The 57671-nt window shown below is 60.7% G+C and carries 51 protein-coding genes and 3 tRNA genes (1 of these 54 running past the window's edge); 11 read left to right on the top strand and 43 right to left on the bottom strand.

What is annotated here, in order from left to right; translation table 11 throughout:
• A protein-coding gene (locus tag NRB16_RS06660) for a hypothetical protein (RefSeq protein ID WP_257105760.1) crosses the window boundary here: on the bottom strand, positions 1-906 show its 5' end (the start). It extends 1083 nt beyond the left edge of the window; only the first 906 of its 1989 coding nucleotides appear in the window; it begins with the start codon at positions 904-906; the stop codon falls past the left edge of the window.
• A 297-nt stretch (positions 907-1203) separates the two neighbouring features.
• On the opposite strand from NRB16_RS06660, the gene NRB16_RS06655 reads away from it, so the two are divergent.
• The 3 genes from NRB16_RS06655 to xopAW all read left to right on the top strand — a co-directional run bounded on the left by NRB16_RS06655 (position 1204) and on the right by xopAW (position 3770).
• Positions 1204-1953 carry a response regulator gene (locus NRB16_RS06655; protein ID WP_253110562.1) on the top strand — a complete coding sequence of 250 codons (750 nt, stop codon included), beginning with the start codon at positions 1204-1206 and terminating at the stop codon, positions 1951-1953.
• Positions 1950-2996, top strand: a complete 1047-nt coding sequence (locus tag NRB16_RS06650; RefSeq protein WP_253110559.1) for a cell wall metabolism sensor histidine kinase WalK — start codon at positions 1950-1952, stop codon at positions 2994-2996. Before NRB16_RS06655 ends, NRB16_RS06650 begins: the two co-directional genes overlap by 4 nt.
• Positions 2997-3110: 114 nt before the next feature.
• Complete coding sequence (gene xopAW / locus NRB16_RS06645; RefSeq protein WP_257105759.1) at positions 3111-3770, top strand: XopAW family type III secretion system calcium-binding effector; 660 nt, start codon at positions 3111-3113, stop codon at positions 3768-3770.
• Between the two features lie 126 nt (positions 3771-3896).
• On the opposite strand, the gene NRB16_RS06640 is transcribed toward xopAW, so the two are convergent.
• The 5 genes from NRB16_RS06640 to NRB16_RS06620 all read right to left on the bottom strand — a co-directional run bounded on the left by NRB16_RS06640 (position 3897) and on the right by NRB16_RS06620 (position 8847).
• Positions 3897-4928 carry a GlxA family transcriptional regulator gene (locus tag NRB16_RS06640; protein ID WP_231906445.1) on the bottom strand — a complete coding sequence of 344 codons (1032 nt, stop codon included), beginning with the start codon at positions 4926-4928 and terminating at the stop codon, positions 3897-3899.
• Positions 4929-5073: 145 nt separating this feature from the next.
• Positions 5074-5928 carry a proline/glycine betaine ABC transporter permease gene (locus NRB16_RS06635; RefSeq protein WP_257105758.1) on the bottom strand — a complete coding sequence of 285 codons (855 nt, stop codon included), beginning with the start codon at positions 5926-5928 and terminating at the stop codon, positions 5074-5076.
• A complete protein-coding gene (locus NRB16_RS06630; RefSeq protein WP_257105757.1) occupies positions 5925-6779 on the bottom strand; it encodes a proline/glycine betaine ABC transporter permease in 855 nt (284 codons plus the stop codon). Before NRB16_RS06630 ends, NRB16_RS06635 begins: the two co-directional genes overlap by 4 nt.
• Positions 6776-7894 carry a glycine betaine/L-proline ABC transporter ATP-binding protein gene (locus NRB16_RS06625; RefSeq protein WP_257105756.1) on the bottom strand — a complete coding sequence of 373 codons (1119 nt, stop codon included), beginning with the start codon at positions 7892-7894 and terminating at the stop codon, positions 6776-6778. Before NRB16_RS06625 ends, NRB16_RS06630 begins: the two co-directional genes overlap by 4 nt.
• Before the next feature lie 101 nt (positions 7895-7995).
• A complete protein-coding gene (locus NRB16_RS06620; protein WP_045490169.1) occupies positions 7996-8847 on the bottom strand; it encodes a glycine betaine ABC transporter substrate-binding protein in 852 nt (283 codons plus the stop codon).
• A gap of 632 nt (positions 8848-9479) precedes the next feature.
• Here NRB16_RS06620 and NRB16_RS06615 point away from each other — a divergent pair.
• The gene (locus NRB16_RS06615; RefSeq protein ID WP_253110546.1) at positions 9480-10223 is read left to right on the top strand and encodes a GntR family transcriptional regulator; all 744 of its coding nucleotides are present in this window, start codon (positions 9480-9482) and stop codon (positions 10221-10223) included.
• 35 nt (positions 10224-10258) lie between these two features.
• Positions 10259-11113, top strand: coding sequence for a pirin family protein (locus tag NRB16_RS06610; RefSeq protein WP_257105755.1), 855 nt, complete (start codon positions 10259-10261; stop codon positions 11111-11113).
• Between the two features lie 242 nt (positions 11114-11355).
• On the opposite strand, the gene NRB16_RS06605 is transcribed toward NRB16_RS06610, so the two are convergent.
• Positions 11356-12084 carry a dienelactone hydrolase family protein gene (locus tag NRB16_RS06605; RefSeq protein WP_257105754.1) on the bottom strand — a complete coding sequence of 243 codons (729 nt, stop codon included), beginning with the start codon at positions 12082-12084 and terminating at the stop codon, positions 11356-11358.
• 63 nt (positions 12085-12147) lie between these two features.
• A complete protein-coding gene (gene htpG, locus NRB16_RS06600) occupies positions 12148-14055 on the bottom strand; it encodes a molecular chaperone HtpG (RefSeq protein WP_257105753.1) in 1908 nt (635 codons plus the stop codon).
• Positions 14056-14356: 301 nt separating this feature from the next.
• On the opposite strand from htpG, the gene NRB16_RS06595 reads away from it, so the two are divergent.
• Positions 14357-14641, top strand: coding sequence for a hypothetical protein (locus NRB16_RS06595; protein ID WP_253140429.1), 285 nt, complete (start codon positions 14357-14359; stop codon positions 14639-14641).
• Between the two features lie 117 nt (positions 14642-14758).
• On the opposite strand, the gene brnQ is transcribed toward NRB16_RS06595, so the two are convergent.
• From brnQ to sdhC, 10 genes are all read right to left on the bottom strand, one after another.
• Positions 14759-16072: a branched-chain amino acid transport system II carrier protein gene (gene brnQ / locus NRB16_RS06590; protein ID WP_257105752.1), complete on the bottom strand. Its 1314-nt coding sequence runs from the start codon at positions 16070-16072 to the stop codon at positions 14759-14761.
• A 608-nt stretch (positions 16073-16680) separates the two neighbouring features.
• Positions 16681-17565, bottom strand: coding sequence for a succinate--CoA ligase subunit alpha (sucD, locus tag NRB16_RS06585; RefSeq protein WP_045490153.1), 885 nt, complete (start codon positions 17563-17565; stop codon positions 16681-16683).
• The gene (gene sucC / locus NRB16_RS06580; protein WP_045490151.1) at positions 17565-18731 is read right to left on the bottom strand and encodes an ADP-forming succinate--CoA ligase subunit beta; all 1167 of its coding nucleotides are present in this window, start codon (positions 18729-18731) and stop codon (positions 17565-17567) included. The genes sucD and sucC overlap by 1 nt, the downstream gene beginning before the upstream one ends.
• Before the next feature lie 196 nt (positions 18732-18927).
• Entirely contained in the window at positions 18928-20364 is a 1437-nt protein-coding gene (lpdA, locus tag NRB16_RS06575) for a dihydrolipoyl dehydrogenase (protein ID WP_253140428.1), read from the bottom strand.
• A gap of 171 nt (positions 20365-20535) precedes the next feature.
• Positions 20536-21765 (bottom strand): 2-oxoglutarate dehydrogenase complex dihydrolipoyllysine-residue succinyltransferase, encoded by a 1230-nt coding sequence (odhB, locus tag NRB16_RS06570; RefSeq protein ID WP_253110527.1) that lies wholly within the window; start codon positions 21763-21765, stop codon positions 20536-20538.
• Positions 21766-21806: 41 nt separating this feature from the next.
• On the bottom strand, positions 21807-24638 hold the full coding sequence (locus NRB16_RS06565; RefSeq protein WP_253110526.1) for a 2-oxoglutarate dehydrogenase E1 component: 2832 nt from the start codon (positions 24636-24638) through the stop codon (positions 21807-21809).
• A 254-nt stretch (positions 24639-24892) separates the two neighbouring features.
• Entirely contained in the window at positions 24893-25597 is a 705-nt protein-coding gene (locus tag NRB16_RS06560; RefSeq protein WP_045490142.1) for a succinate dehydrogenase iron-sulfur subunit, read from the bottom strand.
• 11 nt (positions 25598-25608) lie between these two features.
• Positions 25609-27381 (bottom strand): succinate dehydrogenase flavoprotein subunit, encoded by a 1773-nt coding sequence (gene sdhA, locus NRB16_RS06555; protein WP_045490139.1) that lies wholly within the window; start codon positions 27379-27381, stop codon positions 25609-25611.
• A gap of 3 nt (positions 27382-27384) precedes the next feature.
• Complete coding sequence (sdhD, locus tag NRB16_RS06550; protein ID WP_257105751.1) at positions 27385-27753, bottom strand: succinate dehydrogenase, hydrophobic membrane anchor protein; 369 nt, start codon at positions 27751-27753, stop codon at positions 27385-27387.
• On the bottom strand, positions 27747-28121 hold the full coding sequence (gene sdhC / locus NRB16_RS06545) for a succinate dehydrogenase, cytochrome b556 subunit (RefSeq protein WP_045490135.1): 375 nt from the start codon (positions 28119-28121) through the stop codon (positions 27747-27749). The genes sdhD and sdhC overlap by 7 nt, the downstream gene beginning before the upstream one ends.
• Positions 28122-28485: 364 nt before the next feature.
• Here sdhC and gltA point away from each other — a divergent pair, with 364 nt between their 5' ends.
• A complete protein-coding gene (gene gltA, locus NRB16_RS06540; protein ID WP_045490133.1) occupies positions 28486-29775 on the top strand; it encodes a citrate synthase in 1290 nt (429 codons plus the stop codon).
• A 59-nt stretch (positions 29776-29834) separates the two neighbouring features.
• Here the strand turns inward: gltA and NRB16_RS06535 are convergent, their stop codons facing one another.
• The 9 genes from NRB16_RS06535 to NRB16_RS06495 all read right to left on the bottom strand — a co-directional run bounded on the left by NRB16_RS06535 (position 29835) and on the right by NRB16_RS06495 (position 37046).
• Complete coding sequence (locus tag NRB16_RS06535) at positions 29835-30443, bottom strand: START domain-containing protein (protein WP_257105750.1); 609 nt, start codon at positions 30441-30443, stop codon at positions 29835-29837.
• A 43-nt stretch (positions 30444-30486) separates the two neighbouring features.
• A complete protein-coding gene (locus tag NRB16_RS06530) occupies positions 30487-30744 on the bottom strand; it encodes a YkgJ family cysteine cluster protein (protein WP_084710027.1) in 258 nt (85 codons plus the stop codon).
• A gap of 94 nt (positions 30745-30838) precedes the next feature.
• A complete protein-coding gene (locus NRB16_RS06525) occupies positions 30839-31543 on the bottom strand; it encodes a translation initiation factor 2 (protein ID WP_257105749.1) in 705 nt (234 codons plus the stop codon).
• A 102-nt stretch (positions 31544-31645) separates the two neighbouring features.
• Positions 31646-33088, bottom strand: a complete 1443-nt coding sequence (locus tag NRB16_RS06520) for a PLP-dependent aminotransferase family protein (protein WP_045490124.1) — start codon at positions 33086-33088, stop codon at positions 31646-31648.
• Positions 33089-33296: 208 nt separating this feature from the next.
• Entirely contained in the window at positions 33297-34100 is an 804-nt protein-coding gene (locus tag NRB16_RS06515) for an OmpA family protein (RefSeq protein ID WP_257105748.1), read from the bottom strand.
• Positions 34097-34453 (bottom strand): DUF4398 domain-containing protein, encoded by a 357-nt coding sequence (locus NRB16_RS06510; RefSeq protein ID WP_144403282.1) that lies wholly within the window; start codon positions 34451-34453, stop codon positions 34097-34099. The genes NRB16_RS06515 and NRB16_RS06510 overlap by 4 nt, the downstream gene beginning before the upstream one ends.
• Before the next feature lie 10 nt (positions 34454-34463).
• Positions 34464-35282, bottom strand: coding sequence for an ABC transporter substrate-binding protein (locus NRB16_RS06505; protein ID WP_257105747.1), 819 nt, complete (start codon positions 35280-35282; stop codon positions 34464-34466).
• A gap of 84 nt (positions 35283-35366) precedes the next feature.
• Positions 35367-36296 carry an electron transfer flavoprotein subunit alpha/FixB family protein gene (locus NRB16_RS06500; RefSeq protein WP_257105746.1) on the bottom strand — a complete coding sequence of 310 codons (930 nt, stop codon included), beginning with the start codon at positions 36294-36296 and terminating at the stop codon, positions 35367-35369.
• Positions 36297-37046, bottom strand: a complete 750-nt coding sequence (locus NRB16_RS06495) for an electron transfer flavoprotein subunit beta/FixA family protein (protein WP_045490115.1) — start codon at positions 37044-37046, stop codon at positions 36297-36299.
• Positions 37047-37528: 482 nt separating this feature from the next.
• On the opposite strand from NRB16_RS06495, the gene NRB16_RS06490 reads away from it, so the two are divergent.
• Complete coding sequence (locus tag NRB16_RS06490) at positions 37529-39184, top strand: electron transfer flavoprotein-ubiquinone oxidoreductase (protein ID WP_045490113.1); 1656 nt, start codon at positions 37529-37531, stop codon at positions 39182-39184.
• 62 nt (positions 39185-39246) lie between these two features.
• Here NRB16_RS06490 and NRB16_RS06485 read toward each other — a convergent pair whose 3' ends face one another.
• Positions 39247-40137 (bottom strand): AraC family transcriptional regulator, encoded by an 891-nt coding sequence (locus NRB16_RS06485; protein WP_253110501.1) that lies wholly within the window; start codon positions 40135-40137, stop codon positions 39247-39249.
• Between the two features lie 170 nt (positions 40138-40307).
• Between NRB16_RS06485 and NRB16_RS06480 the strand changes: the two genes are divergently transcribed.
• Complete coding sequence (locus NRB16_RS06480) at positions 40308-41360, top strand: NAD(P)-dependent alcohol dehydrogenase (protein ID WP_045490108.1); 1053 nt, start codon at positions 40308-40310, stop codon at positions 41358-41360.
• On the opposite strand, the gene NRB16_RS06475 is transcribed toward NRB16_RS06480, so the two are convergent.
• From NRB16_RS06475 to leuC, 10 genes are all read right to left on the bottom strand, one after another.
• Positions 41361-42164, bottom strand: coding sequence for an IclR family transcriptional regulator (locus tag NRB16_RS06475; RefSeq protein ID WP_257105745.1), 804 nt, complete (start codon positions 42162-42164; stop codon positions 41361-41363).
• 66 nt (positions 42165-42230) lie between these two features.
• Entirely contained in the window at positions 42231-43541 is a 1311-nt protein-coding gene (locus NRB16_RS06470; RefSeq protein WP_253110495.1) for an MFS transporter, read from the bottom strand.
• A gap of 190 nt (positions 43542-43731) precedes the next feature.
• The gene (gene dgoD / locus NRB16_RS06465; RefSeq protein ID WP_257105744.1) at positions 43732-44880 is read right to left on the bottom strand and encodes a galactonate dehydratase; all 1149 of its coding nucleotides are present in this window, start codon (positions 44878-44880) and stop codon (positions 43732-43734) included.
• Positions 44881-44933: 53 nt separating this feature from the next.
• Positions 44934-45560 (bottom strand): 2-dehydro-3-deoxy-6-phosphogalactonate aldolase, encoded by a 627-nt coding sequence (locus tag NRB16_RS06460; protein ID WP_257105743.1) that lies wholly within the window; start codon positions 45558-45560, stop codon positions 44934-44936.
• A 1-nt stretch (position 45561) separates the two neighbouring features.
• Positions 45562-46557 (bottom strand): 2-dehydro-3-deoxygalactonokinase, encoded by a 996-nt coding sequence (locus NRB16_RS06455; RefSeq protein ID WP_253110489.1) that lies wholly within the window; start codon positions 46555-46557, stop codon positions 45562-45564.
• Positions 46558-47122: 565 nt separating this feature from the next.
• Positions 47123-48235, bottom strand: a complete 1113-nt coding sequence (gene asd, locus NRB16_RS06450; protein WP_045490095.1) for an aspartate-semialdehyde dehydrogenase — start codon at positions 48233-48235, stop codon at positions 47123-47125.
• 66 nt (positions 48236-48301) lie between these two features.
• On the bottom strand, positions 48302-49384 hold the full coding sequence (gene leuB, locus NRB16_RS06445; RefSeq protein ID WP_253140415.1) for a 3-isopropylmalate dehydrogenase: 1083 nt from the start codon (positions 49382-49384) through the stop codon (positions 48302-48304).
• Between the two features lie 63 nt (positions 49385-49447).
• Positions 49448-50212 (bottom strand): class I SAM-dependent methyltransferase, encoded by a 765-nt coding sequence (locus tag NRB16_RS06440; RefSeq protein ID WP_045490092.1) that lies wholly within the window; start codon positions 50210-50212, stop codon positions 49448-49450.
• A gap of 138 nt (positions 50213-50350) precedes the next feature.
• A complete protein-coding gene (gene leuD, locus NRB16_RS06435; protein ID WP_045490090.1) occupies positions 50351-50992 on the bottom strand; it encodes a 3-isopropylmalate dehydratase small subunit in 642 nt (213 codons plus the stop codon).
• 10 nt (positions 50993-51002) lie between these two features.
• Positions 51003-52427 carry a 3-isopropylmalate dehydratase large subunit gene (gene leuC, locus NRB16_RS06430; RefSeq protein ID WP_253110487.1) on the bottom strand — a complete coding sequence of 475 codons (1425 nt, stop codon included), beginning with the start codon at positions 52425-52427 and terminating at the stop codon, positions 51003-51005.
• A gap of 189 nt (positions 52428-52616) precedes the next feature.
• Here leuC and NRB16_RS06425 point away from each other — a divergent pair, with 189 nt between their 5' ends.
• Together NRB16_RS06425 and NRB16_RS06420 are read left to right on the top strand one after the other, a co-directional pair.
• Positions 52617-53495 (top strand): LysR family transcriptional regulator, encoded by an 879-nt coding sequence (locus tag NRB16_RS06425; RefSeq protein WP_045490084.1) that lies wholly within the window; start codon positions 52617-52619, stop codon positions 53493-53495.
• Between the two features lie 60 nt (positions 53496-53555).
• Positions 53556-55733: a putative bifunctional diguanylate cyclase/phosphodiesterase gene (locus tag NRB16_RS06420; RefSeq protein ID WP_373568435.1), complete on the top strand. Its 2178-nt coding sequence runs from the start codon at positions 53556-53558 to the stop codon at positions 55731-55733.
• Between the two features lie 12 nt (positions 55734-55745).
• Here NRB16_RS06420 and NRB16_RS06415 read toward each other — a convergent pair whose 3' ends face one another.
• From NRB16_RS06415 to NRB16_RS06395, 5 genes are all read right to left on the bottom strand, one after another.
• The gene (locus tag NRB16_RS06415; protein ID WP_045490080.1) at positions 55746-56699 is read right to left on the bottom strand and encodes a tRNA-dihydrouridine synthase; all 954 of its coding nucleotides are present in this window, start codon (positions 56697-56699) and stop codon (positions 55746-55748) included.
• Positions 56700-56727: 28 nt separating this feature from the next.
• Positions 56728-57189 carry a thioesterase family protein gene (locus NRB16_RS06410; RefSeq protein ID WP_045490077.1) on the bottom strand — a complete coding sequence of 154 codons (462 nt, stop codon included), beginning with the start codon at positions 57187-57189 and terminating at the stop codon, positions 56728-56730.
• Positions 57190-57342: 153 nt separating this feature from the next.
• Positions 57343-57418, bottom strand: a tRNA-Glu gene (locus tag NRB16_RS06405).
• Positions 57419-57461: 43 nt separating this feature from the next.
• A tRNA-Ala gene (locus tag NRB16_RS06400) sits at positions 57462-57537 on the bottom strand.
• 64 nt (positions 57538-57601) lie between these two features.
• Positions 57602-57671, bottom strand: a tRNA-Glu gene (locus NRB16_RS06395).

Raw genomic sequence — 57671 nt, 5'->3', positions numbered from 1 at the left:
GGGCTGGTGCCCGGTGTAGTCGGCGATCTCGACCGTGACGCCCAGGTGCGCGTCCTCCAGGTCGATCAGCGTGTCGCCACCGCCTGGGGCCAGCGGCACGAAAGGCGGCTGCAGGTTTTCCGGCACCGGCCCCAGCGCGACCTGGACCGGACGTACCCGCGACACCCGGCTGCGGTTGCCTGCCTTGTCGTACAGCTCATAGGCAACGAAGTGATCGCCCGAGCCCAGCGCATCAATGACGCTGCGCGGCATCAGCACGCGGCGGGTCTGTGCCGGCAGCAGTTCGACAATCGACGGGCTGATGGGCTGATCGGGATCCGGAACGGCGTTGGTCCAGACTACCGAGACCCTGACGCTGTCCTTTTTCTCTTCCTCGAATGCCGGGACTACCAGCCACACACCGCCGTCGGCGGCCAGCACCGCCTCGTTGACCGGACCTGGATCTTCCACCGCAGGCGGGTCATCCTGGCCCCAGATCGGCGTGCGGTCGAGGGTGATGAACTGCTGCGGCGCATCGGTGAACTGCGTGTCATTCCAGTTGCGCACGCTGTACCAGAAGGTAAACCGGCCCTCACGGCCGCGGAAAAACTCTTCCAGAATCTGCTCTTTGAGCGGGAACTGCACCGGCGCCCGCAGGGTTTCTTCATGAAGCAGTACCGGGTCAAGCTCGCCCTCGGCCCGCCACCACAGCCTCAGCCCGTAGGTACTACCTGGAGGAGGAATGGTGTCCATCCAGTTGCTTAACTCAAGCTGGATGGCCTCACCAAGCTTGGCCACCGGCATCAGGCCATCCGGGTCACCCGCAATCGCATCGACGATGCGCGCCACACCGAGTTCCAGCAGCGGCCGGTTGCGCAGGTAGTTTTCCCGGGTCTTGCGGGCGTTGCGTTTCTGTTCCGTGTCCATGGGCAGTGCCTCCTGGGCGGTTGCTGATGGGTGTCGACAAAACCAGGCAGCACCGCGGCTGCCAGACCTGACAGTTAACCCGCCCGCGCCAGCGCGCCCCACTCCCGGTTCTGCCAGCTTGACGCAGCACACAGCGCTGCGTGCGCATGGCAAAATGTGTCAGGCCTGATACATTGGCGACATTCGCCAGACATTCCCCGACGGCAAGCTTGCGCACCGCTCGCTGGCACCATAATGGCCAGCCGCTCGATCATGACTCGCCGCCTGTTCAGGCGCCCTTTCAGGCAGCAAACGCATATGCAAGCACTCCCCGACAGCCTCGCCGACGACTCAGCCAACGAACAGCGCTGGACCACCCGCGCCCTGATCGTCGATGACGACGTGGCAATTCGTGAACTGCTGTGCGATTACCTGGCCCGGTTCAATATCCAGGCCACTGGCGTGACCGACGGCGTGCAAATGCGCCAGGCACTGGCCGATGGCAGCTTCGATGTGGTGGTGCTGGACCTGATGCTGCCCGGCGAAGACGGCCTGTCGCTGTGCCGCTGGCTGCGCAGCAGCTCTGATATCCCGATTCTGATGCTCACTGCGCGCTGTGAACCAACTGACCGGATCATCGGCCTGGAGCTGGGCGCCGATGACTACATGGCCAAGCCGTTCGAACCCCGTGAGCTGGTGGCACGGATCCAGACCGTGCTGCGCCGCATCCGTGATGACCGCAGTGATCAACGCACCACCATTCGCTTCGACGCCTGGCGCCTGAACAGCGTGCTGCGCCAGTTGATTGCGCCAGATGGACTGGTGGTGCCGCTGTCGAACGCCGAGTTTCGGCTGCTGCGGGTATTCCTTGAGCGCCCGCACCGGGTTCTGAGCCGCGAGCAACTGCTCGATGCCGCACGTGGGCGCTCCATCGAAGCCTTCGATCGCAGTATTGACCTGCTGGTCTCACGCCTGCGCCAGAAGCTCGGTGAAGACCCGAAGAATCCGCAACTGATCAAGACCGTGCGCGGTGAAGGCTACCTGTTCGACGCCCGGGAGCTGAGTTGATCCGTTCGGCCGACACGCTGTTTGCCCGGCTGTTTGGCGGGGCTCTGGCCGCGATCCTGCTGGCCCATCTGCTGGCCTTTGCCTGGTTTACCCACTACGGCCCGCCACCGCCGCCGCGCAATGATGCGCCGACTGTCGAGCTACGCGCCGATGATGGCAGCTCCAGGCCACCGCCCGGGCGACCCAAGCCGCCGCTGTTTGGCGGGCCGGTGGTGCCGCTGGTCTTTCAGTTAGTGACCCTGGTGATTGCTGCCTGGTATGGCGCAAAAGCGCTGGCCAACCCGGTAAGGCGCCTGAGCGATGCGGCCGAGCGTTTGTCGGACGACCTCGACAGCCCGCCACTGGCCATCACCGGGCCGCGCGAAGCGCGCCAGGCCGCGCAGACCTTCAATCTGATGCAGGAAAAGATCCGCGAACAGTTGCAGCAGCGCGCGCGCATGCTGGCCGCCGTGTCTCACGACCTGCGCACCCCGCTGGCGCGCCTGAAGCTGCGCGTCGAGCAAATCGACGATCAGCGCCTGCATGATCAGATGAGCCAGGACCTCAACGACATGATCGGCATGATCGATGCGACCCTGAGCTACTTCAACCAGAACCGCCAGAGCGAGGCCATGCAGCAGTTCGATGTGCAGGCACTGATCGAGTCGCTGGCCGAAAACGCCCAGGACAACGGCGACGAGGTGACCTATCAGGGCATCTGCCGCCCACTGAAGACCCAGCCGATGGCACTGCGCTCATGCCTGCACAACCTGATCGACAACGCCCTGCGCTACGCCGGCAGCGCCCACGTCGACATCCTTGATGAGGCTGATCGGGTACGCATCGCGGTGGTCGATAACGGTCCCGGTATCGCACCGGAGTTCTTTGAAAGCGTATTCGAGCCGTTCTATCGCCTTGAAGGCTCGCGCAACCGCAATTCCGGCGGGGTCGGCATGGGCATGACCATCGCCCGCGAAGCGGCCTGGCGGATGGGCGGCGACCTGCAGCTGAGCCAGACACCGGGCGGCGGCCTGACTGCCGTGCTGAACCTGCCGCGCGCCTGAGGCCGGTTGTAGCAGCTTCGATACACAGCCTACATCGCGGCGACACCTGGATCGCTGAGCCTGTATGCGCCGATAACTGGTTATCGGCGCCCATCAGCCGAGCGAGTCAGTCCGATGATCAATGCAATCAGCAACAACTATTCGAGTTACACCAGTACCAGCAATGTCGCCAGCAACCCGAGCAAGCGTTTTCAGGAAATGCTGCTCACCAAACTCGATGCCGACGAAGACGGCAGTATCAGCAAGGATGAACTGAGCAGCGCGCTGAGCAACGACAGCAAGGACGGTATCAGTGTCAGCCTGAGCCAGGCATTCAGTTCGCTGGACAGCGACGCAGACGAGAGCCTCAACGCAGAGGAACTGGCCGCTTTCACCCCGCCCCCACCGCCAGGCCGGGAAGGCTTCGATGTCGCCAGCCTGGCCACAGACCTGCTGGGTACACTGGACAGTGATGCCGACGGCGCGGTCAGCAACGATGAGTTGACCACTGCGCTGAGCAATGCCGGCAGCAGCGCCGACAGCAGTAAAGTGTTCAGCGCCCTGGACAGCAACGAAGACGGCACAGTCAGCCTCGAAGAACTGACCGCCGCCCTGCAACCGCAGCAGCCACCGGCCGGCCCGCCGCCCGCGCAAAACCAGGCCGCCGACGCTGACAGCAGCAATACCCGCCAGCTCGACACTCAGGCATTGAACCGGATGATTGCCGCCCTCGGTGAGCGTTACGACACCGAAGGCAGCAAACCGGTAGGGCGTTATCTGGATACGGCGGCCTGACGACGGGCACAGGCGACAATCAAGGGCAACGGGATCGGCGTAGGAGCGGCTTTAGCCGCGAAAGGCTTCGCAGCTGAAGCGGATCGCCGCCCGGCCGCTCCTACGGTCAAGCGATCGGCATAAGCGCTACTGAGCCTGTTTGGCCAGCGCCCGCTGCCGAGCGGTGCGCAAGCCGCTGACGTTGCCAAAGCGCACTTCGCGTGACGGCGGGTAGCCGTAGAACGAGGTGTAGCACTTGCTGAAGTGGCTGGGTGAAACAAACCCGCAGGCGACTCCGACCTCCACGATCGGCAGATCGGAATGCTGCAGCAGGCGGCGGCTTTCGGTGATGCGCAGTTCAAGGTAATAACGCACCGGCGTGGTGCCGAGCTGTTCCTTGAACAGGCGCTCGATCTGCCGTTTGGAACGGCCGACATAGGTCGACAGCTGGTCCTGACTCAACGGCTCTTCGATATTGGCGCTCATCAGGTTGATCGCTTCGCGCAGTGGCTCGCTCATTTTCTCGTGCAGCGACGGCCGCGCCCGGCGATAGCGCGACTCTTCGAAGGCGAGGATATCGATGACCGCATCCACCAGACCGCGGCCGTGCAGTTTATTGATCCATTCCAGCACCATATTAAAGGCGCCGGTGGGGCTGGCCGCGGTGAGCCGGTCGCGGTCGACCATGTAGCTTTCGCTGGTCACCTGGCTCTCGCGGGCAGTTTCGGCCAATGCAGCACGCTGCTCAGGGTGAATAGCGCATTTGTAGCCATCGAGCAGCCCGGCCTGCCCCAGAAACCAGGCGCCGCTCCACAGCCCGGCCAGGGCAACGCCCTTGTCCTGGGCCAAATGCAGCACATGGGTCAGCAGCGGATTGGCGCGCAATGGCGTGCGCAGGCCGGAGCACACCACCAGCAAGTCCAGATCCTGTACCTGGGCGGGGTCGACAATCGAGTTCGGGCAGATCACCAGGCCCAGGTCGCTGGTCACTGACTCTCCATCGAGGCTGAAGGTTCGGGTAGCGAACACGCCAGCCTTGATGAGGTTGGCCGTCACCAGGGTGTCCAGCGCCTGGGTGAAGGCCGGTAACGAGAAATGCTCAAGCAGCAGAAAACCGATTCGAGCCTGGCGTGGCGCTTCACTCTTCTCGCCCACGTAGCGGAGGTTCTGCCCTTGCATGCCTCCGCTGAACTGTCTTCTCTCGACCAATCGCGGCCTCTACACACTTTTGTTATTCATATGAAAACCGGGCCCGGCACAACCGGCCCGGTTACCCGGCTTTGTTTGATCGTGACCCGCAGCATCATACGCCGCTGGCCGACACTCACTGGTCTGCGGACGACATGTTGCTACGCTGTAGCGCACCGCGTGATACACGATCAAGCAGCAGCGCCACTGCCACGATCGCAAGCCCGGCGCGCAGCCCCAGGCCCATTTCCATGCGGGTCAGGCCACGGGTGACTTCCGCCCCCAGGCCACCGGCACCGACCAGGCCGGCCAGTACCACCATCGCCAGCGACAACAGGATGCACTGGTTCAACCCCACCAGCAGGGTCGGCATGGCCGCCGGAATCTCGATCTTGAACAGGATCGCCCGGGGCGGCGCGCCCATGGCCTGGCCCAGTTCCAGCAGGTCCTTGGGGATCTGTTTGAAGGCCAGCGTGGTCAGACGCATCATCGGCGGCACGCCGTAGATGATGGTGGCGATGATCGCCGGCACCTTGCCCAGGCTGAACACCATGACTGCCGGAATCAGGTAGACCCAAGGTGGTACGGTCTGCATGACGTTGAGCAACGGGCCGACCGCAGCGTCCATGCGCTTGTAGCGCGCCGCCAGGATACCCAGCGGGAACGCCACGCTGACCGAGATCAGCACCGACACCGTGACCAGCGCGATGGTCTGCATCGACGCGGTCCAGAGCCCGCAAATCAGGCAGAAGCCGAGCATCACCAGCGCCAGCAAAGCCGCCCGCAGGTTGATGAAAAAGTACGCAAGCCCGGCCACTGCGAGCATGATCAGCCAGGCCGGCAGCGCCAGCAATGCGGCTTCGCAACCACCCAGGATGAACTCGATCACTCGGCTGATCGCAGCAAACAGCGGGTGCAGGTTGGCGTTCAGCCAGTCCACCACCGGTGCCAGGTATTGACCTGGAGAGAATCTGATATCGGACAGGCTCATGGGCGGCCTCCAGCGTCATCGCCACGGATCAGACTCTGGGTCATGCGGTCCAGAATCAGAGTCAGCACCACAATGGCAATCGACGCATTGATCGATTTGGCGATATCCAGGGTCCGGATCGCCGCATAGATTGCTTCACCCAGCCCACCGGAACCGACGATGCCGGCAATCACGACCATGCCGAACGCCATCATCAGGCTCTGGTTGACCCCGGCCATGATGCTCGGCAAGGCAAACGGCAAGCGGATCTTGAAGAATTGCTGCCAGCCCGTCGTGCCGCTGGCTTCGCCCAACTCGATGAACTGGCGGGGCGTCATCCGGATACCCAGGCACGTCAGGCGCAACACCGGCGGCACGGCCACGATGAAAGTCGCCACCAGTGCGGTGCCCGAGCCGTAGCCCAACAAGGCGATGGCCGGCAACAGATAGATGTAGGGCGGCAAGGTCTGCAGCAGGTCAAGGGTCGGCTCGGTAACCCGATCCAGCGCTGGCATCAAGCCCGCCGCCACCCCCGCCGGCACCCCGACCAGCAGCGCCAGGCTGGTGGCCGTCAAGACCAGTGCCAAGGTGCTCATGGTTTCCGGCCACAGCCCCATCAGCTCGCAGAAGCACAGGCTCAGCGCCGTGCCGACGGCAAATTTCCAGCTGCCGGTCAGACGCCACGCCAGCGCGCCGATCAGCGCTGCAACCACATAGAAGGGGGCTACCGCCAGCGCCCAGTAGACCGCCTGATACAAGCTCTTCAAGGCATCGTTGAGGGCATCGAATGCGGTCGACCAGTTGTCCGCCGTCCATTCCAGGGCGGCGTCGACTTTCTCATCGAACGCCGAGGCAAAATCGGCGGGATTCATGGCGTCGACTCCACTGCCGGGCTATGGGCGAGGTCCTGGAATTCGTTGGCGCTGCCCTGGACCCCGCGCAGCAGATCACGCTGGCTGACGACACCTTGCACAACGCCGCCGTCAGCCACCGCCAGAGCTTCGCAATCGCTGCGAATCAGCAGGTTGATCAGATCGTCGAGGTCAGCCTGGATGTCCGCTACCGGCAGGCTGCTGACATCGGTTTGCGGATGCGCGGCGCGCCACACTGCAATAGGGGTCATGACCGCCTCGGCCTTGACCAGGTGCAGCCGCGAAATACCCGCCACGAATTCGGCCACGTAATCGTCGGCCGGGTGCAGGACGATCTCTTCAGCAGTGCCTTCCTGAATGATCATGCCGTCTTTCATGATCGCGATGCGGTCACCGATACGGATCGCCTCTTCCAGATCATGGGTAATGAACACCGCTGATTTGCCCAGCGACTTGGTAAGCTCGCGGAACTCATCCTGCAACTGGCGACGGATCAACGGGTCAAGGGCGCTGAACGGCTCGTCCATCAGGATCACCTCAGGATCGGAGGTAATCGCCCGCGCCAGGCCGACACGCTGCTGCATGCCACCCGACAATTCAGAGGGGTAACGGTTGGCCCAGTCGGATAGCCCGACCTTGGCCAGCGCCTGCTCGGCCACTTTGTGCCGCTCGGCCTTGGCAACCCCACGCACCTCCAGACCGAAGGCGGCGTTTTCCAGCACCGTGCGGTGCGGCAGCAGCGCCACGCTCTGGAACACCATACCGATGTGCCGGGCACGGATATCACGCAGCTCGGCGCCATCGAGTTTGGCCAGGTCCTTGCCCTTGACCAGAATCTGTCCGCTAGTGGGTGCGATCAGTTTGTTGAGCATGCGGATCAGCGTGGATTTGCCACTGCCAGACAAGCCCATGATGCAGAAAATCTCGCCACGCCGCAGTTGAATGTTGACATCGGAAACCCCCACCACACAGCCAAAATCCTGAAGGATCTGCTTCTTGCTCAAGCCACGCTCTATATAAGCCTGCATGGCGGTCTGGGCATTGTCGCCAAACACTTTCCAGACCGACTGACAGCTGACCAACACCTCATCAGTGTCATTTTTGACTGTATTCATTTCACACCCGTCGAACCAGAAGCTTCTGGTCTAATTATTGATAGCAAGTTCGGCAGATTAAGAGGCCTCTAAAAAGCTAGAGGCCAAGGCGCAGGGCGCAGTCAGTACTTCTTGATATTCTCCCAACGCTTGATCAGGTCGGCGTTTTTGTCAGTCCAGTCCTTGACGGCCTGGTCCATGGTCTTGCCGTCCTTGACCTCGCCATTGATGGCGGTGATCACCGACAGGGGTACATAGATACCGGCCAGGGTTTCACGCGCCTGCGGGTTCTCGGCCGAGAAGCCCTTGCGACCAATCCAGTAGTAACTTTGTGGCGGGGCGAAAATACCCTTGGGATCTTTAAGGAATTTAAGTTCATATTTCTGGGCCATCCACGACGGCTCCCAGACGGTCACGGCGACCCATTCCTTGCGGTCGACAGCCGACTTGAGCGCCGCGCTCATCGCCGAGCTGCTGCCTTCGATCAGGTTGAGCTTGATGCCGTATTCTTTGACCGCAGTGCTCGCCTCGTTCATCAGACCCGAACCCGGCTCGATGCCGACAATCCGGTTATTGAACTTGTTCGCGTTATCGTTGAGCTGCTCCAGCGAGTCGACCGGAACGTAGGCCGGCACGGCCACACCCTGGTACAGGCCGTGGGAAACCGGGGAGATTTTCTCCAGACGGTTCTTGTTCTTGTTCCAGTAGTCCTGGGCCACGTAGTCGATCTGCGAAGCGAGGATCTGGATATCACCCTTGCTCAGGGCCGCGTAGGCAATGCCCCATTCGGAAAAGGTGGTGACCTTGACCGTGTAACCAGAGTCTTCCAGAACCTTCTTGGTAATCCCGGTGATCGGGGTCACGTCCTCATAAGAAATCGTGCCCATGTTGATGACTTTTTCTTCGGCCTGAACGGTGGTTACCGTCATGCCGACGACCGTCATTGCACAAAGCGTCTTCAATAAACGTTTCATGGTTCATCCTCTGGTTGACACACTGCTGTCCGGGCTTTTATGCGTTAAGCCCTGCTCTTCAAAAACAGACCCGCGGGTGCCGCAGCTCTGCATATTCTTGTTGTTCTGCTCGAAGGCTTACGCCCGATTATCAGCGCCCAGAGAAGCAACGATCGGTGTAGAGAACACAACCCTGTTGTCGTGGTGCCGCAGCCATCTATGGGCAAGGCGCGGGCATGCTGTGGAGCGCTGCGGGAGGCCGTTGCCGATGGCGGATGCGATGAGACTCGCATGCGCACCGACGCCGGTCAATGGGAATGTATTCTTTGTGTATACCTATTAAATTCAACACAAATACATCAGAAGCTGTATTTTTCATGGCTTTCAAGGCGTTAGGGTGGAAAAAAACCGCCTCGGGCATGTCGCTAATGGATATGATCCAGTCGCTTTCACCTACATCTGTTTATGCTTTTTCTGGCCTTGATATCTGAAACACCCGGCATTGCAATGAGCCTGCCCGGCCAATCGCCGGAATATGCTCAAATACCGCCCTGCTCGCCCGGACGACGATGGCCGGATGCGCTTTAAAAAAACGCTAGACAGGCAACCCGGCAGCTCTCAATATCCGTAATACAAAAAGTAGACAATAAACCATGGCAAGCAAAAAACCCGCGATCAAAGCTCATGCCGATGCCGAACCCGCAGGCAGCGACATTTCTCCGGACCGTAAAGTGGTACTGGGCGATACATTGCGTCGGCGCATCTTGAGCATGGAGCTGGCCCCCGGCGCGGTGGTCGATGAACTGGCTCTGTGCGACGAGTTCGGCCTGTCGCGCCCGCCCGTGCGTGAATTGCTGCGCCAGATCGCGGCCGAGGGCTATATCGAGCTGGAGGCCAACCGCGCGCCTCGCGTGGCGGCCATGAGCCACGAGTCACTGCACAGTTTTTTCCTGTCTGCGCCGCTGATCTACATCGCCACCACCCAACTGGCTGCACTGCATGCCACACCTGCCGAGATCACCCGGCTACGTACCATCCAGGAAAATTTCCGTCAGGCGATCGAAGACAAGGACGTGGAAAACCGCATCATCTACAACGATGAATTTCACCTTGAAATCGGCAAGATGGCGCACAACGATTACTTGATGCCGAGCCTGCGCCGCCTGCTGATCGATCACGCACGGCTGGGCAAGACGTTTTACCGCCACCCCACTACCCGTGACATGCAGCAGGACCTGGAACTGGCCTGTGCCCAGCACGACCAGATGATCGAGGCCATCGAGCAGCGCGACCCGGACACCGCCGCCCAAGTGGTGCGCGCCCACTTCGAACTGTCACGCCGACGCATGGCCGAGTACGCGGCCCCGGCCGGTGTGGAAGTCGCGCTGGCCTACTGAAATCAGGCGATGTTCAACCGTACGGATAAGCCGCCATGCTGATCGTAACCCCACGCCCTGAAACCGTCGAAGGCCAGCCCATCCTGCGTCCGCTGCCGTCAGCAGGATGCCGCAGTGTCGGCCCGTTTGTGTTTTTCGATCACATGCTGCCCCACGTCTATGCACCAGGCAGCGGCATGGACATCTTGCAGCATCCGCATATCGGCCTGTCGACCCTCACCTACCTGTTCGAGGGCCAGCTGCAGCACAAGGACAGCCTGGGCAGCGACCAGCCGGTGGGGCCTGGCGAGGTCAGCTGGATGACTGCCGGCGCAGCCATCGCCCATGTCGAGCGTACCCCGCCGGCAGTCCTGCACAGCGGCTCACGGCTGCACGGGCTGCAGGTCTGGCTGGCATCGCCCAAAGAACATGAACAAGGTGCCGGCCATTACAGCCATCACCGGGCTACCGAACTGCCTGTCAGCGACGCCATGGGCATCCGCATTCGACTGATCGCCGGCCACGGCTTTGGTCTGAGCTCCCCGGTCCCGGTGCTGTCACCCACACTGTACGCCGAACTGCATCTGGGCACCGCCACCACACTGGCCATCCCTTGCGAACACGAACAACGCGCAGTGTATCTGCTGGCCGGCGAGGCCTCGCTGGACGGCGAAGCGTTGCTGCCACGCACCCTGGCAGTCCTGCCACCGGGCCAGATCATCAACCTGTGCGCCGAGAGTGATTGCCATGCGGTGCTGATCGGTGGCGCGCCGCTGGACGGGCCACGCAGGATGAACTGGAACTTCGTCGCCAGCGACATCGCCCTGATCGAGCGCGCCCGGCAACGCTGGGCCGCCGGAGACTGGCCGCAGGTGCCGGGCGAGACCGGCCGGATCGAATTACCCCGATAGCGGCTTTAGCTGCAATACTGTTCAGATAAGCACTGCGGACCCGGTGGGAAGAACCGGCCGGCGCTCCGGTCTGCTCGCGAAGAGGCCAGTAAAGTCCCAGCATCTGCAGCGAATGCGCCGCCGTCTTCGCCAGCAGAGCTGCCTCCCACCGAGATTTGTGTACTTAACTGAACAGTATTGGCTTTAGCTGCGAACGTCAGGGAGCCTTCGCGGCTCAAGCCATTCCTGCGCCAGTCTGCGCCTCAGCGGGCGAAGACTTCATCCAGCAGGTTGTACAGGCTGGCAAACGCCCGGCGCGAGGTCCTGGCGTCGTACATCATCTTGCCGGGCACATTAGCCGCCGGGTCAGTAAACGAATGCACCGCGCCACCGTAGCTGAGCAGTTGCCAATCGACGCCGGCAGCGTCCATCTCGGCCTCGAACGCCGGTAGCTGCTCGTTGGGCACCAACGGGTCGGCAGCGCCATGCAACACCAGCACCGATCCTTTGATGTTCTGGGCGTCCTGCGGGTTCGGTGTATCCAGCGTGCCGTGGAACGACACCGCCGCCTTCAGATCGGCCCCGCTACGGGCCAGCTCCAGTGTGCAGCAGCCGCCGAAGCAGAAGCCGAAGCTGGCGATGCGCTGCGGGTCCAGATGCACATCCTGCTGGGCCAGCAACTGCGCCAATGCGGCCTGCATGCGCTGGCGCAACAGCCCACGATCATTCTTCAACGGCATCATCGCCGCCCCGGCTTCATCGCCATTGGCCGGGCGCACGTCCTGCCCGTAGAGGTCGGCCAGCAACACCACATAACCCTGCCCGGCCACCTGCCTGGCAATGTCTTCAGCGCCCTGGCTGACACCCATCCAGTTCGGCGCCATCAGCAGGCCCGGCTGCAGTTGCGCGGCGTCTGCGTCATACACCAGACGCCCTTCAAATGTCTGGCCCTCAATCTGCCAGGTGATGGAACGTACACTCAGATTGCTCATGACTGACTCCTGATTACTGGATTCATAAAAAAACCCGCCGAAGCGGGTTTTTTTAAGCGCTCATCAAACCGACAGTTCGACCAGCAGCTTGTTCAGACGGCGCACATAGGCGGCCGGGTCTTTGAGGCTGTCACCGGCAGCCAGCGCCGCCTGGTCGAACAGGATGTGCGACAGCTCGACAAAGCGGTCTTCATCCGGCTCGCCATCGAGCTTGCCGATCAGCGGGTGGGCCGGGTTGAATTCGAAGATCGGCTTGGAGTCAGGGACTTTCTGACCGCTGGCTTCGAGGATCTGGCGCATTTGCAGACCCAGGTCCTGCTCGCCGATGGCCAGGATCGCTGGCGAATCGGTAAGACGATGGGAAACCCGCACTTCACTGACCGATTCACCCAGTGCGGTTTTCAGCCGCTCGACCAGGCCTTCCTTGTCTTTGGCGATCTCTTCCTGAGCCTTCTTGTCCTCTTCGGAGTCCAGTTTGCCCAGATCCAGGTCACCACGAGCGACATCGACGAAGCCTTTGCCGTCGAATTCGCTGAGGTAGCTCATCAGCCACTCATCGATGCGGTCAGTGAGCAGCAGTACTTCGATGCCCTTTTTGCGGAAGACTTCAAGGTGCGGGCTGTTACGGACCTGCGCATAAGACTCGCCGGTCAGGTAGTAGATCTTGTCCTGACCTTCCTTGGCGCGGCCCAGGTAATCGGCCAGCGACACCTCTTGCTCGCCGCCCTCACTTGCAGTGGAGGTGAAGCGCAACAGACCGGCGATCTTCTCCTTGTTGGCGAAGTCTTCGGCCGGACCTTCCTTGAGGACCTGACCGAAGTTTTTCCAGAAGCCCTTGTACTGCTCGGGTTCGTTCTTGGCCAGTTTCTCAAGCATGTCCAGCACGCGCTTGGTCAGCGCCGACTTCATCGAGTCGATGATCGGATCTTTCTGCAGGATCTCGCGGGACACGTTCAGCGACAGGTCGTTGGAATCGACCACACCTTTGATGAAGCGCAGATACAGCGGCAGGAACGACTCAGCCTGGTCCATGATGAACACACGCTGTACATACAGCTTCAGGCCGCGTGGCGCTTCGCGCTGGTACAGGTCGAACGGCGCACGGGCCGGTACGTACAGCAGCGAGTTGTATTCCAGCTTGCCTTCGACCTTGTTGTGGCTCCAGCTCAGCGGGTTCTCGAAATCATGGCCGATGTGCTTATAGAACTCCTGATATTCCTCGTCCTTGATTTCGGTACGCGGACGGGTCCACAGCGCGCTGGCACGGTTGACGGTTTCCCATTCTTCGCTCGGCGCTTGTTCGCCTTCAGCGGCAGCAGCCTGCTGCTTGGGCAGCTCGATCGGCAGGGCAATATGGTCAGAGTATTTCTTGACGATGTTGCGCAGACGCCAGCCATCGGCAAACTCTTCTTCACCGCTTTTCAGATGCAGAACGATGCGCGTGCCACGCTCGGCCTTTTCCACGGTCGCAACTTCGAAGTCACCCTCACCCTTGGACGACCAATGCACGCCTTCGCTGGCCGGGGCACCGGCACGGCGGCTGTAGACATCAACCTTGTCGGCAACGATAAACGCCGAGTAGAAACCCACACCGAACTGACCGATCAGGTGCGAGTCCTTCTTCTGATCACCGGTGAGGTTGCTCATGAAGTCGGCAGTACCGGACTTGGCGATGGTGCCCAGGTGGGCAATCACGTCGTCACGGCTCATGCCGATGCCGTTGTCTTCGATGCTGACGGTTTTGGCGTCGCTGTCAAAATTGACACGGATTTTCAGCTCGGCGCCACCTTCGAGCAGCTCAGGGCGGGCCAGGGCTTCGAAACGCAGTTTATCGACGGCGTCGGAAGCGTTGGAGACCAATTCGCGAAGGAAGATTTCCTTGTTGGAATACAGCGAATGGATCATGAGGTGCAGCAGTTGCTTCACCTCGGTCTGGAAGCCCAGGGTTTGCTTTTGAGTTTCCACACTCATGTCATCTAACTCCAATCAGATGGTACGAGCTGCCGGAAGCACCACGGCTGGCAGCGGGTTGTCATCAAGGTGGGGGCGGTGCGCAGGATTTCAAGGGGCAGATTGCAGCTGGGCACACAGGGCCGCGCACACCAGCTTCCAGACACTGTCAGCGCGACGCTATTTTCGGCGTTTGTAAAGTAATGGAAACACGAGAAAGTTCCCCGATCATAGCATTTTAATATTCTGACAATGCGTCGGAACTTCCCTTGTGGCACCGCGTTCTTAGGCACGTTAGGTATTCAATAAGGAGAAACACCTCATGCGTAAATCTTTTGCTTATGCCTTGATGCTGGCTGCCACTGTAGGCCTGGCTGCTTGCGACAAAAAATCAGAAAACACTCAGCAAGAGGCTAACAAAGCCGCCGAACAATCCCAGGAGTCGATGCAGAAGGCTCAGGAAAAAGTGAATGACGCGGCCAAGGAAAGCCAGGAAGCGGCCCAGAAGAACAGCGAGGCCGCTCAGCAACGTGCAGAGGAAAACGCAAGCCAGGTACCGACCACTCCGACACCGGCCACCACTCCGGAAACCGGCACCAAGCCTTAATTACCCGGCTTAAATAAATAAGGCCCGCTCAATGCGGGCCTTATTTATTTGTAGCGTCATGTAAGCCTTACAGTTGGGGAGGCCGAAAACTTACACTTCCCTATAAATGACTCATCGTTATGCCAGTACTTCGCGCGGCTTGCCGATCATCCGATCGACCACGACCGCAGCGGCCAGGGTAATGACCGACGGCACCAGCCAGGCCAGCCCCTCTGCGCTCAGTGGCAGGTTGGCCAGCGACTCCGGCAGCCAGGCGGTCAGACCCGCCGTTTTCAGCGCATCGACAGTGCCGAACAACAACGACACCAGCATCACCGGCGCGACTACTCTGGTTGCGCTGTGCCATGCCCCCTGACAGAAGCTCAACGCCACCAGCACGATGCACGGCGGGTAGATGCCGGTCAGCACCGGCACCGAGAACTCGATCAGGCGGGTCAGCCCCAGATTGGACACCAGCAGCGAGAAGGCCGCCAGACCGATCACCAGGGCGCGGTACGACAGGGGCAGCAGACGGCTGAAGTACTCCGCGCAAGCGCAGGTCAGGCCCACCGCCGTGACCAGGCAAGCCAGAGCAATCAGGACCGCGAGAAAACCACTGCCCAGTGAGCCAAAGGTGTATTGCACGTAGGCATGCAACACCGCTGCCCCGTTACTCGCGCCGGCGGCGATCACATGACTGCCCGAGCCCAGGCGGAACAGGCTGACATACACCAGCGCCAGCCCTACCCCGGCGATCAGGCCGGCGATAATTGCATAGCGGGTAATCAGTTGCGGGGACTCGACACCACGAGAACGGATGGCATTGACGATCACGATCCCGAACACCAGAGCGCCCAGGGTATCCATGGTCAGATAGCCTTCGGTAAAGCCCTTGGAGAACGCACCAGCGGCATAAGCAGGCTGGGCCGAGCCGATGTCACCGGCCGGCAACATGAAGGCCGCGATGCCCAATGCGCCAAGGGCGACGATCTTCAACGGCCCCAAGACCCGGCCGACGGTGTCGAGCAGGCGGCCCGGATAGAGCGAGACCATCAGCACCAGCAGAAAATACACCAGGCTGTAGATAAACAACGCGGTCGGGCTGTTGCCGGTCAGCGGTGCGACACCGACTTCGAAAGACACCGTTGCCGTGCGTGGCGTGGCGAAGAATGGGCCTACGGCCAGGTAGCAGACGGTGGCCAGGACAACCCCGGCGACTCTGCCGATGGGACTGCTCAAGCTGTCCATGGCGCCACCCACCCGGGCCAGGGCGACCACGGTGAGCACTGGCAGGCCCACGGCGGTGACCAGAAAGCCCAATGCAGCGATCCATACGTGGGGGCCGGCCTGCAGGCCGACGATAGGCGGGAAAATGATGTTACCGGCACCGACGAACAGCGCGAACGTCATGAAGCCCAATGCCAGGATGTCCTGGCCTTTCAAAACTTTCATCTAAGAAAACCACACTGCCGAATCAGGAACGAAAAGGATGATCTGCCGCTCTTGTGAAGCAGGGGCGCAGGGCTGGGGTTCCTTGTGGGAGCCGGGCTGCACCGCGAAGGCAGCAAGGCTAAACAAATTGCGCACAAAACGCACTAGCAAAGGGCGTTCAGCCGATGATTTGCACTGCTTTGTCGCGATTCTGTACTTGATTTGAGCAGGTAACCCGATTATTACGCACAATTCTGTATGAGCGGCCGGGCGGCGATCCGCCTGTAGAAGCAGCTTTAGCTGCAGTACTGATCATTTAGTCATCACAAATCTCTGTGGGAGCGACCTTGGTCGCGAAGAGGCCAGTAAAAACACTACATCTGCTGCGAATGTGCCGCCGCCTTCGCCAGCAAGCTGGCTCCCACCGGTCTAACTGACCAGTTTTGGCTCTAGCTAAGAAGCTTTCGCAGCTAAAGCTGCTCCTATGAGGTTCCCTGTTTGCTGCGCGACAGCGCGACGCCGAGACGGCGGGTGATCTGCTGCCCACACCCCGCATCCACCCAAACCCCTGTAACGACAAAGGCCACCCGAAGGCGGCCTTTGTTGTGTTCAGTCAAGGCAAGCGATGCTTACTTCTTGACTTCCCAACCGGTCAGCTCGGCCAGGGCCTTGCCGATGTCAGCCAGGGAGCGAACGGTCTTCACGCCAGCGTCTTGCAGGGCAGCGAATTTCTCGTCTGCAGTGCCTTTACCGCCGGAGATGATTGCGCCTGCGTGGCCCATGCGCTTGCCTGGAGGGGCAGTCACACCAGCGATGTAGGACACGACCGGCTTGGTCACGTTGGCTTTGATGAACGCAGCAGCTTCTTCTTCAGCGGAACCGCCGATCTCACCGATCATGACGATCGCTTCGGTCTTCGGGTCTTCCTGGAACAGCTTCAGGATGTCGATGAAGTTCGAGCCTGGGATCGGGTCACCACCGATACCGACGCAAGTCGACTGACCGAAACCGGCGTCAGTGGTCTGCTTGACGGCTTCGTAAGTCAGGGTGCCGGAGCGCGAAACGATACCGACCTTGCCTGGCAAGTGGATGTGACCTGGCATGATGCCGATCTTGCACTCGCCCGGAGTGATAACGCCTGGGCAGTTAGGGCCGATCAGGGTAACACCCAGTTCGTCGCACTTGACCTTGGCTTCCAGCATGTCGATGGTCGGAATGCCTTCGGTGATGCACACGATCAGCTTGATGCCGCCGAAAGCAGCTTCCAGGATCGAGTCCTTGCAGAAAGGAGCCGGTACGTAGATGACCGAGGCGTCAGCGCCGGTGGCCGCTACAGCTTCTTTCACAGTGTTGAACACTGGCAGGTTCAGGTGGGTGGTACCGCCTTTGCCTGGAGTCACGCCGCCAACCATCTTGGTGCCGTAGGCGATGGCTTGTTCGGAGTGGAAAGTACCCTGCGAGCCGGTGAAGCCCTGGCAGATGACTTTGGTGTCTTTATTGATCAGAACGCTCATTACTTGCCCTCCGCAGCTTTGACAACTTGTTGAGCAGCATCGGTCAGGCTGGTAGCTGCGATGATGTTCAAGCCGCTTTCTGCCAGTACTTTAGCGCCCAGTTCAGCGTTGTTACCTTCAAGGCGAACAACGACCGGGATTTTCACGCCGACTTCTTTCACTGCACCGATGATGCCTTCGGCAATCATGTCGCAACGAACGATACCGCCGAAGATGTTGACCAGTACTGCCGCCACGTTGGTGTCGGACAGGATGATCTTGAACGCTTCGGTTACGCGCTCTTTGGTTGCACCACCACCTACGTCGAGGAAGTTGGCTGGCTTGCCGCCGTGCAGGTTGACGATGTCCATGGTACCCATGGCCAGGCCCGCACCGTTAACCATGCAGCCAATGTTGCCTTCCAGCGCTACGTAGTTCAGTTCGAACTTGGCAGCGTGAGCTTCGCGAGGATCGTCCTGCGAAGGATCGTGGAATTCCTTCAGCTTGGGCTGACGGTACATGGCGTTGGCGTCGATATTGATCTTGGCGTCCAGGCAGTGCAGGTCGCCGTCAGCCTTGATCACCAGCGGGTTGACTTCCAGCAGGGCCAGATCGTGGTCCTGGAACAGTTTGGCCAGACCAGTGAAGATCTTGGCGAACTGAGCAACCTGCTTGCCTTCCAGACCCAGCTGGAAAGCCAGCTCGCGACCCTGGAATGGCTGAGCGCCAACCAGTGGATCGATGGTGGCCTTGAGAATCTTTTCAGGAGTGTCGTGAGCGATCTTCTCGATGTCCACGCCACCTTCGGTGGAGGCCATGAACACGATACGACGGCTGGAACGATCGACTACAGCGCCCAGGTACAGCTCTTTGGCGATGTCAGTGCAGGATTCGACCAGGATCTTGGTCACTGGCTGACCATTGGCGTCAGTCTGGTAAGTCACCAGGCGCTTGCCCAGCCACTGCTGAGCGAAAGCTGCTGCGTCTTCCTTGCTGCGAACCAGCTTTACGCCGCCCGCTTTACCACGGCCACCAGCGTGAACCTGAGCCTTGACGACCCACTCTGTGCCGCCGATCTTGTCGCAAGCTTCTGCGGCTGCTTCCGGGGTGTCTACTGCGAAGCCTTTGGATACTGGCAGGCCGTATTCAGCGAACAGCTGCTTACCCTGATACTCGTGAAGATTCATGCTTATTACCGTCTGTGTTTAGACATTACGCATTCGATGCTGCACACCGCATGTGTGCCGCACCACCTGTGACCGCTACTCCGGGTGGACTGCGGGAAATCCCACTGCCGCCTGAGAGGTCGAGTCCGACGCGCTTTCCGCGGTACGACCTGCGAACAGGTCTTACGACGGGCAGCGCGCCGAGGTTTGTTGTGCCTTAGCGCTTCTTGCGGTTCTGGATGTGGATGGCGCCGCCATTCACAGCCAGTGCCGCTTCGTGCAGCGCTTCGGACAGTGTCGGGTGAGAGAAGACCATCATGCCCAGGTCTTCGGCGCTGGAGCCGAATTCCATGGCGATCGCACCCTGTTGAACCAGTTCAGCAGCGCTTGGGCCGATCACGTGAACGCCCAGAACGCGATCGGTCTTGGCGTCGGCGATGATCTTGACGAAACCGCCGGTGTCGTTGGCAGCCAGGGCACGACCACTGGCAGCGAACGGGAAGGTGCCGACGTTGACTTCAACGCCTTCAGCCTTGAGGGTCTGCTCGGTTTTACCAACCCATGCGATTTCCGGGTGGGTGTAGATAACCGACGGAATCAGGTTGTAGTTCATCTGGGCTTTGTGACCCTTGATGCGCTCAACCACCATGATGCCTTCTTCGGAAGCTTTGTGAGCCAGCATCAGACCGCGTACCACGTCGCCGATGGCGTAAACGCCCGGTACGCTGGTGGCGCAGTAGTCGTCAACGTAGATGTAGCCACGCTCGTCCAGGGTCACGCCACTGTCGGCGGCCAGCAGGTCGGTGGTCACCGGGCGACGGCCCACGGCCACGATCAGGCGATCGAAGGTGATCTTCTGTTCGCCGTTGGCGTCGGTGTAAGTGACTTCGACTTCGTTGCCGTTGACCTGGGAGCCGGTCACACGGGCGCCCAGCTTGACGTCCAGACCCTGGTTGGTGAAGGTCTTCAGCGCGTCTTTGGCAACAGCGTCGTCAGCGGCTGGCAGGAACTTTTCCAGTGCTTCCAGAACGGTAACCTGAGCACCCAGACGGGCCCAGACCGAGCCCAGCTCCAGACCGATCACGCCAGCGCCGATCACGCCCAGGCGTTTAGGAACCTGCTGGAATTCCAGGGCGCCGGTGGAGTCGACGATGACATTCTGGTCGACCGGGGCCGGTGGGATGTCGATCGGACGCGAGCCGGAAGCCAGGATCACGTGCTCGGCTTCGATCACTTCAACGGTGCCGTCAACCTTGGTCAGTTCGACTTTCTTGCCGGCCAGCAGTTTGCCGTGGCCTTGCAGGGAAGTGACGCCGTTGGCCTTGAACAGGCTGGCAACGCCGCCGGTAAGACCCTTGACGATGGTCGCCTTGCGGCCAACCATGGTCGGCACGTCGATGGCGACTTCACCGGTGCTGATACCGTGAACGTTGAAGCTCTTCTTCGCTTCGTAGTACTTCCAGGAGCTGTCCAGCAGAGCCTTGGAAGGAATGCAACCGACGTTCAGGCAAGTACCGCCCAGCGCCAGCTTGCCGTCCTTGTCCTGGTACTTCTCGATGCAGGCGGTTTTCAAGCCAAGCTGGGCAGCCTTGATGGCCGCTACGTAGCCACCAGGGCCCGCGCCGATCACTACTACGTCGAATTTCTGAGACATATAAAAAGATTCCTTTTTTAGCTTCGAGCTATCAGCTGCAAGCTGCAAGCTGAGCTGCGGTAGACGCAGCCCGGCATTACAACACGATAATCAGATAAGGTTACAGCCTCAAGCACCACTCCCCGCTGCTGATGATGGCAGCTTGAAGCCTGGCAGCCGGGGCTGCCTTGATCAGATGTCCAGCAGCAGGCGAGACGGATCTTCCAGCAGGTTCTTGATGGTAACGAGGAACGTTACAGCTTCTTTACCATCGATCAGGCGGTGGTCGTACGACAGCGCCAGGTACATCATCGGACGGATGACAACCTGACCATTGACGGCCATGGGACGCTGCAGAATGTTGTGCATGCCCAGGATAGCGGCCTGCGGCGGGTTGACGATCGGGGTCGACATCATCGAACCGAAAGTACCGCCGTTGGTGATGGTGAAAGTGCCGCCGGTCATTTCGTCGATCGACAGTTTGCCGTCGCGGGCTTTCTTGCCGAAGGTGGCGATGCCGCCTTCGATTTCAGCCAGGCTCATGTGCTCGGCGTTACGCAGTACCGGAACCACCAGGCCGCGGTCGCTGGAAACGGCAACACCGATGTCGGCATAGCCGTGGTACACGATGTCGTTGCCGTCGATCGAGGCGTTAACGGCCGGGAAGCGCTTCAGTGCTTCGGTAGCAGCCTTGACGAAGAACGACATGAAGCCCAGGCGCACGCCATTGTGGGACTTCTCGAACAGATCCTTGTACTTCGAACGCAGTGCCATGACTTCGGTCATGTCGACTTCGTTGAAGGTGGTCAGCATCGCCATGTTCGACTGGGCTTCGACCAGACGACGGGCAACGGTGGCACGCACGCGGGTCATCGGCACGCGCTTCTCGGTGCGGTCGCCGGCAGCGAACACAGGAGCAGCAGCGGCAGCGGCCGGCTGGGCAGCAGGCGCAGCGGCCGGCGCGGATTTCTTCGCTTCAACAGCAGCGACCACGTCTTCCTTGGTGATCCGGCCGTCTTTACCGGTGCCTTTGACGCTGGCCAGGTTGATGCCGTTTTCTTCAGCCAGCTTGCGCGCTGCCGGGGCAGCGATGGCGTCTTCGTCAGCAGCGGCAGCCGGGGCAGCAGCTGCTGCTGGTGCAGCGGCAGGAGCAGCAGCGGCAGCCGGAGCAGCCGATGCGGTAGCACCCGCGTCCAGGGTCGCGATCACTTCGTTGGACAGGACGATGTCGCCCTCGCCTTTAACGATCGATGCCAGCACGCCGTCAGCTTCGGCCAGGACTTCCAGGACCACCTTGTCAGTCTCGATGTCGACCAGCAGTTCGTCGCGCTTTACCGCCTCGCCCGGTTGTTTGTGCCACTTGGAGATGGTGCCGTCGGCAACGGACTCCGGGAAAGAGGGGGCTTTGATCTCGATAGCCATTATCTGTAATTCCTTAATTCGGTTTCTAATGCGCGAAGGCGTTAAACAGTGAAGGCATCTTGCAGGAGTTTTTCCTGCTGCTCGGCGTGCTTCGAAGCGTAACCGCATGCTGGCGCGGCAGAAGCATCACGACCGGCGTACTCGAGAACGAGGCTACGGTTGTGGTTGCTGATGCTGCGACGCAGATGGTGCTGACTGCTGTACCAGGCGCCCTGGTTCATCGGCTCTTCCTGACACCAGACCACATGCTTGAGGTTGGTGTAGGTCGAAATGGCCTCCATGAGGTCATCTTCCGGGAACGGATACAGCTGTTCGATACGCACGATGGCGATGTCTTCACGACCTTCGGCACGGCGCTTCTCCAGCAGGTCGTAGTAGACCTTGCCGCTGCACAGTACCAGGCGTTCGACCTTGGCCGGATCGAGGCTGTCGATTTCCGGGATCACGGTCTGGAACGAGCCTTCGGCCAGATCTTCCAGCGTCGAGATGGCCAGCTTGTGGCGCAGCAGCGACTTCGGCGTCAGAACCACCAGCGGCTTGCGCAGCGGACGGATCACCTGACGGCGCAGCAGATGGTAGATCTGGGCCGGTGTGGTCGGTACGCAAACCTGGATGTTGTGCTCGGCGCACAATTGCAGGTAGCGCTCCAGACGTGCCGAGGAGTGCTCCGGCCCCTGCCCTTCATAACCGTGCGGCAGCAGCATGGTCAGGCCGCACAGACGACCCCACTTGTGCTCGCCACTGGTGATGAACTGGTCGATCACCACCTGGGCACCGTTGGCGAAGTCGCCGAACTGGGCTTCCCAGATCACCAGCGCGTTAGGCTGGGTGGTCGAATAACCGTATTCGAAGGCCAGTACGGCTTCTTCGGACAGGAAGGAGTCGTACATTTCGAAACGTGGCTGCTCGGCAGACAGGTTCTTCAGCGGCACATAGGCGCTGGCGTCCTTCTGGTTGTGCAGCACGGCATGACGGTGCGAGAACGTACCGCGGCCGACGTCCTGACCGGTGATACGCACCGGATGGCCTTCATGCAGCAGCGTGGCGTAGGCCATGGTCTCGGCGTAGCCCCAGTTGATCGGCAAGCCACCGGCCTGCATCTTCTGGCGGTCTTCGTAGATTTTCTGGACCTGACGCTGAACCACCAGACCCTCTGGCAGATCCAGCAGGCGAGCAGACAGCTCCTGCAGGGTCTTGAGGTCAAAGCGGGTGTCATGACGCGCAGTCCAGGCATGGCCCAGGTAGGGACGCCAGTCGACGAACAGATCGCGGTTAGGCTCCTTGACCAGGCTCTTGACCACGTGCTGACCGTTGTCCAGAGCAGTACGGTAGTCGTCGATCTTGGCCTGTACAGCCGCTTCGTCGAACACACCGGCCTTGATCAACTGCTCGGCATACAGCTCACGGGTGGTGCGCTGCTTGTTGATCTGCTGGTACATCAGCGGCTGGGTGCCGCTTGGCTCGTCGGCCTCGTTGTGGCCGCGACGACGGTAGCAGACCAGGTCGATGACGATGTCGCGCTTGAACTGCATGCGGTAGTCGATCGCCAGCTGGGTGACGAACACCACAGCTTCAGGATCGTCGCCATTGACGTGCAGGATCGGCGCCTGAATCATCTTGGCAACGTCGGTGGCGTACTCGGTGGAACGCGCGTCCAGCGGGTTGCTGATGGTGAAGCCAACCTGGTTGTTGATGACGATGTGCACAGTACCGCCGGTCTTGAAACCGCGGGTCTGCGACATCTGGAAGGTTTCCAGCACCACACCCTGGCCGGCAAAGGCGGCGTCGCCGTGCAGGGAGACTGGCAGGACCTTCTCGCCAGTCGAATCGTTGCGACGATCCTGACGGGCACGCACGGAACCCTCGACCACCGGAGAAACGATCTCAAGGTGCGACGGGTTGAACGCCATGGCCAGGTGAACTTCGCCACCTGCTGTCATGACGTTGGAAGAGAAGCCCTGGTGGTACTTGACGTCACCGGAGCCCAGCTCGGCCATCTTCTTGCCTTCGAACTCGTCGAACAGCTCGCGCGGGTTCTTGCCGAAGGTGTTGACCAGCACGTTCAAGCGACCCCGGTGGGCCATGCCGATCACGACTTCCTTGACGCCGTAGGAGCCGGAGCGCTGGATCAGCTCGTCGAGCATCGGAATCAGGCTTTCGCCGCCTTCCAGACCGAAACGCTTGGTGCCCGGGTATTTGGTGCCCAGGTACTTTTCCAGGCCTTCGGCCGCAGTGACGCGCTCGAGCAGGTGACCCTGGTTCTCGGCAGAAAACGCCGGACGGCCACGGACGCTTTCCAGGCGCTGCATGAACCAGTTGCGCTGTTCGGAATCCACGATGTGGGCGAACTCGGCGCCGATGGTGCGACAATATGTCTGCTGCAACGACTCAAGGATTTCGCGTAGGCTCGCTTCCTCTTTGCCGATGAACAGGTCGCCGGCACGGAACACGGTATCCAGGTCCGCATTGGTCAGGCCGTAATGGGTGATCGACAGATCAGCCGGCACGGGACGTTGCCACAACCCCAGCGGGTCGAGCTGGGCCGCTTGATGGCCACGTACACGGTAAGCCTGGATAAGCCGCAACACTTCAACCTGCTTCTTCTCGTGTTCGCTGCTCACGCTGCCGGCGGATACCGGTTGTGCGCGGCGCTGGTTTTTGGCCAGCAACACGAAATGATCGCGAATTGTCGAATGCGATACATCGGTGACAGCGCTACCTTCAATCGGCAACGTCTGGAAGTAGGTGCGCCATTCATCTGGCACAGCGTTAGGGTCGTGCAGGTAGAGCTCGTAGAGCTCTTCCACATAGGCAGCGTTACCACCGGAAAGGTGGGCGCTGTTCCACATGCGCTGCATCACGCTTTCTTGCATGCTTGGTCACCCTCGGTAAGGGGACACCACCGGCGAAGACACAGAGCGAGTCTGAGACGGTCGTGTGCAGCGACCGTAACAAGCCACTAAGGATCACGCAGATAGTCCGGGCACCAGCCCGAATGCCCCTGCTGGTCTCATTTCTTCAAAGTTAGAGCACTGGCCTTGCGAGCCCTGCCCTGGTTAAAACTGCAGCGCGGACTGTGTGTCTGCGCCGCAGCGGTTGCAACGATGTAGCGGGTTACAGCAGTAAATCAGACGCCACTACCCAACAGCATGTTGCGCACGTGACCGATAGCCTTGGTAGGGTTAAGGCCCTTCGGACAAACGTTGACGCAGTTCATGATGCCGCGGCAGCGGAACACACTGAACGGGTCGTCCAGCGACGCCAGACGCTCGGCAGTGCGAGTGTCACGGCTGTCAGCCAGGAAACGATAGGCTTGCAGCAGTGCCGCAGGGCCCAGAAACTTGTCAGGGTTCCACCAGAAGGACGGGCACGAGGTCGAGCAGCAAGCGCACAGGATGCACTCGTACAGACCATCGAGCTTTTCACGCTCTTCAGGCGACTGCAGACGCTCGATGGCCGGAGCCGGCGTGTCGTTCTGCAGGAATGGCTTCACCTTCTCGTACTGCTTGTAGAAGATGCTCATATCGACGACCAGGTCACGTATGACAGGCAAACCAGGCAGCGGACGCAGCACCAGCTTGTTGCCCTTGACCACGGCAGACAGCGGCGTGATGCATGCCAGGCCATTCTTGCCGTTGATGTTCATGCCATCGGAGCCGCAAACACCTTCACGGCACGAGCGACGATACGAGAAACCTTCGTCCTGCTCTTTGATCAGCGCCAATACATCAAGCACCATCAAATCCTTGCCACCGGTATCGACGTCGAACACCTGAGTCTTGGGCGCCGAGTCGGTGTCGGGGTTGTAACGATAAACTTCGACTTTCAACATAGCGGCCACCCTTAGTAAGTCCGGACTTTTGGTTCAAACGCTGGCACGGTCTTCGGCGCGAAGTTGACGGCGCGCTTGGTGACCTTTTTGACACCCGGGTAGTACAGGGTGTGGCACAGCCAGTTTTCGTCGTCACGATCTTCGTAGTCTTCACGGGCGTGAGCGCCGCGCGACTCTTTACGGGCTTCTGCTGCGATGGCCGTGGCCTCAGCAACTTCCAGCAGGTTCTGCAGCTCCAGCGCTTCGATACGCGCGGTGTTGAAGGCCTGGGACTTGTCGTTGATCTTGACGTTGGCAATGCGCTGGCGCAGCTCGGCCAGTTGCTCGATACCCTTGAGCATGTACTCGCCGGTACGGAACACACCGAAGTAGTTCTGCATGCAGCTTTGCAGCTCGCGGCGCAGGGTCGCGACGTCTTCGCCTTCGGTACGGCCGTTGAGCGCGTCCAGACGGCTCAGCGCCCTGTTGATGTCGGCTTCGGTGGCTTCGTCATACTGAACGCCGTCAGCCAGAGCCTTCTCCAGGTGCAGGCCGGCAGCGCGGCCGAATACCACCAGGTCGAGCAGCGAGTTGCCACCCAGACGGTTGGCACCGTGAACCGATACGCACGCCACTTCGCCCACAGCGAACAGGCCCGGCAGGATCACATCGTTACCTTCAGCATCCTGGGTCATGGCCTGACCATGGATGTTGGTGGCAACGCCGCCCATCATGTAGTGACAGGTCGGAACCACTGGAACAGGCGCCAGAACCGGGTCGACGTGAGCGAACGTCTTGGACAGCTCACAGATACCTGGCAGACGGCTGTGCAGTACTTCTTCGCCCAGGTGGTCGAGCTTGAGCATCACGTGGTCGCCATTAGGACCACAACCGTTACCGGCGATGATTTCCTTGACCATGGAACGGGCCACGACGTCACGACCGGCAAGGTCCTTGGCGTTGGGCGCGTAACGCTCCATGAAACGCTCGCCGTGCTTGTTGATGAGGTATCCACCTTCACCACGGCAGCCTTCGGTAACCAGTACACCTGCGCCAGCAATGCCGGTCGGGTGGAACTGCCACATCTCGATGTCCTGCACCGGTACACCGGCGCGCAGCGCCATGCCGACACCGTCACCGGTGTTGATCAGGGCGTTGGTGGTGGACGAATAGATACGGCCTGCACCGCCGGTCGCCAGTACGGTCGCCTTGGAGCGGATGTACATGGTTTCGCCGGTTTCAATGCAGATGGCGATGATGCCAACGAAATCGCCATTGCCATTCTTTACCAGGTCAACGGCGTAGTACTCGTTGAGAAACACGGTGCCGGCTTTCAGGTTGCCCTGATAAAGCGTGTGCAGCAGCGCGTGACCGGTACGGTCGGAAGCTGCGCAGGTACGGGCAGCCTGACCACCCTTGCCGAAGTCCTTGGACTGACCACCGAACGGGCGCTGGTAGATACGGCCGGTTTCGGTACGCGAGAACGGCAGACCCATGTGGTCGAGCTCGAATACGGCAGCAGGACCTTCCTGGCACATATATTCGATTGCGTCCTGGTCACCAATGTAGTCCGACCCCTTGACGGTGTCGTACATGTGCCAGCGCCAGTCATCGTTCGGGTCCGCCGAAGCGATCGCGCAGGTGATGCCACCCTGGGCCGAAACGGTGTGCGAACGGGTCGGGAACACCTTGGTGACCACAGCAGTCTTGTGACCACCCTGGGCCAGTTGCAGCGCAGCACGCATACCGGCACCGCCACCACCAACAATGATGGCGTCGAAAGAAAGAGTTTTTGTGCTAGCCATTAATCAGATACCCCAAAGAATCTGCACGCCCCAGACGAAGTAGGCGAACATCGCAATGCCGCATACTGCCTGGGCCAGGAAACGTACCGCAGTCGCCGACTTGCCCAGCGCCATCGGCGTCAGATAGTCGGTGGTGATGGTCCACATGCCGACCCAGGCGTGAGCGCCAAGAGCAACGAGGGCCAGCAGACTGAAAATACGCATCCAGGTGGCGGAGAACAGCTCGTGCCATTGGGCGTAGCTGATACCTGGGTGGGCCAACAGGTAGCCGATCAGGAAGATGAAATAAGCCGCGAGCACAACTGCCGACACACGTTGTGCCATCCAGTCATACAGGCCGGAGCGGGAAAGGTTAGTGACGTTGGTTACCATATCCAGACTCCCGCCAGCACGATCAGTACCACAGAAACAACGATTACGATTTTGGAGCCCAGCTTGCCGCCTTCCAGCGTCTCGCCTACACCAGCATCCATGATCAGGTGACGCACGCCGGCCACCAGGTGATACAGAAGGGCAGACAGCAAGCCCCAGATGACAAACTTCGCCAGCGGGCTGGTCAGACACGCCTTGACTTCACCGAAGCCTTCCTCGGACGCCAGGGATTTGTCCAATGCATAAAGCATGATGACAACACCGACGAAGAGAATGACACCGGAAACACGGTGAAGAATGGACGTGTAAGCAGTGACTGGGAGCTTGATTGTCCTTAGGTCTAGATTTACAGGTCGTTGGCTTTTCACGGCTTTTTTTCACACTGAAGAGCCCTTTGAACAACAGGGCAAGTTGTTGGGAAGTGCACTGGTCAGGTACCCACTACCCACGAAGTGACGAGCGCCTGAAACTGGCTGCAAAGCCCATGGCGCTCGGACGCCGAGTATAGACAGTTAGGCCACTAATGACAACGCGCAGACCACCCGCCAACGGCGGATTGCACAGCTTGCGCAAAAGGGGTAAAGGAGTCGGAATAATACGAAAATATGGATAGCCAAAGCCGCTTTGGAACACGACTTTAGGCAAATTGACTTTAGAATTTATCTCACTATAGTGATGCGGGCCCTGCGTGGGGGGCCTGTCTGATGATTCGAAGCATAAACAGGAGGCCATATGGCTGACAAAAAAGCGCAGTTGATCATCGAGGGCACCGCCCCCGTCGAGCTGCCAATTCTGACCGGCACTGTTGGTCCTGACGTGATCGACGTACGCGGCCTGACCGCCACCGGCCGCTTCACATTCGACCCAGGCTTCATGTCGACCGCCTCTTGCGAGTCGAAAATCACCTATATCGATGGTGACAAGGGAATCCTGCTGCACCGCGGCTACCCGATCGAGCAACTGGCCAGCCAGTCCGACTACCTGGAGACCTGCTACCTGCTGCTCAACGGCGAACTGCCAACCGCAGAACAGAAGGCCCAGTTCGTTGCCGTGGTCAAAAACCACACGATGGTCCACGAACAGCTCAAGACCTTCTTCAACGGTTTCCGCCGTGACGCCCACCCGATGGCGGTCATGTGCGGCGTAGTGGGCGCCCTGTCGGCGTTCTACCACGACTCGCTGGACATCAATAATCCGCAGCACCGGGAAATCTCGGCCATTCGCCTGGTTGCGAAGATGCCGACCCTTGCCGCCATGGTCTACAAGTACTCCATGGGCCAGCCCATGATGTACCCGCGCAACGACCTGAGCTACGCAGAAAACTTCCTGCACATGATGTTCAACACCCCGTGCGAGATCAAACCGATCAGCCCGGTACTGGCCAAGGCAATGGACCGGATCTTCATCCTCCACGCCGACCATGAGCAGAACGCATCCACTTCAACCGTACGCATGGCCGGCTCTTCGGGCGCCAACCCGTTCGCCTGTATCGCTGCCGGTATCGCTGCACTCTGGGGCCCTGCCCACGGCGGCGCCAACGAAGCGGTCCTGACCATGCTCGACGAAATTGGCGACGTGTCGAATATCGACAAGTACATCGCCAAGGCCAAGGACAAGAACGATCCGTTCAAGCTGATGGGCTTCGGCCACCGCGTCTACAAGAACCGCGACCCACGCGCCACCGTGATGAAGCAGAGCTGCGACGAAGTCCTCAGCGAGCTGGGCATCCACAACGATCCACAGCTGGAACTGGCCATGCGCCTGGAAGAGATCGCCCTGACCGATCCTTACTTCATCGAGCGCTCGCTGTACCCGAACGTCGACTTCTACTCGGGGATCATCCTCAAGGCGATCGGCATTCCGACCAGCATGTTCACCGTGATCTTTGCCCTGGCCCGTACCGTCGGCTGGATCTCGCACTGGAAAGAAATGCTCTCCAGCCCGTACAAGATTGGCCGTCCACGCCAGCTGTACACCGGCGAGCAGCAACGCGATATCACTTCGCTGCCGGATCGCAAGTAAGCTTCAGCGCAACGAACAAGGGCTGCCCAAGGGCAGCCCTTTGTTTTTGCAGCCAGCCCTCAAGGCTTTAGCGCCCTCTCCCGCAATGCCTTGAGGGTGTTGAACGGCGCATCGACCACGAACTTGTTGCTCAACCACGACGGCACACTGCCACCAGGATCGGTGTGCACCTGGTAAGTCACCTCGGTACGATCAGGCCCCTTCGGCGTCAATTGCCAGTACCCGTCGACACTCGCCACCCGCACGTAGCCTTTTTCTTCAGGAATGTAGCTCGGCTGTGCCAGCAGGGTGCGCCTCAGGCTGCCATCGGTTTGCTGAACGGTACTGACCTGCAACACAGAGTCACGCGGGGTAACCGGCCAGGGCGTCTTGAAGCGGGTGTAGGTCCAGGCCTTGTCACCTTCGTGTTTGAGCAGCTTCTGCGATTCACACTCATGAATCCAGGCGCAGGCGCCCGCCACATCTTCCTGCAAGGCACGCAGTCGCTGGAAGCTGGCATCAATCACAGTTACGCCACGATAGGCCTTGTACTTCGAACCCGGCACCTCACTGAGCCACACCTTGATACCCTGTTCATCCTTGGCCAACTGCCAGTCTTCGGCGTGTGCAACGCCCGTGAACAGTACAGTTACACCACACGCAACAGCCAGGCGGTACAGCGATTTCATCGTTCCACTCCTCTGCTTACGATAGAACCGCCAGCACCCGGACTCAGGTGGTAGCGGTAGCTCTTTCCCACCAGCCAATCAGACGAATCGCATCAGCCTGGTCAACACCACAGACCTCCTCATCCGCCGCAAAGCCCCCACACACGTCAGGCCGCTCAGGACGACCAAACAATCCACAGAGCATCTCCACAGAAAGATGCAGGCAGCGCACACCGGCGGGCTTGCCATCAGGCATGCCGGGGATGGGCGAAGTAATAGACGGCGCGATGCAGCACGCACCACAACCTGAACGACAGTCCATGAAGCGATACACCTTGGGAATACGAAAAAAGAGTAGCGATATTAGCGGCAGCCACAAAGGCTTGTAACTGCCATAGCACAGGGCAGACAGGGCGTTACTGCCTGAATTTGAAGTCCAGCGCCGCGCCGTCGACATCCCGGCGGTTGTCGTTGCGCATCTGCAGCTGCATTTCGTTGCTGATAATCCGACCGCCCAGCTCGAACGAGCCTGACTCGGCAGAATTCGCCTTATCACCAAACATCGGCGGCAGCAGTGGCTTGCGCCGACCACTGATAACATTGGCTGGCGGCTCCAGCTCGCGCACCAACTCCTGCGGCAGGCTCAGATCCAGTTTGGCATTGCCAATGCGCACATTCTTGGCCGGCACCTTGTCACCCTTGGCCTTCAACTCCTTGCGATCGGCCTTGGCAACCGTCTTGGCCGAAGACTTGCTGACACCTGGCTTGCCAGGCTCGGCACCGGCAACCGCCTTCGCCGCCTTTTCAGGCTGCGCATGCGCGGCGACAGGCTTGCTGGCCACACCAAAATCATTCTTGTCGAGCACCACAGGCTTGACCGGCACGCTGGGCGCCAGGCTGTGCACCGGCGCAGGCTCATGCTTGTCCGCCACAGCGCCGCTTACCACCTGCGCAACGGGCTTCTCGGCAGTCGATGGCGCAACCGGCCGCGCAGGCGCTTCAGGCACCGCAACAGCCGCCGAGGCAGCCTCTGTTTTGGGTCTGGGCGCAGACGGCTCCCGAGCATCGCAACCGCACAACAACACGACGACTAACAATCCAGCAAGGCGAAAGACAGTCATAAGCGAACAATGATTTGGGCAGAAATAAACATGCTGGCCCTTTACAACCCGATTGACAAGTCAGCAGACCAATATCGGACGAAAAGAGCGCATGCCTATAGGTCAAAATCCTGCGGCCGCCTCATGACACAACTGCCGCGCCAACATTCCCAGCGTCATCAGAGAGCGCTCCGCTTCGCGATTCCACGGCATCCCACAGTTCAGACGAATGCAATGATTGAACTGCTCTGTATTGCTGAAAATCAGCCCTGGGGCGATGCTGATGCCCTGCTCCAGCGCACGAATATGCAGCTCCTGAGTATTGACCCTGCCGGGCAAACTGACCCATAGAATGAAACCGCCCAATGGCCGGCTCATCTGGGTGCCCTCGGGAAAATGCTGCTGCACGGCCAATTGATAGGCGCTCAGGTTCTTGCGGTACTCAATCCGGATATGCCGCAGATGGCGATCATAGCCACCATTCTCCAGGTAGGCCGCCACTCCCATCTGGGTCACGCTGCACGCCGAATGGGTACTGAAGGTCTGCAATCGCTGGATTTCGGCCAGGTACTTGCTGCCTGGAATCATCCAGCCAATGCGCACTCCCGGCGACAGGGTTTTGGAGAAGCTTGAGCAGTAGATGACCCGGTCATGCCGATCAAAGGCTTTGAGCGCACGGGTGCGACCGATTTCGAACATCAGCTCGCCATAGATATCATCTTCGATGACCTGGATATCAAAATCGCCAACCAGCCGCAGCAGACTCTTCTGCCGCTCCTCGGGCATGGTCGCCCCCAGCGGGTTGCTTACCCTGGCAGTCAGTACCAAGGCCTTGATCGACCACTGATTGGCCGCCAGCTGCAAGGCTTCCAGACTGATACCGGTGACCGGATCACTGGGAATCTCGATGACCTTCAGCCCCAGCAAATCCGCCAGTTGCAGCAGACCGTAATAAGCCGGCGACTCGGCAGCAATCAAATCACCCGGCCGTGTCACCACTCGTAAAGCCATCTGCAGCGCATCGACACAACCGTGGCTGATCACCACCTCAGAAGGATCGACCACCACCCCGGCATCACGCATGCGGATCGCCACTTGGCGCCGCAGCGGCTCATAGCCTGGGCTGAACATGTAGCTGAAGGCTCGCGGGCTCTGAAAACGGGTCACTTTGGCCAGTTGCTGATGCAGTGCACGGACCGGCAGATAATCGACATGAGGCACAGCCGCACCCAGGGCAAATACCCCTTCACGTCGTGATTCAACCAAAACCTGCTGGATAATGGTGCTACGAGTCACCAGGCTGGGCCGCTCGACCCGGGCGATATCAGGCGTCGATGCGGTCAGCGCCGGAGTCTGGTGGACGTAATAACCTGACTGTGGCCGGGCGCGAATCAGCCCCTGATCCTCAAGATTGGCGTAGGCCTGCAGCACCGTGGCATGGCTGACATTGAGCTGCAGGCTCATCTTGCGCACCGACGGAACACGCTCACCCGGCTGATAAACGCCGCGGCGAATATCTTCGGCAAGCTGCTGGGCGATACGTTGATACAACAGAAGATTGGTCATGAAGCGGCCTCACAGCGACCGGCATTTTGTTCTTGTAGGATAAACAACCGTAACAGTTTGCAATTGTACTGGGACAGTTCTGGCACAGAAGCCGTATTGTGCACCCTGACAGAAATATTTGGATGGCATAAATGCCAAAAGCAGCGGTCTTAAGGCCAAAAAAAGCCCGAGCACCCTACCGGGCTCGGGCTTTTTTTGGACCCTGTGTTTATCGGGCAATGCCGAGCCGTCCTTTATCGTCGGAAAAGACGATTTCAACCCGACGATTCTGCGCCCTGCCCCGCTCTGTCGCATTCACATCAACAGGAAACTGCGCGCCGTAGCCAATGACTTCAACACGCTTTTCTTCCACTCCCAGGTCGATCAGCACATCCGCAACGGCCTGGGCACGATCCCGGGACAACTTGAGATTGTCCTGACGCTCGCCGGTGTTGTCGGTGTAACCCTCAATGCGTACCACACGTCGCGGGTGCAGTTGCAGGAACTGGACGATCTTGAGCAGGGTACGATTGGCGGAGTTCTTCAACTGCGCATCGCCCTGATCGAACAACACATCGCCCAAGGTCATGACCAGACCGCGATCGCTCTGGGTAGTGGCCAGCATGATCTGCTCTTCGACCCACTTGCCCTGCTGCCGGGCACCGGCCAGCCTGGCTTCACGCAACCCCAGTTGCAGCCGCTGACGCTCAAGCTCCATCCTGGCCATACGCTCTTGCGACAGCGCCAGATTAGTGTGCTCACGGGCAATTTCACTGTAGCGACTGCTCAGGTAAGCGTAATGCGCAACATCCGCGCCACTGCCCAGATAGCTCGACAGCCGCTCGGCACGCCCCAGCGATTCTCCGGCGCGAATCACATCCTTGGGCGCACTGCGCAGCACATCAGGATCTTCCTTGACCCGCTGAAAATCGGCACTGGCTTTCTGTAAAGCCTGATCGCCCGAGTACTGGCCGGCACAGCCGGCCAACCCCAGCACTGCACAGACACTCAGAATATGCGGCAGACGATTCATTGCGCCTCCTTCAACTGCTTGCGCAGACGTTCAAGGCGAGCTTCGAGTTGCGCACGCTGCTCTTCACTCTTGAGGGTCAGGGTTTGCGCCTCGGCCAGCCGGGCATCCAGCTCAGCCCGCTCGGCCTGCATGCGCGCATTCTTGTAGGACTGTTTGAGCAGCTCGGCACGCGCGGCGGCATAGCGCTCTTCGGCCTGCTGCATCTGCGGCAGCTCTTCACCTTCGGCCCCTACTGCCTTGGCCTGGGCAATGGCTTGCTCGGTCAGTTTCATTTGTTCGGTGGGCGCCGGATCGTTCGCACACCCGGCCACAATGACAGCCGCCATGCCGGCGACCAAAAAGCGAGTACTCACTAAACCATTCCTACTGTTTGGAAACGGGCTGCTGCAACTGGCGTTTCCACAGATCCAGATTGCGTTTTATGGCCTCATCGGCAAGGCCCGAAGCTGCCGATTCTGTCATCTTTTTCGTCAGTTGTCCGCGCAACCAAGGGTCGTTGCAGGCTGAATTGGACGATAACGCCAGATGAAACCCCGGCCGATCAACCACCAGCCCCAGCGCCTGCAAGTCAGCCGCCAGGCCCAGCGACTCGACCAGCACCCGGCCTGCGTAGCGCCCTGCCAGAGCGTAGTCGACCTCACCCAGTGCCAGCTTCTGCAACGCCGCAGTCAGGCCGCCCACGGTTTGCAACTGTAGCTGCGCACCGGCAAGCGCCTCGAACTCCGGCGTCAGCCGGGTTCTTTGAGAGCGCACCCCGGAGAGCCCCTGCAAATCAGCAAGACTCTGCGCGGCCAGGCCGGAATCGGCACGCGTCCAGAGCACGATTTCGTTATGGCTGATGGCCGGCTGAAGGTAATCGAAAGCCTCCAGTTGCGCCGAATTCAGACTGGCATCGACCAGCAGATCCATCCGCCCGCTACGCACTTCCTCTTGTGCCTGGCTGCGCTTGCCGGCGTAGAGCACCTCTACGGTGATGCCCAACTCCTGCGCGGCCTGCCGGAGCAGGTCGGCATTGGCACCCATCAGTTGCCTGGGGTCCTGCGGATCGCGCCACAGGTACGGTGGCGCATCCGGGCTGCCACTGGCGATCAGCCGCTCGCACTTGGCTGCCGCTGCGGCCATAGCGGGTGACATCAGCCAGCCCGCCAGCACGCACGGCCAGAGAACTCGAAAGGCGCCCATGCAAAATCCCTGGTATCAGAAAACAAAAAACCCGCCGGTTCGTCACCAAACCGGGCGGGTTCTTTTATAGGGCAGGATGCCGGATCAGACCAGCTTTTCCAGCTCCGGTACGGCTTCGAACAGGTCGGCTACCAGACCGTAGTCAGCCACCTGGAAGATTGGCGCCTCTTCATCCTTGTTGATCGCAACGATCACCTTGGAGTCTTTCATGCCAGCCAGATGCTGGATCGCCCCGGAAATACCGACAGCGACGTACAGTTGCGGCGCGACGATCTTGCCGGTCTGACCGACCTGCATGTCGTTAGGCACAAAGCCTGCGTCAACGGCCGCACGCGAGGCACCGACCGCAGCACCGAGCTTGTCGGCCAGGCTGTACAGGTGCTTGAAGTTGTCACCGTTGCCCATGCCGCGACCGCCGGACACCACCACCCGCGCCTCGGTCAGCTCTGGACGGTCAGAGGTCGCCAGCTCTTCGCTGACAAAGCTCGAGGTACCGGCATTGTGCGCGGCAGCCACGGTTTCGACAGCAGCAGAGCCACCTTCGGCGGCAACCGGGTCGAAACCGGTGGTACGCACGGTAATGACCTTGACCGCTGCACTCGATTGCACGGTGGCAATAGCGTTACCGGCGTAGATCGGACGCTTGAAAGTGTCTGCCGACTCGACCGAGACGATTTCGGAAATCTGGTCAACATCCAGTTGCGCGGCAACGCGCGGCAGGATGTTCTTGCCATTGGAGGTCGCAGCCGCCAGCACGTGGCTGTAACCCTTGGCCAGCTCGACGATCAGTGGCGCGACGTTTTCCGGCAACTGGTGAGCGTAGGCTGCGTTGTCGGCAGCCAGCACCTTGGCCACACCGGCGATCTTGGCGGCCGCTTCGGCAACCGCCGATACGCCGGCACCTGCGGCCAGCACGTGAATGTCGCCGCCGATTTTCTGGGCGGCCGCTACAGCATTGAGGGTCGCCGGAACCAGCGCACCCTTGTCGTGTTCAGCGATAACCAAAATAGTCATTTAGATTACCTTCGCTTCGTTCTTCAGTTTTTCGACCAGTTCAGCCACCGACTTGACCTTGATGCCGGCGCTGCGCACTGCTGGGGCCTCGACCTTGATGGTCTTGTTGGTCGAGGCTGTGGAAACACCCAACGCTTCAGGGGTCAGGGTTTCCAGTGGCTTCTTCTTGGCCTTCATGATGTTGGGCAAGGATGCGTAGCGCGGCTCGTTCAGTCGCAAGTCGGTGGTGATGATGGCAGGCAGGTTCAGCGCAACCGTCTGCAGACCGCCGTCGATCTCACGGGTCACGGCAACCTTGTCGCCATTGACTTCGACCTTGGAGGCAAAGGTGCCCTGGGCGTAACCGCTCAGCGCGGCGAGCATCTGGCCGGTCTGGTTGTTATCGCTGTCGATCGCCTGTTTACCGAGGATCACCAGTTGCGGCTGTTCCTTGTCGACCACGGCCTTGAGCAACTTGGCAATCGCCAGCGAGGTCAGTTCTTCAGCGGACTCAACCAGTACGGCACGGTCGGCGCCCAGCGCCAGCGCGGTGCGCAGTTGTTCCTGAGCGGTGGACGGACCCACGCTGACCACGACGATTTCGCTGGCAACGCCCTTCTCTTTCAGACGCACGGCCTCTTCGACGGCAATTTCGCAGAAGGGGTTCATGGACATCTTGACGTTGGCCAGGTCGACGCCGGAGTTGTCCGCCTTGACGCGAACCTTGACGTTGTAGTCGACCACTCTTTTGACAGCTACAAGAACCTTCATGGATTCCTCGTTACTCTCCGATGAATAGAAGCCGCCTGGACACGGCCAGGCGATTGGAATGCGTCCTCAACAAGCAATCCTGGGGCGTGCACACGCACTACAAGGCCGATTAAAGCCGGCCAATGGCCGCAAGGCCGTGTAGAATGCGCCGCACAAACAGGCACGAAGTGTTTAACCACACTTCACGGCCGCACGCCTTTACAGGTCTGGTCGAGTTTTATCGACCCGCAGCCAGTACCAAACCGCCCGTATCTTGACTGCAACCTCCCGGACGGTCAATACGACATATCGGCCAGTCATGAGTCCCGCCGCTAGGATTTATAAGGGTTTCAACCGATTCAAACAAACGTTTGTATTGGACCTTGCCGATGGTGTAGATATACTGCCTGAACTTAGAAAGAAGCCGCGAAATCGACTGTTGCCGCTGTCGTTTATCGCCAGAGCTTATAAAGACACCGTGAGCCATTTGTAGGAGATAGCCTGTGGAACGCGAATACATGGAATTCGACGTGGTCATCGTCGGAGCCGGGCCCTCCGGGCTTTCCGCCGCTTGCCGCCTGAAACAGAAGGCCGCTCAAACCGGCCAGGAAATCAGCGTCTGCGTGGTTGAAAAAGGCTCCGAAGTTGGCGCCCACATCCTCTCCGGAGCGGTATTCGAACCCCGCGCCCTGGAAGAGCTGTTCCCCGACTGGAAAGCACTGGGCGCCCCGCTCAATACGCCCGTGGTGCGCGATGACATCTATGTGCTGCGCAGCGAGCAGAGTTCGATCAAGGTGCCTGATTTCTTTGTGCCCAAAGCCATGCACAACGAAGGCAACTACATTATTTCCCTCGGTAACCTGTGCCGCTGGCTGGCCCAGCAGGCCGAGAACCTGGGCGTCGAGATCTACCCAGGCTTTACCGCCCAGGAAGTATTGTTCGACGAGGCCGGCATCGTGCGCGGCATCATCACCGGCGATCTGGGCGTGGACCGCGAAGGCCAGCCCAAGGACGGCCTGTACACCCCCGGCATGGAACTGCGTGGCAAATACACGCTGTTCGCCGAAGGTTGCCGCGGCCACCTGGGCAAGCAACTGATCAAGCGCTTTGAGCTCGACAGCGAAGCCGACGTGCAGCATTACGGCATCGGTATCAAGGAACTGTGGGAAATCGACCCGGCCAAACACGTACCGGGCCTGGTGGTGCACACCGCCGGCTGGCCGCTGGACAACGCCAACATGGGCGGCTCATTCCTTTATCACCTGGAGAACAACCAGGTGGTGGTCGGCCTGATCATCGACCTGTCGTACAGCAACCCGTACCTGTCGCCATTCGACGAATTCCAGCGCTACAAGCACCATCCGGTCGCCAGCCAGTACCTCGAAGGCGGCAAGCGCATCAGCTACGGCGCCCGCGCCATCGTCAAAGGCGGCTACAACTCGCTGCCGAAGATGGTGTTCCCCGGCGGCGCGCTGATCGGCTGCGACCTGGGCACCCTGAACTTCTCGAAAATAAAAGGCAGCCACACGGCCATGAAGTCCGGCATGCTGGCCGCCGACGCGGTGGCCGAGCAACTGCTGGCGGGCAACCAAGGCGGCGACGAACTGACCGGCTATGTCGAGGGTTTCAAGGCCAGCTGGCTGCACGACGAACTGTTCGCCTCACGCAACTTCGGCCCGGCGATGCACAAGTTCGGCCCGATTCTCGGCGCCGGCTTTGCCTTCCTTGAGCAGAATATCTTCGCCAACAAGCTGCCCTTTACCCTGCACGACACCAAGCCGGACCATGCCTGCCTGAAGCTCGCTGCCGATTCCAAAAAGATCGACTACCCGAAACCGGACGGCAAGCTCAGCTTCGACAAGCTCAGCTCGGTATTTCTCTCCAGCACCAACCATGAAGAGGAACAGCCCTGCCACCTGAAGCTCAAAGACCCGAGCATCCCGATCAGCCAGAACCTGCCACTCTACGACGAGCCTGCACAGCGCTACTGCCCGGCCGGCGTGTACGAAGTGGTGACCCAGGAAGACGGCGAGAAACGCTTTCAGATCAACGCCCAGAACTGCGTGCACTGCAAGACCTGCGACATCAAGGATCCGGCGCAGAACATCACCTGGGTGGCGCCTGAAGGCGCAGGCGGGCCCAACTACCCCAACATGTAATGCACCGTAGGAGCGGCTTTAGCCGCGAAAGCTTCTCAGCTAAAGCTGCTCCTACCGTGACGCTAAACCCCTCTCTCCTGCCCCGGGCTGCGCTCGAAGTAGCGCTTGTACTCGCGACTGAACTGCGAGGCACTCTGATAGCCCACCTGCAATGCCACCTGAGCCACACCCATTGCGTCGCTGACCAGCATCTGCTGGGCACGCAGCAGACGCAGGCGTTTGAGATATTGCACCGGGCTGAGCAAGGTGCTGCGTTTGAAGTGTTCATGGAAGGTCGACACGCTCATATTGGCGCAACGCGCCAGGGTCTCGACATTCAGCGGCTCGGCGAAATGATCGTGCAGGTAATTGACCGCCGCGGCCACCCGGGCGAACTGCCCCTGTTGCTCGACCAGTGCCCGCAGCACACCCGCCTGCGGACCGCGCAGCGCGCTGTACAGCACATCGCGCACTCGCGCCTGGCCCATCACCTGACACTCCAGCGGATCGTGCAGGCAACGCAACAACCGCTCGACACTCTCGCGCATGCCCACATCGAACTGCACCGAACTCATCGACTCCGGGGTCTGCATCCGGCTTTCGCCTGCAGCCGTCGGGCCCATGGCCTGCACCAGTTCGGCCAGCACGGTACGATCAATCGCCACTGACACACCGTAAAGCGGCATGTCCGGCGCAGCGAAGGTTTCGCACTTGAACGGCACCGACAAGGCCTGGATCAGGTAATGCCCGGCGCCGTACTCGAAGGTCCGCGACCCCAGAAACGCCACCTTGCTGCCCTGGGCGACGATCATCAGGCTCGGCTCGTAGATCTGCGGGCTGCTGCCCATATGGCTGAACGCGCTGATCAGCTTTACGTCCGGCAAACGGGTATACGCCCAACCCGGCTGCGGCGCCAGAGAGCGAATCAGGGCCACAAGCGTCGTATTGGCTTCAAGGTATCGAGTCAATTGCATCAAACAGTACTGACAGAGAAACAGACACGCCTATCATCGCAGATCTGAGCAGCGATACAGCATACGCCGGAGAATCAGGCAAGAATCACGGAGAATTCGCCATCGCCGGGCGCGGCGTAGCGCACGACAATGCACCGCCTCAACAGCTTGTCATTTGCGAGGCCCCTCTGATGTACACCGCTATCGGTTACGCTGCTCAATCCCCTACCGCGCCGCTGGCGCCGATGACCTTCGAACGTCGCGCCTTGCGCGCTGACGACGTGGCCATCGAAATCCTCTACTGCGGCGTCTGCCACTCAGATATTCACCAGGCCCGCAATGAATGGGGGATTGCCGTCTACCCGCTGATGCCCGGCCATGAAATCGTCGGCCGGGTCACTGCCACCGGTCCGCAGGCCACCCGCTACAAGACCGGTGATCTGGTCGGTGTCGGTTGCATGGTCGACTCGTGCCGCACCTGCAGCGCCTGCCAGGCAGACCTTGAGCAATACTGCCTGGAAGGCCCGACCATGACCTACGCCACCCCGGACCGGGTCGATGGCAGCAACACCATGGGCGGCTACTCCAGCAGCATCGTGGTCAGCGAACACTTCGTCGTACGCATCCCGGAACAACTCGATGCGGCAGCCGCGGCGCCGATCCTGTGCGCCGGCATTACCACCTACTCGCCGCTCAAGCTCCATGGCGTGCGCGCCGGGCACAAGGTCGGCGTACTGGGCATGGGCGGCCTGGGCCACATGGGGATCAAGTTCGCCAAGGCGATGGGCGCAGAGGTCACTCTGTTCACCCGCTCTGCCAGCAAAGCGGCCGAGGCACGCCGTCAGGGTGCCGACCATGTGATCGTATCCACCGATGCCGAGCAGATGAAAGCCGCCGCCGGCCGCTTTGATTTCCTGCTCGACACCATTCCGGTGCAGCACGACCTCAATCCCTACCTGGACACCCTGACCTTCGGCGGTGTGCACATTCTGGTCGGCCTGATCGAACCGATCGACCCACCGGTGCATGCCGCCAACCTGGTCATGAAGCGCCGGGTACTGGCCGGCTCACTAATCGGTGGCATCGCCGAAACCCAGGAAGTGCTGGATTTCTGCGCTGAACACGACATCCGTTGCGATATCGAAATGCTCGACATCCGCAACATCAATCAGGCCTACGAACGCATGCTGGCCGGTGACGTGAAGTACCGCTTCGTCATTGATATGGCGACGCTCAAGGCCTGATCACACCGCGCCCAGTTCGGCCGACAGCTGCGCCGCCAGGTCTTTGATCAGCGGCACCAGTTCGGCCATTTTCTCCAGCGGCATATACGGCACAGTGCTGGCGATGCTGATGCCAGCCACGATCTGTCGGCTGGCGTCACGCACCGGCGCCGCAACGCAGCGGATCGACGGCTCGTTGTCTTCCAGGTCGAAGGCATAGCCGCCCTGCACATACTCCTCGCGGCGCTGGCGCAACTGCTCCCAGGTCTGCGGCTCATGGGCCGGCAATGTCGAGGCACGGCCAGCGACCGGCTGGCTGATATCGAACAGCCGCTGCCATTCCTGCTCGCCGCTGTCGAGCAACAACGCCTTGCCGATCCCGGTGCGCACCAATGGCATGCGGTGCCCGACCCGCGAGCGCATCTCCGGGCCGTTGCGACCTGGATTCTTGTGCAGGTACAGCACCTCATCGCCGTCGCGCACAGCCAGATGCACGGTATCGCCGGTCAGTTCCGAAAGCCGGTCCAGATAGGGCCTGGCCAGCATCGCCAATGGCAATTCTTCCCGAGCCTGGAAGCCCAGCTCGATCAACTTGGGCCCCAGCAGATAGCCGACCTGTGGCACCACCCGCAGATAGCGCTCCAGCACCAGACAACTGGCCAACCGGTGGGTGGTGCTACGGGTGGTACCCATTGCCTTGGCGATGTCTTTGAGGTCCCGGGCACCTGCCGCGACTGCCTGAACCACGGCCAGGCCACGTACCAGAGTTTGCGTACCCGCCAGCGCCGGTTCTTTATCGGCATCTGCCATTGAAGCCTTGTCCATATCAGGTCTGGTTCCGTCAAAAAAGCTGGCAGCATTATGGGCATCTAGCCGCCTCAGAACCAGCAACTAAAGCTCGATCCGCTCGACCTTGCCCACCAGCAGGATGTACGACAGCGCTCCCAACAACGCCAGGCAGGCGATGTAGGTAATGGCCGGCGCGAACGAATCACCGGTGGCCAGAAAACCGATCATGATCGGCGTGGCAATGGCCGCCAGGTTGCCGATGAAGTTAAAGGTGCCCCCTGTCAGGCCCAGCAGCCGCGCCGGCGCAACGGTCGATACCAGCGACCAGGTGATCGACGCCAGGCCATTGCCGAAGAACGCCACCGCCATACAGGCGATGATCAGCCCGGTCGAGTCCACGTAGTTGGCACCGATGATGGTCGTGGAGATCAGCAGGCCAGTGATGATCGGCAGCTTGCGCGCCAGCCCCACGCTGTGGCCGCGGCGGATCAGCCAGTCGGAGAAGAACCCCGAACACAGCACGCCGACGAACGCTGCCAGGAACGGCAACGAAGCCAGCAACCCGGACTTGATGAAGTCCATGCCCCGGTACTTGACCAGATAGGTAGGGAACCAGGTCAGGAAGAACCACAGGGTCGAGTTCAGGCAGAACTGCCCCAGATAGAGCCCCCACAACTTGCGCTGACTGAGCACGATGCCGAGATCGGCCCACTTGAACCCGGCTTTTTGCCTGGCGGTATCAGCCTGGATATCCACCAGCCCGCCGCCCTCGCGAATCAGCTCAATCTCGGCGTTATTGGCCCCCTTGAAGTCGCGCGGTTCGCGATACACCAGATACCAGATCACGCCCCAGAGAATACCTACTGCACCGGTGGCCACAAATACCATGTGCCAGCCGTAATGGGCCTGTAGCCAGGCCAGTACCGGGGTCAGAAATGCCAGGCCGACAAACTGCCCGGAGGTGTAGAAGCCGATGGCCGTGGCCCGCTCGCGCTCAGGGAACCACGAGGTCACCACCCGGCTATTGATCGGATAGGCCGGGGCCTCCAGCGCCCCCACCGCCATGCGCAACACGAACAAGGCAATGAAGCTGGCCGCAAAACCCAGCATCACCGTCGCCACCGACCAGGAGATCAGCGCCACGGTATAGAGAATCCGTGGCGGTACACGGTCGACCAGCCAGCCACCGGGCAACTGCATGGCCGCGTAGGTCCAGCCGAACGCCGAAAAGATCAGGCCGACCTCGACCGGCGTCAAACCCAGCTCGCTGGTCAGCGCCGGCGCGGCAATCGACAGGTTGCTGCGGTCCAGGTAGTTGATGACCACGGTGATGAACAACAGCACCATGATGAAATAGCGTTTGCGGGTCGGCGTGGCCAGCGACGCCGCCGATTCGAATGCCCGGGAACTCATGAGGTTTGCCTCTTATTGGAGTTGTATGAGTCTGTGTAGTACCGCACAGGTCGCCTCTAAAAACGTAGGCGAGGCAGCCAGCGCAAGGCAAAAGCAGGTGAGCAAGCGCAGTTGACTAGTCGTCAATGAGCATTGCGAGCCGGCTTTTAACGCAGCGATGGCAACGCAGGTAGTTTTTAGAGGTGCCCTCTTACCACTCGGCAAAACTGCCATCAGCATGCCGCCAGATCGGGTTGCGCCAGCGATGGCCGACGGCCGCGCGCTCGCGCACGTACGATTCGTTGATCTCGATGCCCAGGCCCGGACCGTTGGGGATTTTCACCATGCCGGCTTCGTAGTCGAAGACTTCCGGGTGTTTGACGTAGTCGAGCAGGTCGTTGCTTTCGTTGTAATGGATGCCCAGGCTCTGCTCCTGGATGAAGGCGTTGTAGCAAGCCGCATCCAGCTGCAGGCACGCGGCCAGGGCAATCGGCCCCAACGGACAATGCAGGGCCAGCGCCACGTCGTAGGCTTCGGCCATATTGGCGATCTTGCGGGTTTCGGTGATGCCGCCGGCATGCGAGGCGTCGGGCTGGATGATGTCGACGTAACCTTCGCTGAGCACCCGCTTGAAGTCCCAGCGCGAGAACAGCCGCTCGCCCAGGGCGATCGGTGTACTGGTCAGCGGCGCCAATTCTTTGAGCGCCTCATAGTGCTCGCTGAGCACCGGCTCTTCGATGAACATCAGCTTGAACGGGTCCAGCTCCTTCATCAGTACCTTGGCCATGGGCTTGTGCACCCGGCCATGGAAATCCACGCCGATACCGACGTTCGGCCCCACCGCGTCGCGCACCGCGGCCACGCTGGCCAACGCGCGGTCCACCTTGTCGAACGTGTCGAGAAACTGCAACTCTTCGGTGCCGTTCATCTTCACCGCGGTAAAACCACGCTCCACCGCCTCCTTGGCCGCGCGGGCGGTATCGGCCGGGCGGTCACCGCCGATCCACGAATAGACCCGGATCTTGTCACGCACCTGGCCACCGAGCAGGTCGCTGACCGAGACGCCCAGCGCCTTGCCCTTGATATCCCACAGTGCCTGGTCGATACCGGCCAGCGCACTCATATGAATCGAGCCGCCGCGATAGAAGCCGCCACGGTAGAGCACGGTCCAGATGTCTTCGATATTGCGCGGGTCTTTACCAATCAGGTAATCGGACAGCTCGTCCACTGCCGCAGCGACGGTGTGGGCGCGGCCTTCGACCACTGGCTCGCCCCAGCCGGTCACACCCTGGTCGGTTTCAACCTTGAGGAAGCACCAGCGTGGCGGAACGATAAAGGTGGTCAGTTTGGTGATTTTCATCGTTGTGATCTCTCTTGTTATCGATGCGGGCGCCTACCGCGCCCGCCAGAAAATTAAGCGGCGCTGCTGCGTGCCCAGGCCGCGACATACGCCTGGGCGTGGCTGGCGACCTCAGCGGCGCTCATGCCCGGTTTGAACAGCCCGGAGCCCAGCCCGAAGCCCCGCGCACCGGCGTCCAGCCAGGGCTGCATGTTGTCCGCCGTAATGCCGCCCACCGGCAGCAACACGGTGCCCGCCGGCAGCACCGCCAGCCAGGCCTTGACCACCGCCGGCGCCATTTGCTCGGCAGGGAACAGCTTCAGAACGTCAGCGCCCTCGGCCAACGCGGCGAATGCTTCGGTCGGCGTGGCGACACCGGGCGACAGGAACAGCCCGGCCGCTTTAGCGGCCCGCAGCACAGCGGCATCGCTGTGCGGCATCACGATCAACTGGCCTCCGGCGTCCTTGACCTGCTGCACCTGCGCGGGCTGCAACACTGTGCCGGCACCGACCAGGCAGTCGGCGGGCAGGCTGCGCCGCAGCAGGCTGATGCTGTCGAACGGCGATGGCGAATTGAGCGGCACCTCGATGACCCGAAAGCCCGCCTCGTACAGCACTTCACCGATGGCTGGCGCTTCCTGGGGACGCAGGCCGCGCAGGATCGCGACCAGGCCGTTGCTGTTGAGTGCTTGCAAAAACATGTCAGAGCTCCTTGAGCAAAACAGAATCGGCGCAGCTCAACAGGCCTGCTTGCCGCGCCACCTGCCAGAGACCGCGCTCGGTGGCCTGCTCGGCCAGCGTCACGGAGGAAAAACCGGCCAGCGCCAGAGCCTGCCGGTAGCGTTGGCACAGGCTGTCGCTGCCCACCAGCACCACGGCCGGTAACGGCGCCTGCTGCTGGTGCAACGAGGCACAAAGACCCGCCAGTTCGTGGCCGATCAGCAGCCCGGACAGGTAGTCAGGCTGGGCGCCAGGTGCCAGTTGCCCGGTCAGGCCGAGGGTGCGGCTGCTGAAGATGGTCGACAGCAGACCGGCCTGGCCTGCACTGGATAACGCCACCGCAACGCCTTGCTCGAAGGCCTGCACGTTGAACTCGCCGCCCGGCTGCATGGTGCGGCCCAGCAAGGTGTGGGCGCACAGCGCGGCGTAGACCTCGCCGGTCATGAACGTATCGAAGTGGACAATTCGCCCTTCGCTGACCCGGACCCATTTGCTGTGACTGCCGGGCAGGCCGATCAGCAGTGGCTGAGCATTGCCCTGCCCGGCGAGGATGCCCAGCACCTGGCTCTCTTCGCCGCGCATGACGTTAGGCAGTGCCGAGTGCTGGATCACCCCGGCAATGATGTGGATGTCGACGCCCCGCACGCTGCGCACCGTGGTGAGTGTGGCGCTCAGGGCGTCAAGGCTGGCCGGGGTTGGCTGATAGGCGGCTTCGCGCCAGCCCTGGGCGCTGCCGACCATACCGCAGGCAATCACCGGCAGGTGCGGCTCGGCATCCAGCCAGTCGCCGCAGGCCTGATCGAAGGCCAGTTCGAATCCGTTGTTGCATGGGTGCCCGGCGATCTGCCGGGGCGTGTCAGGCAGTTGCATGATGCCTGCGCTCAGGGAGCGTTGTTCGAGTACCCGGCCTTGGTGGCCGAGTCGGTAGGCCCGAAGGGAGGTGGTCCCCCAGTCGAGCGCTATGAGTTGCGCCTGCATCGCTTCACCTGTTGTTTTTCTAAGTGACTGCGAGGCGGACTATAAACCCGGAGCGGTTTAAATCTCAATATATAAATTAATATCCCATATATAGGGATTTAATGATGCGCCGCAATGATTTGAAATGGCCGCGAATTGGTCTTTCGTTTTGTGCAAGGATCATTGCCGCGGTTGCCTGGACTGCGGGTTTCGCCCCGACGGGCGACCCTATTTTGTGCTTGGCAAAATAGGGGAAAACCGCTTGCTCCTGGCTTGGGTCCGCCCTGCGGGCGAACTTCCCTCCGTCCGGCATTGATTCGGGGGCCGGCGCGATGGGCATCCCTGCCCAGCGCACCTGAAACTGGCTTCCCTGCCAGTTTCTCCCCCGAATCCACGCCTACCCTCGGCCAGCGCCCAAGTCGCGATACGCGTCGTTTGTGCCATCTCTGTACGAAGATCAACGGCAACGGCGGCAGCGGCAGCGGCAGCGGCAGCGGCAGCGGCAGCGGCAAGAATCTGCGCCCATAAAAAAACCCGCGGCCTTTTCAGGGCGCGGGTTTGGGTGATACGGGGCCGTAGCCGGGTATCAACGCTCCAGCAGGATGCGCAGCATGCGACGCAGCGGTTCGGCCGCGCCCCACAGCAGTTGGTCGCCTACGGTGAAAGCGCCCAGGTATTGCGAACCCATGTTCAGTTTGCGCAACCGGCCAACCGGTACGCTCATGGTGCCGGTCACGGCAGTCGGGCTCAGTTCCTTGATGCTGGCTTCGCGGTGGTTCGGCACCAGCTTGACCCAAGGGTTGTGCTGGCTGATCAAGGCTTCGATGTCGGCGATCGGCACGTCCTTGTTCAGCTTGATGGTCAACGCCTGGCTGTGGCAGCGCATGGCGCCGATGCGCACGCAGATACCGTCGACCGGGATCGGGTTCTTGAAGCGGCCCAGGATCTTGTTGGTCTCGGCCTGGGCCTTCCACTCTTCGCGGCTCTGGCCGTTTGGCAGCTCTTTGTCGATCCACGGGATCAGGCTGCCGGCCAGCGGTGCGCCGAAGTTTTCGGTCGGGAACGCATCGCTGCGCATGGCCTCGGCCACTTTGCGGTCGATGTCGAGGATGGCGCTGGCCGGGTTGGCCAGGTCATCGGCGACCGCCGCATTGATGCCGCCCATCTGGCGAATCAGCTCACGCATGTTCTGCGCGCCGGCACCGGAAGCCGCCTGGTAAGTCATGGCCGTCATCCAGTCGACCAGACCGGCTTCGAACAGACCGCCCAGCCCCATCAGCATCAGGCTGACGGTGCAGTTGCCGCCGATGTAGTTCTTGGTACCGGCATCGAGCTGCTGGTCAATGACCTTGCGGTTGACCGGGTCGAGCACGATCACCGAGTCGTCCTGCATGCGCAGGCTCGAAGCCGCGTCGATCCAGTAGCCTTGCCAGCCGGCTTCACGCAGCTTGGGGAACACCTCGTTGGTGTAGTCGCCGCCCTGGCAGGTCAGGATGACGTCGAGGGTTTTCAGCTCTTCGATGCTGTACGCATCTTTCAGAGGAGCCACGTCCTTGCCTACCGACGGGGCCTCACCACCCACATTGGAGGTGGTGAAGAACACCGGTTCAATGAGGTCGAAGTCCTGTTCTTCACGCATCCGCTGCATGAGCACGGAACCGACCATGCCACGCCAACCGATCAGACCTACACGTTTCATCGCAACACCTTAACTAAAAGTGGGACCGCCGCATTACCCCAGGCAAACAACGGCGGGCCAGAGAGATTACAGATTTCGCAGCGCCGCGACTACCGCATCACCCATTTCACGAGTGCCGACCTTCTGCTTGCCTTGCGACCAGATATCACCGGTGCGCAGGTCCTGATCCAGGACTACGCTGACGGCCTTCTCGATGGCATCGGCGGCATCGGTCAGATTGAAGCTGTAGCGCAGCATCATCGATACCGAAAGGATGGTTGCCAACGGGTTGGCAATGCCCTGACCGGCGATGTCCGGAGCCGAACCGTGGCAAGGCTCGTACATGCCCTTGTTGTTCGAATCCAGCGACGCCGAGGGCAGCATGCCGATCGAGCCGGTGAGCATCGAGGCTTCGTCGGACAGGATGTCGCCGAACATGTTGTCAGTGACGATCACGTCGAACTGCTTGGGCGCACGCACCAGTTGCATGGCGGCGTTGTCGACATACATGTGGCTCAGCTCAACGTCCGGGTAGTCTTTGGCAACCTGCTCGACCACTTCACGCCACAGCTGGCTGGACGCCAGAACGTTGGCCTTGTCGACCGAGCACAGCTTCTTGCCACGCACACGGGCCATGTCGAAGCCGACCTTGGCGATACGGCGGATTTCGCTTTCGCTGTATGGCAGGGTGTCGTAGGACTGACGCTCGCCGTTTTCCAGCTCGCGGGTGCCACGTGGTGCGCCGAAGTAGATGCCGCCGGTCAGCTCACGGACGATCAGAATGTCCAGGCCGGCCACGATTTCAGGCTTGAGGCTGGACGCTTCGGCCAGTTGCGGATACAGGATGGCCGGACGCAGGTTGCCGAACAGGCCCAGTTGCGAACGGATTTTCAGCAGGCCGCGCTCAGGACGAATGTCACGCTCAATGGTGTCCCACTTCGGGCCGCCGACAGCGCCGAGCAGGACTGCATCGGCCGCACGGGCGCGCTCCAGGGTTTCGTCAGCCAGCGGCACGCCGTGCTTATCGATGGCCGCGCCACCGATCACGTCGAAGTTCAGCTCAAAGCCCAGGCTGTATTTATCGTTGGCCAGCTCCAGCACCTTGACCGCTTCGGCCATGATTTCCGGACCGATACCGTCGCCTGGGAGAATCAGAATCTGCTTGCTCATAACATCCTCGGTAGTGTGCGCCGCGCAACGTGCCTTAAGTAAACGCTGCGGGCGGGCAAAAACTTATCGCTCGGCCCACAGCACCAGAACATCGGTGCTGAACGAGCCATCTTGCTCAATCTCGAAATACTCGCGAACTTCGGCGCCCATCGCCTGTTGCAGCTCGCGGATGGCTACCCGCATGGCCTGCGGGGTGCGCATGCGCTCAACCCAGGAAGTGAACTCCAGGCGCAGCCGCTGGCGGCTGTGACTGCGGGTGAACAACCCGGCCTCGCTGACCTGGCGCAGCCACTCGGCCGCCGCATAATCACGCACGTGGCTGGTGTCACGCAGCACTTCGACGCTCTGCAAATAGGTGTCCAGTAACGGGCTGCCCGGCGACATCACATCGACAAACGCCGCCACCCCGCCCGGCTTGAGCACCCGCCGCACTTCACGCAGGGCCAGACCCAGGTCGCTCCAGTGATGCGCCGAGTAACGGCTGAACACAAAATCAAACTCGCCATCGGCGAATGGCAACTGCTCGGCGGCGCCTTGTTGCGTGCGGATATTGCTAAAACCGCGATCCTGCGCGGTCGCCGCGACCACATCCAGCATTTGCCGGGAGAGGTCATAGGCCACGACTTCCCCCACCGAGGCGGCGACATTAAAGCTAACGTGGCCCGCACCGCAACCCAGATCCAGCAGCCGCGCGTCACTGCGCCCGGCCACCTCGGCCTGCAGTAGCGCAAACTCGCTGCCTTGGGCATGCACGGCACTGCTCAGATAGGCAGACGCCTGCTCGCCGAATTGACGCTGGACAACCTGGGTATGCACGGATTGGGTCATGGCCTGGATCCTTGGGTGAAATGCGGTAGGAGCGGCCGGGCGGCGATTCGCTTTAGCAGCGAATAGATTTAGCCGCGAATGGCTCTTCGCGGCTAAAGCCGCTCCTACCACGGGGCAGAACATTAGTTGCAGGTTTTGTCAGTCGCGGAACAACCACGGCTGGCTGGCACGATGCCTGGCTTCAAACGCATGGATGGCATCGGCGTCGACCAGGGTCAGACCGATGTCGTCCAGGCCGTTGAGCAGGCAATGCTTGCGAAACGCATCGACTTCAAAGCTGTAGGTTTTGCCATCAGGACGAGTCACGGTCTGGGTCTGCAGATCGATGCTCAACTGATAACCTGGCTCGGCCTCAACCTGCTTGAACAACTCGTCGACTTCCTGCTCGGTCAGGATGATCGGCAGCATGCCGTTCTTGAAGCTGTTGTTGAAAAAGATGTCGGCATAGCTCGGCGCGATGATGGCGCGAAAGCCGTATTCTTCCAGCGCCCACGGTGCGTGTTCACGGCTGGAGCCGCAGCCGAAGTTTTCCCGGGCCAGCAGTACGCTGGCACCCTGATAGCGCGCGTGGTTAAGCACGAACTCCGGATTGACCGGACGCTTGGAGTTGTCCTGATAAGGCTGGCCCACGTCCAGATAACGCCATTCGTCGAACAGGTTCGGACCGAAGCCGGTGCGCTTGATCGACTTGAGAAACTGCTTGGGGATGATCTGGTCGGTGTCGACGTTGGCACGATCCAGAGGTGCCACAAGGCCGTTGAGCTGGGTAAAGGCTTTCATGCTGGACTCCTTAGTGCTGGATCAATTCGCGAACATCAATGAAACGACCGGTCACCGCCGCCGCCGCGGCCATCGCCGGGCTGACCAGGTGGGTACGCCCACCGGCGCCCTGGCGACCTTCGAAGTTGCGGTTCGAGGTCGACGCACAGTGTTCGCCAGAGCCCAGGCGGTCAGGGTTCATGGCCAGGCACATCGAGCAGCCTGGCTCACGCCATTCAAAACCGGCTTCGATGAAGATCTTGTCCAGGCCTTCTTTCTCGGCCTGCTCTTTGATCAGGCCAGAACCTGGCACCACCATGGCCTGCTTGACCGTGGCGGCAACCTTGCGGCCCTTGGCGATTTCTGCAGCAGCGCGCAGGTCTTCGATCCGCGAGTTGGTGCACGAGCCGATAAACACACGGTCGAGCTTGATATCGGTGATCGGCTGGTTGGCTTTCAAACCCATGTATTTCAGCGCCCGCTCGATAGAGCCACGCTTGACCAGGTCCGGCTCCTGCGCCGGGTCCGGCACATTGTCATCAACGGCCAGGACCATCTCCGGAGAAGTGCCCCAGCTGACTTGCGGCTTGATCTGCGCTGCGTCCAGCTCGACCACGGTGTCGAACACGGCATCGGCGTCAGACACCAGGTCTTTCCACACTTCAACCGCACGGTCCCAGTCCTGGCCCTTGGGCGAGAATGGACGTCCCTTGACGTACGCCAGGGTTTTCTCGTCAGTGGCAACCATACCGACACGGGCACCGGCTTCGATGGACATGTTGCAGATGGTCATGCGGCCTTCGATCGACAGGTCACGGATCGCGCTACCGGCGAACTCAATGGCATGGCCGTTGCCGCCAGCGGTACCGATCTTGCCGATCACAGCCAGGACGATGTCTTTGGCGGTCACGCCGAACGGCAACGTGCCTTCGACCCGCACCAGCATGTTTTTCATTTTCTTGGCGACCAGGCATTGGGTGGCCATCACGTGCTCGACTTCCGAAGTGCCGATACCGTGGGCCAGCGCACCAAAAGCGCCGTGGGTCGAGGTATGCGAGTCGCCGCAGACCACGCTCATACCGGGCAAGGTGGCCCCCTGCTCCGGGCCGACCACATGGACGATGCCCTGGCGCAGGTCGTTCATCTTGAATTCGGTGATGCCGTATTCGTCACAGTTATCGTCCAGAGTCTGGACCTGCAGACGCGAGACCTGGTCGGCAATCGCCTCGATACCGCCCTTGCGCTCGGCGGTGGTCGGTACGTTGTGGTCCGGGGTGGCGACGATCGAGTCTACCCGCCATGGCTTGCGGCCAGCCAGGCGCAGACCTTCGAACGCCTGCGGCGAGGTCACTTCATGGATGATATGGCGGTCGATATAGATCAGCGACGAGCCGTCGTCGCGTTCTTTGACCACATGGGAATCCCACAACTTGTCGTAAAGCGTTTTGCCAGCCATCGGACGGTATCCTCATCAACGTCTTTCTATGCCTTGAGGGCACCTCTAAAAACTACCTGCGTTTTAGAAGCCCCTTGGGTGATCGTGCTCGATGACCCCTTGGCTTGTGCGGACAATGCTATGGAATGTGCTTAAATAACTCCAATTCATAATTTTTATGCTTTGGATAACCAACTGGAATCCGTCGTCATGGATCTCGCCAATCTCAACGCTTTTATTGCTGTGGCCGAAACCAGCAGCTTTTCCGGTGCCGGTGAACGCCTGCACCTGACCCAGCCGGCCATCAGCAAACGCATCGCAGGACTGGAACAGCAACTTGACGTCCGTCTGTTTGACCGCCTCGGCCGGGAAGTCAGCCTGACCGAGGCCGGCCGCGCCCTGCTGCCCCGCGCCTATCAGATTCTCAATGTACTGGACGATACCCGCCGGGCACTGACCAACCTGACCGGCGAGATCAGCGGCCGGCTGACTCTGGCGACCAGCCACCATATCGGCCTGCACCGTCTGCCGCCGGTATTGCGCACCTTTACCCGGCTGTATCCGCAGGTGGCGCTGGACATCCAGTTTCTCGACTCGGAAATCGCCTACGAAGAAATCCTCCATGGCCGCGCGGAACTGGCGGTGATCACCCTGGCACCCACGCCCCACACCCTGGTGCGGGCGGTCGCAGTCTGGGAGGACCCGCTGGACTTCGTCGCCGCCCCGGAACATCCGCTGGCCAACAGCGGGCCGGTAAGCCTGGAAGACATTGTGCGCTATCCGGCGGTGTTTCCCGGCGGAAACACCTTTACCCACCATATTGTCAGCGGCCTGTGCGAGGCCCGCGGCCTGAAGCCGGACATCGCCATGAGCACCAATTATCTGGAAACCATCAAGATGATGGTCTCCATTGGCCTGGCCTGGAGCGTACTGCCGCGCACCATGCTCGACGAACAAGTGGCGCGCATCCCGTTGCCGGGCATACAGCTCAATCGCCAGCTAGGCTACATCCTGCACACCGAGCGCACGCTATCCAATGCCGCCAGAGCGTTCATGGCCCTGCTCGACGCACAAGCCAGCCCTCATTGAAGGGCTACCGGACGCTGAACGATCGAATTACCAGCTTTATTCATACAGGCTCGTGATCTCATGCCCGACCCAATGGACAGTATGGCGTTGCAGTTGTCCGAGCAGCCCCCAAGCCGGGAAGCCCTGCAAGAGACGCTCAGGCAGACCCGCGAACAACTGCAGCTGGCCCTTGAGGCGGCGCAGCTTGGTCTATGGGACTGGCATATCCCCAGCGGCCAGTTGCAAGCCGACCAACGCGCCGCACAATTGCATGGCGGGTCGGCCGAAACGCGATCACAGCCCTGCGAAACGTTCTTTGCACCACTGCCAGAAGTCGAACGACAACGCCTGCTGCACGATTGCCGTACGCTGATCGAAGCTCAGACCCCGCAGTTGCTCAGCACCTACAGTGTCGAATCGGCCAGCGGCAGCCCGCGCCGGCTGGAAACGCGGATACGTCTGCACCGCGATGCCGAGGGTAACCCGCTGCGGCTGCTGGGCATCTTGCGCGACATCAGCGAGCTGGCCCCGGCAAGCGATTTGCAGAACACCCGGGACACTTTTGCCAGGGCGTTCTACTCCAGCCCCGACTCGATCACCATCACAGAGCGCCAGAGCGGCCGCTATCTGGAGGTCAACGAGGGCTTCTGCCAGCTGACCGGCTATCGCCCCGACGAAGTGCTGGGACGTACGGCCGCGCAAATCAACGTCTGGGGCAATGCCGAGCAACGCCAACAGATGATCGCCTACCTGGAGGACCATGGTCGTATCCATCATCGGGAAATGCTCTGGCGCAACAAGTTGGGTGAACAGCTGATCCTCGATATGTGTGTCGAGCCGATGATCCTCGACGGGGTCGATTGCCTGCTGGTTACCGCCCGAGACATCGCCCAGCTCAAGAATGCCCAGGCGCAGATTCAGCACCTGGCCTACCACGATCCGCTGACCAACCTGCCCAACCGCGCGCTGCTCACCGACCGTCTCAACCAGCAGGTTTCGCTGTTGCGCCACCACCAGTTGCGCGGCGCATTGATGTTTCTAGATCTGGACCACTTCAAGCACATCAATGACTCGCTGGGCCACCCGGTCGGCGACAGCGTACTGAAAATCATCACGGCGCGCCTGGAAGCCAGCGTGCGCCAGGAAGACACGGTGGCGCGGCTGGGCGGCGATGAGTTTGTGGTGTTGATCAGCGGCCTGGCAGGCAGCCGCGAACAGGTGACGCGGCAAATCCGCGAACAGGCCGATGCGCTGCGCCAGTTGCTCGCCGAACCGATGTTTCTCGATGGCCATCGCCTGCAAGTCACCCCCAGCATCGGGATTGCGCTGATTCCCGATCATGGCACCCATTCAGCCGACCTGTTCAAGCGCGCCGACATTGCCCTGTATCGCGCCAAGGACTCAGGCCGCAACACCTCGCAGCTGTTCCATCCGCGCATGCAGCAAGCGGCGGTAGAACGCCTGCAACTGGAAAATGATTTGCGCCTGGCGCTGGTGCGCAACGAGTTCTACCTGTGCTATCAGGCCCAGGTCGATGCCCGCAGCCAGCGAATCATCGGCGCCGAGGCACTGGTGCGCTGGCACCATCCTGAGCGCGGCCTGCTCAACCCTGCGCAATTTGTGCCGGTGCTGGAAGAAACCGGGATGATTCTGGAAGTCGGCGGGCGGGTGCTGGAACAGGCCTGCAAAGCCTGCTCGCAGTTGTTGCGGCGCGGCCTGATCGACCGCCATGGCTTCAAAATGGGCGTTAATATCAGCCCGCGACAGTTTCACCAGAGCGACTTCGTCGAGCGTATCGAACATCACCTGCTGACCTGGCAACTGACCGGCAGCATGCTCAAGCTGGAAATCACCGAAGGCATGGTGATTCAGAATATCGACGACACAATTAACAAAATGCAGCGCCTGAAAAAACTGGGCATCAGTTTTGCCATGGACGACTTCGGCACCGGCTATTCATCGCTGACCTACCTCAAGCGCCTGCCGATCGACACACTGAAGATCGACCAGTCATTTGTCCACGACGCCACCACCGACCCCAATGACGCCGAAATAGTCCGCGCAATCATCGCCATGGCCCAAAGCCTGGCCCTGCATGTCATCGCCGAAGGCGTGGAGCACCCTGACCAACTGAGCTTTCTGCAAGAGGCCGGCTGCCACGTGTATCAGGGTTATCTGTTCAGCGAGCCGCTTGAAGACCCGGCCTTCGAGGCCCTGCTACGCCTGCAGGGCCATTTGCAGCCGCTCACCGAGGGCTGACCCTGACAGCGCTCAGGACTGAGGCTGATAACCGAGCAGATCACTGATACGCGCACAATCGGTTTCGCGGCGCAGCAGGCCGAACATCGCAGTGGCTTCAGGGTAGCTCTTGGTCAACAGCACCAGCCACTGCTTGAGGCGGCCAGGGGCCTGCAAGGGTGTCAGCTTGACCAGACACGCCGCCCAGAACTCGCGCAGCATGGGCTGTAGCGCGTCCCAGCTCATCGGCTGCACGGGCTGACCGGCCGCCGCCGCGACGATCTGCTGCGCCAGATCCGGTCGCGCCACCAGACCGCGACCGAGCATGAAGTCCTGTGCACCGCAGACTTCACGGCAGCGTTGCCAATCCTCGACGGTCCAGATTTCGCCGTTGGCCACCACCGGCACCTTGACCACCTCCTGAATGCGGGCGATCCATTCCCAGTGCGCCGGCGGCTTATAGCCATCGACCTTGGTTCTGGCATGCACCACAATGCGCGCCGCACCGCCGTCAACCAGCGCCCTGGCGCAATCCAGAGCCTGATCGGTGTCGGCATAGCCCAGCCGCATCTTGGCGGTGACCGGGATATCGGCAGGCACCGCACGGCGCACATGGCTGACAATGCTGTGCAGTAGCTCAGGCTCACGCAACAAAATGGCACCGCCCCGCGAACGATTGACGGTCTTGGCCGGGCAGCCGAAGTTCAAGTCGAGTACTGGCGCGCCCAACTCGCAGGCAAACGCGGCGTTTTCCGCCAGGCACACCGGGTCAGAACCCAGCAGTTGCACATGCATCGGCACCCCGGATGCAGTACGGGCACCGTTGTGCAGTTCAGGGGCAAGCTTGTGAAAGTAGGCGGCGGGCATCAGCCGTTCGGTGACCCGGATGAATTCGGTCACGCACCAGTCGATGCCACCCATTTGGGTCAGCACATGGCGCAGGATGTCGTCGACCAGCCCTTCCATGGGCGCCAGGGCAATTTGCATGGGTCACACTCGAAAAAAGTCCGGCAGTTTACTGGTCAACGCCGGGATTGGAAATGCCGTCCTGGCGGATCGCTGCGCCGTAACCATCAATGAAACTCTGCGGCATGCGTTTGGGCCGCCCGCTGGACAACTCGATACAGACAAAGGTGGTTTGCGCCCGCAGCAAGGTCACGCCATCGACCGGGCGACGCAACTGAAAGCGCCGGGTCATTTTCAGCCGTTTGTCCCAATCCACGATCCAGGTCGCCAATTGCAACTGGTCATGCTCGTAGGCACTGGCCAGGTAGTCGATTTCATGGCGGACCACCGCCATGGCACGATCGAGCCGACGGTATTCGGTCAGATCCAGGCCCAAATACTGAGAGTGCCGCCAGGCGCAGCGCTCCAGCCAGGTGACGTACACAGCGTTATTGGCATGACCCAGACCGTCGATATCTTCTGCGGCGACGTTCAGATCGATGATGAAGGGCGTTGACTGGTCCCAGACCATGCGTGCTCCTGCGGTAATGGCGTTGATCGCAGGCAGTGTAGCAAGCGCGGCCCAGAGCCGCAGACGGCGTCGGGAGGAAAATCAGGAGGCCAGAAAAACAAAAGGGCCATTCAACATTCGAATGACCCTTGGGCCCGCATAAGCGGAAAATTGTGGCGTCCCCTAGGGGACTCGAACCCCTGTTACCGCCGTGAAAGGGCGGTGTCCTAGGCCACTAGACGAAGGGGACGCAAACCTTCAGTCAGATTCGCAATTGAGCGAACCCGGCAAATTGGTGGAGCTAAACGGGATCGAACCGTTGACCTCTTGCATGCCATGCAAGCGCTCTCCCAGCTGAGCTATAGCCCCGAATTTTACGCCCTGCGGCGGAGCTTGGCTTGCGCCTTACCCAATAACTCTTCATCTCTAAATCTGGCGTCCCCTAGGGGACTCGAACCCCTGTTACCGCCGTGAAAGGGCGGTGTCCTAGGCCACTAGACGAA

Origin of the sequence: Pseudomonas sp. LJDD11, from assembly GCF_024584215.1 — a bacterium.
In the GTDB taxonomy this organism is placed as follows: domain Bacteria; phylum Pseudomonadota; class Gammaproteobacteria; order Pseudomonadales; family Pseudomonadaceae; genus Aquipseudomonas.
This window is presented reverse-complemented; position numbering and strand designations above follow the sequence as displayed.

What these genes read in the sequence shown, in the direction of transcription:
- NRB16_RS06655 (WP_253110562.1), top strand. Translation starts at nt 1,204, where the DNA reads ATGCAAGCACTCCCCGACAGCCTCGCCGACGACTCAGCCAACGAACAG.
- xopAW (WP_257105759.1), top strand. Translation starts at nt 3,111, where the DNA reads ATGATCAATGCAATCAGCAACAACTATTCGAGTTACACCAGTACCAGC.
- NRB16_RS06640 (WP_231906445.1), bottom strand. Translation starts at nt 4,928, where the DNA reads ATGCAAGGGCAGAACCTCCGCTACGTGGGCGAGAAGAGTGAAGCGCCA.
- NRB16_RS06635 (WP_257105758.1), bottom strand. Translation starts at nt 5,928, where the DNA reads ATGAGCCTGTCCGATATCAGATTCTCTCCAGGTCAATACCTGGCACCG.
- NRB16_RS06630 (WP_257105757.1), bottom strand. Translation starts at nt 6,779, where the DNA reads ATGAATCCCGCCGATTTTGCCTCGGCGTTCGATGAGAAAGTCGACGCC.
- NRB16_RS06625 (WP_257105756.1), bottom strand. Translation starts at nt 7,894, where the DNA reads ATGAATACAGTCAAAAATGACACTGATGAGGTGTTGGTCAGCTGTCAG.
- NRB16_RS06620 (WP_045490169.1), bottom strand. Translation starts at nt 8,847, where the DNA reads ATGAAACGTTTATTGAAGACGCTTTGTGCAATGACGGTCGTCGGCATG.
- NRB16_RS06615 (WP_253110546.1), top strand. Translation starts at nt 9,480, where the DNA reads ATGGCAAGCAAAAAACCCGCGATCAAAGCTCATGCCGATGCCGAACCC.
- NRB16_RS06610 (WP_257105755.1), top strand. Translation starts at nt 10,259, where the DNA reads ATGCTGATCGTAACCCCACGCCCTGAAACCGTCGAAGGCCAGCCCATC.
- NRB16_RS06605 (WP_257105754.1), bottom strand. Translation starts at nt 12,084, where the DNA reads ATGAGCAATCTGAGTGTACGTTCCATCACCTGGCAGATTGAGGGCCAG.
- htpG (WP_257105753.1), bottom strand. Translation starts at nt 14,055, where the DNA reads ATGAGTGTGGAAACTCAAAAGCAAACCCTGGGCTTCCAGACCGAGGTG.
- NRB16_RS06595 (WP_253140429.1), top strand. Translation starts at nt 14,357, where the DNA reads ATGCGTAAATCTTTTGCTTATGCCTTGATGCTGGCTGCCACTGTAGGC.
- brnQ (WP_257105752.1), bottom strand. Translation starts at nt 16,072, where the DNA reads ATGAAAGTTTTGAAAGGCCAGGACATCCTGGCATTGGGCTTCATGACG.
- sucD (WP_045490153.1), bottom strand. Translation starts at nt 17,565, where the DNA reads ATGAGCGTTCTGATCAATAAAGACACCAAAGTCATCTGCCAGGGCTTC.
- sucC (WP_045490151.1), bottom strand. Translation starts at nt 18,731, where the DNA reads ATGAATCTTCACGAGTATCAGGGTAAGCAGCTGTTCGCTGAATACGGC.
- lpdA (WP_253140428.1), bottom strand. Translation starts at nt 20,364, where the DNA reads ATGTCTCAGAAATTCGACGTAGTAGTGATCGGCGCGGGCCCTGGTGGC.
- odhB (WP_253110527.1), bottom strand. Translation starts at nt 21,765, where the DNA reads ATGGCTATCGAGATCAAAGCCCCCTCTTTCCCGGAGTCCGTTGCCGAC.
- NRB16_RS06565 (WP_253110526.1), bottom strand. Translation starts at nt 24,638, where the DNA reads ATGCAAGAAAGCGTGATGCAGCGCATGTGGAACAGCGCCCACCTTTCC.
- NRB16_RS06560 (WP_045490142.1), bottom strand. Translation starts at nt 25,597, where the DNA reads ATGTTGAAAGTCGAAGTTTATCGTTACAACCCCGACACCGACTCGGCG.
- sdhA (WP_045490139.1), bottom strand. Translation starts at nt 27,381, where the DNA reads ATGGCTAGCACAAAAACTCTTTCTTTCGACGCCATCATTGTTGGTGGT.
- sdhD (WP_257105751.1), bottom strand. Translation starts at nt 27,753, where the DNA reads ATGGTAACCAACGTCACTAACCTTTCCCGCTCCGGCCTGTATGACTGG.
- gltA (WP_045490133.1), top strand. Translation starts at nt 28,486, where the DNA reads ATGGCTGACAAAAAAGCGCAGTTGATCATCGAGGGCACCGCCCCCGTC.
- NRB16_RS06535 (WP_257105750.1), bottom strand. Translation starts at nt 30,443, where the DNA reads ATGAAATCGCTGTACCGCCTGGCTGTTGCGTGTGGTGTAACTGTACTG.
- NRB16_RS06530 (WP_084710027.1), bottom strand. Translation starts at nt 30,744, where the DNA reads ATGGACTGTCGTTCAGGTTGTGGTGCGTGCTGCATCGCGCCGTCTATT.
- NRB16_RS06525 (WP_257105749.1), bottom strand. Translation starts at nt 31,543, where the DNA reads ATGACTGTCTTTCGCCTTGCTGGATTGTTAGTCGTCGTGTTGTTGTGC.
- NRB16_RS06520 (WP_045490124.1), bottom strand. Translation starts at nt 33,088, where the DNA reads ATGACCAATCTTCTGTTGTATCAACGTATCGCCCAGCAGCTTGCCGAA.
- NRB16_RS06515 (WP_257105748.1), bottom strand. Translation starts at nt 34,100, where the DNA reads ATGAATCGTCTGCCGCATATTCTGAGTGTCTGTGCAGTGCTGGGGTTG.
- NRB16_RS06505 (WP_257105747.1), bottom strand. Translation starts at nt 35,282, where the DNA reads ATGGGCGCCTTTCGAGTTCTCTGGCCGTGCGTGCTGGCGGGCTGGCTG.
- NRB16_RS06500 (WP_257105746.1), bottom strand. Translation starts at nt 36,296, where the DNA reads ATGACTATTTTGGTTATCGCTGAACACGACAAGGGTGCGCTGGTTCCG.
- NRB16_RS06495 (WP_045490115.1), bottom strand. Translation starts at nt 37,046, where the DNA reads ATGAAGGTTCTTGTAGCTGTCAAAAGAGTGGTCGACTACAACGTCAAG.
- NRB16_RS06485 (WP_253110501.1), bottom strand. Translation starts at nt 40,137, where the DNA reads ATGCAATTGACTCGATACCTTGAAGCCAATACGACGCTTGTGGCCCTG.
- NRB16_RS06480 (WP_045490108.1), top strand. Translation starts at nt 40,308, where the DNA reads ATGTACACCGCTATCGGTTACGCTGCTCAATCCCCTACCGCGCCGCTG.
- NRB16_RS06475 (WP_257105745.1), bottom strand. Translation starts at nt 42,164, where the DNA reads ATGGACAAGGCTTCAATGGCAGATGCCGATAAAGAACCGGCGCTGGCG.
- NRB16_RS06470 (WP_253110495.1), bottom strand. Translation starts at nt 43,541, where the DNA reads ATGAGTTCCCGGGCATTCGAATCGGCGGCGTCGCTGGCCACGCCGACC.
- dgoD (WP_257105744.1), bottom strand. Translation starts at nt 44,880, where the DNA reads ATGAAAATCACCAAACTGACCACCTTTATCGTTCCGCCACGCTGGTGC.
- NRB16_RS06460 (WP_257105743.1), bottom strand. Translation starts at nt 45,560, where the DNA reads ATGTTTTTGCAAGCACTCAACAGCAACGGCCTGGTCGCGATCCTGCGC.
- NRB16_RS06455 (WP_253110489.1), bottom strand. Translation starts at nt 46,557, where the DNA reads ATGCAGGCGCAACTCATAGCGCTCGACTGGGGGACCACCTCCCTTCGG.
- asd (WP_045490095.1), bottom strand. Translation starts at nt 48,235, where the DNA reads ATGAAACGTGTAGGTCTGATCGGTTGGCGTGGCATGGTCGGTTCCGTG.
- leuB (WP_253140415.1), bottom strand. Translation starts at nt 49,384, where the DNA reads ATGAGCAAGCAGATTCTGATTCTCCCAGGCGACGGTATCGGTCCGGAA.
- NRB16_RS06440 (WP_045490092.1), bottom strand. Translation starts at nt 50,212, where the DNA reads ATGACCCAATCCGTGCATACCCAGGTTGTCCAGCGTCAATTCGGCGAG.
- leuD (WP_045490090.1), bottom strand. Translation starts at nt 50,992, where the DNA reads ATGAAAGCCTTTACCCAGCTCAACGGCCTTGTGGCACCTCTGGATCGT.
- leuC (WP_253110487.1), bottom strand. Translation starts at nt 52,427, where the DNA reads ATGGCTGGCAAAACGCTTTACGACAAGTTGTGGGATTCCCATGTGGTC.
- NRB16_RS06425 (WP_045490084.1), top strand. Translation starts at nt 52,617, where the DNA reads ATGGATCTCGCCAATCTCAACGCTTTTATTGCTGTGGCCGAAACCAGC.
- NRB16_RS06420 (WP_373568435.1), top strand. Translation starts at nt 53,556, where the DNA reads ATGCCCGACCCAATGGACAGTATGGCGTTGCAGTTGTCCGAGCAGCCC.
- NRB16_RS06415 (WP_045490080.1), bottom strand. Translation starts at nt 56,699, where the DNA reads ATGCAAATTGCCCTGGCGCCCATGGAAGGGCTGGTCGACGACATCCTG.
- NRB16_RS06410 (WP_045490077.1), bottom strand. Translation starts at nt 57,189, where the DNA reads ATGGTCTGGGACCAGTCAACGCCCTTCATCATCGATCTGAACGTCGCC.